The following is a 57,671-nucleotide window of genomic DNA, read 5'->3' on the forward strand; positions in this document are numbered from 1 at the left end:
CGGGGTGCTTGCCGTGGTGCTCTGCACCGCCTGTGGGGACGACACCGGGTCGGGCGAGGACGCTCCCGAGCCGAGCGGGGGCACCAACATCGAGTGCGGGAGCGCCACGCTGCCCGGGCACCTCGTCATCGAGAGCGAGGCCGACTTGAGCGCGCTCGACGGCGTGCGCGCGGTCGAGGGCGAGCTCCAGGTCAACCGCACCAACTTCACCAACCTCGACTTCCTCGGCTGCATCGAGGAGGTCGGCGGTGAGCTGACCATCTTCGGCAACACCGCGCTGATCGACGTCTCCGGGCTCGACCGGCTACGCCACGCCGGGGCGAGCCTCGTGTTCTCCGAGAACACCGCGATCACCGAGCTGTCCGGAATCGGCGCCCTCACCCAGATCGACGGCAGCCTCGTGATCCAGGGCAACGCACGGCTGCAGGAGCTGAGCGGGATGGCCTCGGTGCACACCATCGGTGGTGCGCTCACCATCCGGGAGAACGACTCGCTGCTCCACATCGACGGGCTGCGAGGACTGCGGACCCTGGGCACCCTGTTCGCGGTCACCCACAATCCCTCGCTGTGCATCTCGAGCGTCAACCAGGTGGGCGTGGGCATCACCAACCCGGCGGAGCCCGGAGACAACTGGTCGACGCGAGCCAACGACAACAGCTGCTAGTCGCGGCGTGATCCAACTCGGGGCGATCTCGTCGAGCACCTGACGTGCTCGCATTGGAGACCACACTCTCGACGGTGATGCTCCGTGGTGCGCTCGGTTTCGCTCGCGCTCGGGCGATCTCGTGGACTGGTACATGGCGGAGCACTGGGCGACCATGGGGAAGGGGGATGCCCTACCCCTCCAGTACCAGTAGAGGTGAACCATGACCAATGAACGAAATCCCGTGAACCCCGAGCGTAGCCTGCTGGACGAGATCGAGGAGCTCGACGTCCTCGAAGCCGAGGAGCTGCAGGAAGGCGTGGCCTTCCATGCCTTCAGGTTCCATGCGGCCTCCCAGATGGAGGCGATGACGTTCTTCGTCAACGCCCAAGCGGGGGCCCTGGCCCTGAACGTGAACCTTCCCAACGGCGCGACGCTCATGGACGCCGACGGCAACAAGCTCCGCATCCTCTTCGATCCCAACGCCGTCGATGCGCAGGACGTCCAGGCGGCCGTGGTGAAGGACATCGGCGCGAACGTCACCGGCATGGCGTACAACGAGAACGACAAGTTCCAGGTCGTCAAGGTGTAGCTAGCGACGAGACCGGGGTGCCTTCATGGGCACGAGCGTGATGCCGCGCAGGCGCAGGTGCGGCGCCCCGAACGACACGGGCAGATCGTTCTGCCCGTTCTTGTCGCAGCCGAACGCCGGATCGAAGGCCCGCGCCTCGTCGCCCACCGCGTCGATGGCCGCGATCGTGGCCAGCTTGTCTCCGCGCAGGTCGAATCGACGCAGGTACTGATCCTGCAAGCGACCCTCGCGGATTCGACGGGCATGCGTGGGACGCAGCATGAATCGACGCCCCATCGAGCCCGCTCCCCACGATCCGCTGCAGTACCACCCATCGTCGATCTCCCCCAGCAGGTGCTCGAGCGCGTGGTCGCCGGGCAAGGCGGTCAGCACCGACATGCGGGGCATCACCGTCGATGCGCCAACGACCCGCCGCCCGTTCCCCGATCGCAGCGCCGACATCGTGGCCGCGCTGGTGCGGTCGTGGAGCAGCCCCGTCCACACGCCCCGATCGACGACCACGGTGGGTGCAGCCGGCCGGCCCTCGTCGTCCACCACGTAGCTGCCGATTCGATCCGGGAGCGTGGGATCGTCGATCACCGTCAGTGCCGCATGGGTCCAGCGATGACCCAGGGCCGGACCGTCGGGCCGAGCCTCCTCGGGAGATGCGCCCGCAGGTCGAACGTAGTCGAGGTAGTTGTCGGCCTCCGACGTGTGGCCCACGCACTCGTGCACGAGCAGCGCCGCCACCCATGGATCGAGCACCACCGTCCCGGTCCAGGGCTCGCCGAGCGCGTGGCCCTGCTCCACGGCGCGCAGCTCGTGGGGCAGCGTGGCCGCGAGGTCCTCCGCCCATGCGTCCGGGTCCACCGCGACCCCGCCCATCTGCCACTGCACGGGCGACAGCGTGTGGGGCCCGCGGATCACCAGCCGCACCGTGGCGCCGAAGCGAACGCTCGGGCGGCCGCCCTCGAGCCGCCGCGCGCAGGCGCGGAGCGAGATCTCGGTGCGCTCGCTGCCGACCCCGACCAGCGCCGTGCGCAGGCGCTCGATGGCGGGATGCAGCGCCGCGAAGGGGGGCAGCCCCAGGGCCTCGGCCGGGCCGTGCTCTCGCTCCACCAGCGCCGGCAGGTCGGAGCGATACGTGCTGCTTCGCGTGCTCCTTGCGTCTCCCTTCATCGGTCCAGCACCTGGGCGATCTCTTCGAGCACGGTGCTCCCCACCGTGGTGAGCCGGGCATCCCGGCGCAGCACGTCGAGCGCAGCGCCGGCCTTGCGGCGGCACTGGTCGAGGTAGCGCTCCATCGAGGCCCGCTCCGCCGCCGCGGCCAGCGGCAGCAGCCGCTCGGTGAGCGCCACGTCCTGGGCGAACGCGAAGCAGCCGTGGAACACGAACGACATCGGGCGCTCGGCGTCCACGACCGGCGACACCACGACCTGCCCGGGATCGCGGCACAGCGGCAGCAGGTCGAGGATCGTGGACAGCCGGTTGTGCCCGGCCTCGTGCGCCAGCGTCTGCGCACAGCGATGGTCGCGACGGGGGCTGCTGACCACCAGCCCACGCAGTGCATGCACGCTGTAGTTGTGGGGGTCGAGACCTCGATCGGGGAGCGGCAGCAGCCACCGCACCCCATCGGCGACCTCGTCCCATGCGGCCGGCCACGCCGCGGCCAGCCGCTCGGCTCCCGAGCCCATGGCGGCGCGAAACGCCTCGAACGCGGTCGGATCGGCGGTCGCGAGCTCTTGATCGCGGACGTTGCGAGCCACCCAAGCCGTGGGCGCCGGAGACAGGTGAGGCCCGCGCCCGAGCAGACGCGGGAGCGGCTCCACGCGCAGCCCCGGGGCCCGGTGCGGATCCCATGCACGCCCGTCGACGAAGACCTGCCACGCCCCGTCGGCGCAGCGCACCACCAGCTCGTGGCGCGGCCGCTCGGGCGACAGGCGCACGCCAGCCCGGCGAAGCGTGAATGCACCGTCGAGATCCGGCAGCAGCGAGAACGGCACGGGCTCGGCCGCCAGCGCTGCCAGCTCGGGCAGCAGCGCCCTGGCCAGCTCCGCGGCCAGCGGATCCTCGTATCGCGACTCGCCGCTCGAGGCGATCGCGGCCAGGCTCACCAGCTCGGGCTCGGTGCACAGGCGCTCCAGCTCGGCGTCGGTACGCCGCAGCAGCGCATCGATGCACTGCTGGATCAGGAGCCGATCGGCGGCGCACCGCGTGGAGGACGAGCGCTGGGCGAGCACTCGCAGCAGCCGCCGCAGCGTGCGGCGGGCCAGCAGCGCCCGAAGCACCCGGTGGGTCTCCGAGTCCGAGGCCGGCAGCACGAACCCCGCCGTGGGCACGGGCGGCGCCGCATCGACGAACGCTCGTGCTCGCGCCATGTCCAGCGACAGCGGCGGCACCGGGCGCCGATGGGCCGTGACGTACGGGCGTACGCCCTCGACCGCCTCGGGGGTGAAGGTCTGCTGCACCAGTGCATCGAGGGTCCGCTCGCGCGCGAGCGTCGAGCCGGGTCCCACGGGCACGGCGCGCGCCCATCCCGGCGCGTGGCGGAGCGCATCCTCCACCGAGCCCGCGAAGGTCGCATGGAACGTGCGGCCGTTGACCACCAACGAGATGCTGATCGAGTCGCCCTCCGACTCCCCCCAGTGGATCCACAGCTGGGGGATGTAGAGCACGTCGCCGGCCTCGACGTGCAGCTCGGTCACCTCGGGGCCGAGCGTGGCCCGCCCCACGTCCGGCTCCTTGAGCAGGCGGAGCCGCACCAGGTCCGAGGCCAGGGTGTCGGGCGGAGACAGGCGCCAGCGCTTGGCGCCGACGAGCTGGAGGCTGAAGTTGTCGTCTTCGTCGAAGTGGCAGCCGATCGAGGCCGGCCCCACGGTGTGCACGAGATCGCACGCGACGTGCTGCCACTCGAACCGCTCGCGGCCGGCCAGGCTCAGGCGCTCGGTCAGCGGCAGCTCGTGGACCAGCTGCTGGTAGAACCACACCGACTTGCCGTCGGTGGTGCAGCAGTGAGCGGCGCGGGCTTGCAGCTCGAGCAGCTCGTCGGCCGACGGCACCTCGGACAGCAGCGCCCGCGCCGCTCCACGCAGCACCACGGGCCGGCGCCGCCAGTGCTCGCGAAAGAAGGCTTCGTCGAGTCCGAGCAGGTTCATGAGTGCCTCTCGTGCTCCCCGGCAATCGGCCCCGGCGAGCTCATCGCAGCCCCCGCGCGGCAAGGGCCTCGTTCGCAGCCCCGAGCACGTCGGACCCGAGCCGCGCCAGGAGCTCCACCACCCAAGGTGGCGGCGCATCGGTATCACCGAGCAGCACCGCGGCCAGCCCCGGGGACACGCGCCCCGTCGCATGGCGTCCCCCGCGGGTGACGTACACGATCGGCTGCTCGGGAACCTCGTGGGGTCCCGCAAGCGGCGAGGAGGCATCGAGCGCGCAGATCCAGCCCTGCGGCCCCGTGTGCACCAGCGGCCAGCCCACGACGAACCCAGGACGAGGCGTGCGCGCGAGCGCCCGCAGCAGCGCCGACGCCAGCTCGTGCTGGGCCCGGCACCGCGCCGAGGGATCGTCGGCGAGCTCCAGCTCGGCCCAGCCATGGAACGCCTCGAGCACGCTGATCCCCGCACGCCGACCCGTTCCATCGATGCCCCGACCGTCGGGGGCCCTTCCCCTGGTCGCCGCCAGGAAGCGCTCGACCACCGGCTGCGCTCCTCCCCCGAGCGCGGCGATGGTGTGTGGGAAGGCCGGGCCGATCCCGAGCCCGCCGAGGCTGCCCCGCACGAGCCCATCCCGTACCGCGACCGCGAGCTGCTCGAGCTCGTCGAGATCGATGCCCGAGAACGCATCGGCCACGTCGGCCACGTCCGACCAGTCGCCATCCCGCAGCCGCCGTCGGAGGTCGGGATCGAACAGCAGCCGCCCGAACACCTCGTCGTGCCGCTCTAGCTCGCCCATCGCTCCACCCGCTCGCGCAGCCGCTCCACGTTGGGGACCGCCTTGGGAGGCAGGCGCCCCCCCGAGTCGATCGCCGGATCCTCGTAGGTGACCCCCTGGAGGTTCGGACACCGCAAGAGCAGCCGGTCGAGCAGCTCGAGCTGCTCGTCGAGCAGGATCCCGTGGTGCAGGTCGAGGAACCGCCCCCGGCGCACGGCACACCCCGAGAGGTGGATCTCGCGACACCGCGAGAGCGGCAGGCGCTCGAGCCCCTCGTAGAGCGCCTCGCCCGTGTGCCCGCACAGCCAGCGGTACGACAGCAGGTGTCCCACGTCGAGGGTCACCGCCACGTCCGCTCGCTCGACCACCTCGCGAAACCAGTCGTAGGCATCCATGGCGCCGACCACGATCGAGTAGCCGTCGGTGAACCCGGGAAACTCGAGCTGCAGCCGGGGCTCGAGCGCCTCGCGGGCCTCGGCCAGGCCCTCGGCCGTGCGCTCGAGGCTCGCCTCGGTCAGGAACGGCGGCAGCGGATACGGCATGGGGATCCCGCGCTGCGACCAGATCCCCACGTCCTCCACGACCCAGGCAAACCCCAGGCGCCGGTGCAGCGCGTTGGTGAAGTCGTACACCGCCGTGCGGTCGTAGGCGTGCGCCGCCCCGAAGTTGAGCGTGGTCTGGTGGAACACCAGCGGCGTGCCCGGAGCCGCGCAGTCGCGCAGCCGCTCGTACGCCGGCAGGTACGCGTCCACGTCGAGCGCGACGTGCCCCCGCGGCTGGAACGAGAACATCAGGTAGGCGTAGCGCTCCCGCCCCAGGAACCTCGCCAGGCGCTCGGTGGGGCCACCGGTCGCCGAGTCGAACCCGATCGACGTGCTCCCCCACGGCATGTCGACGCCCACCCCGAGCCCGAGCCGCCTGGTGCTCGTGTCCATGCTCGTGTCCATGCTCGTGTCCATGCTCGTGTCCGTGCCCATCTCAAGCCTCCCCCAAGCCGGCATGCAGCAGCCGATCGAGCACCACCCGACCGCGCTCGGTGGCGGCCGACAGCACGTGCGTCGCTTCATCGTAGCCCCAGTCGTCGGACGGTCGCAGCACCAGCGACTGCCGCAGGTCGACGAGCCGTCCCTGCTCCCCCCGGACCACCCACGGGTGCAGTCGCAGCGCGGTCACCCCGCCGGGCCGTACCGGCGGCGCCTTGAGGAATCGCGGGTGTCGGTCGTCGTTCTTCTCGGGCAGCACGCGGTCGACCAGCTCGGCCAGCTGCGCCGTGCGCTCGTCCCAGCCCTCGCCGCTCGCAAAGCCGTGCCGCACCCCCACCCGGCCGCCCAGGTACGAGAACGACTCGTTGGCCACCAGCTGCTGCTCGTCGGCGTCCACCACCAGGCCATGCCCCTCCGGGTCGGCCGACAGTCGTGACGTGGGCTCCACGATCATCATCTGGGCCACGTCGATCCCGATCTTGTCTGCATTGCGGATGAGGAACTCCCGCGACTGCCGGGCCTCCTGCGGCGTCTCGTCGAACAACCCGCCCATGACCGAGAAGCGCAGGTTGATCCCCACCTCGTGGAGGTTGTCGATGATGCGCTGGTAGAGGCTCGCGTCCACCCCCTTGTCCATGAGATCGAGCAAGCGCTGCACGTTGGTCTCGTAGCCCACGCTCATCATCCGGCAGCCGGCCTCCGCGAGCGCGCGGCAGAACGCCGGCTCGGCCAGGTCGCGCTCCAGCCGGTTGCGACTGGCCCACTCCACCCTGCGTCCACGCTCGGCCAGGCGTCGCGCGGCGCCCAGCACCAGCCGGAGGTTGGTGTTCTCGTCCACGAACACGATGAAGCGAGCGCCGGTCGACCGCAGCCCCGACTCGCACACGTCGGCCAGCTGCTCGGGCCGCAGCTGCTGGTAGCCCACCTCGAGCGTGCGATTGCCATAGCTGCAGAACACGCACCGCCCCCAGTAGCACCCCACCGTGCCGACCACGGGGAGCTGGATCTCCTCGGTCAGATACCGCGTCACCGGCAAGCCATCGAAGTCGGGCGTAGGATTGTCGCGCAGGTGGTGGGGAGCGGCGGGCGCCGATCCGGCGCGGGTGAGCGCCCCGGGCACCGTCGTCGCCCCCGACAGCAGCGCGTCGAGGGCCGGCTCCCCTGCCCCTTCGACCAGCGCGTCGACCAGCTCGAGCACACGAGGATCCCGCGCCAGCTCCCCTGCCCGCATCGTGATCTGAGCGCCGCCGAGCACCACGGTGGTGCCCGGGTGGTGCTCGCGGACGAAGCGAGCGATCCGCAGGGCCGGCACCAGCTGGCTGAAGTACGCCACCGACAGCCCCACCACGCGAGGCCGAGCCTCGGCCATTGCCTCGCCGACCAGCTCGGTGTGCACCTGGTCGGCCAGGTCCGAGGGCTCGACCGGGACGAACGCATGGTCGACGACGTCACGAAGCCGACGCAGGCGCCGCGTGAGCGTCGAGCCATCCATCGCCCGCAAGGCATGGGTCCACGCCAGCTTGGCCGCGACGTTCCACGGGAATCGCGAGGCCTCCCGACCAAAGGCCGTGCGCCGGATCTCCTCGCCGTGGTCCGCCACGAATGCCTGCAGCGCCGGCGTGACCTGGCTTCGACCCGACGCGCTCGCCGTCGAGCCCGCGGGCGCCACCGACAACCGCTCGAGCAACGCGATGTTCAGGTCGCGCTGGACCACCGCATGCCCGCGAGCCCGCAGGTACCCCGTCAGGGTGGGCAGGCTCAGGTACGGGAAGAACCTGGCCTCCGTCACGCCGGGAAACAGCAGCAGCAGGTCGGTGCTCATGCGGGTCCTCTCGGCGGTTGCATGGTCACGACCCGTTCCGTTCGCGCCACGACGCGAGGTTCGAACGCAGCGTCGCCACGACCTCGTCGTCGAGGTCGTCGCGCTCGGCCAGCAGCGCCTCGATCCGAGCGATGGCCTCGCCGAAGCGACCCGCCATCCCCGTGGCCGCCGCGAGGTTGCTGCGCACGAGCACCGTGCGACGGTCCCGCGGACCAAAGACCTCGGTGGCCACCGGGACGAGGGCCGCGAGCTGCTCCAGACCCTCCGGCCGCGACCGCTCCGCGAGCTTCATCGCGCGGTTGTTGGCCAGCACCAGCGTGGTCTCGTGACGTGGGCCGAGCGCCGCCTCGGCATCCACCACCAGGGCATCGAGCTCGGCGAAGCCCTCGTCTTCGAGGCCGCGACCGAGCAGCGCGTCGGCCCACCGAGCGCGCAGCGCCAGCACCTTGGGATCCGTGCGACCCAGGCGGGCGATTGCAGCCGCGACACGGGCTCCGAGGTCGGCGCGTTCATGGCTCATCGAATCGACTCCTCGATGGAGGTCAAGATGGCGTCCCCCACCTCGGTCAGCTGGGCTTCGCGGCGGAGCACGGGGATGCCCTTGTCGAACAGGACGCGGAACTTCAGCTCCTCGCGCGCGACCTCGGCCGGCACGATGTACCCGCTGGCCTTGAGCCGCTGGATGAGCGCGTACTCGCGCGAGAACGACCAGCACGATTGCAGCAGGCTGATGACGGGCTCCTTGCCCTTCGCGAACGGAGAGAACACTCGGTGGTCGGGATTGCGGGCCGCGCTGGCGAGCTCGAGCACCCTGGACAGCTTGTGGTGGCTCGTCTCGTGGAACAGGTCGCGCACCATGCGACGCCCATCGTGGACGCTCAGCGCGATGAGGCCGTGCATGCCCGGCACGTACCAGGAATCCCAATTGGCCAGCGGAACGATCCAGCGCAGCAGCGCCAGCAGCTCGTCGTGGGCCTCGGGCCACACGCGGCGGAGCACCGCCGCCGCCTCGTCCAGCGCTCGAACGAATCGCTCGGTCCGCACCTCGTCGAGCGAGGCCACGTGCTCGACCCCGGGGAACACGCGGTCGAGCCAGTCGTCGCGGCCCGTGGAGATCCCGACGCGCTCGTCGAACCGCGGGAGGGGTCGCCAGCCGACGGCCATCCCCTCCACCGACACCTGGCCGGCACGAACCGAGACCGTGACCGTCCCCGTGCCCGACGGCTCGCGCTCACCGAGCTCGCCCAGCAGGAACGCCGCCGGGAACGTCACCATGCGCCGCGTGCTTCGGGCCACGCGCGTCGGCGCCAGATCGCCCCCGTGCGCCGCCACGGCCCCCACCACCATCTGGCCCAGCCATGGCACGAGCACCGCCCCGCCTTCGGGATCGTTCTCCATGCCGGCCACGAGCCCGCAGACCTCGGGCCGAACGAGGAGCCCCTCGAGGGCTCGGTCCGGCAGCTCCAGCAGCGTCGCCAGCAGCCGATCCCGCTCGGCCGCGACGTCGGCGGACGCGCGCAGACCGAGGCTGGCCCGCAGCAGCCGCTTGAGCGTGCGTCGAGCCACCAGCGGCAGGATCACCTCCGTCACGTCCGCGGCGTTCTGCGCGTGCAGCCCCTTTGGCGCCGGGATTGCCCGCGGCCCGGCGGCCACGAACGAACGAAGGCGCGAGGCCCAGTGGGAGCGTTCGCTCATCACGTTGGGGGGGGCAGAGAGCCCCTCGGGATCCTGGCATGACTCGCGGGACCACGCGACCCCCACGCTCGCGGGCGAAACAGCCCCTCGAACGCAGGGCTGGTCCAGCCGAAGGCTAGTCCAGCGTGTCCCGCAGCGCCCGCAGCACGTCCACGTACGACACGATTCCGCGCAGCTCGTCGCCGTGCTGGTCGATCACCGGCAGCGCGCCGACCTTGTACTCGAGCATCACGTCGATCACCGTCTTGATCCCCTCGCCGGGCTCGAGCGTGACCAGGTCGGTGTTCATCAGCTCCGACACCGGGGTCTCGAGCAGATCATCGGCGTACTCCGGGTTCTCGATCTCTTCGATCACCGGCAGCCGGTACTCCCGCAGGTCGCGATCGCTGACCATACCCACCAGCCTCGTGCCCTCCACCACCGGAAGGTGCCGCACGTCCTGATCCTCCATCAGCCGGAGGGCCACCCGCACGGTGTCGGAGGGCTTGATCGTGATGAGCGCCTCGGTCATGAGATCCTGCGCCTGCATGCCCTGAGCTTGCGTCGCCCGGTGCTCGGGGCCCACGCAATTCTTGCACGGCATCGCGGGCCCCCGAGCCCGCCCGCAGCTCCACCGCTACTCCTCGATGATCGCCATGAACTGATCGGCGATCACGCCGTGCCCCTCGGGGTTGGGATGAATGCACGTCAGGTCGAACCACCGCGGGGTCCCGGGCCCGCGGTAGCAGGGCGAGGTCGGGTCGTCGTTGGCGAAGCCATGCCCGCAGAAGGTCTCGAGCAGGAATTGCATGTCGGTCCCGGTGTCGACCGCGATCGACATGTACTGCTCGTTGGCCCACACCACCAGCTCGGTCAGCTCCATGGGGTTGGGCACCGGCTGATCGAAGCCCGCGAGCCCCGAGACGTCGCACGACATCACGTCGCCGGTGCCATCGGTGAATTCGTAGATGTTGGCGAACACCACGAACACGCCGCTGGTAAAGCGCCCGGGAGCGGTGATCCACTCCACCGCCTCGCGCTTGAGCATCACGAAGTCCTCGGCCGCCATCCATAGATCGGGCAGCGGAACCCCATCGATCGCGTCCTGGGCCAGGGCCGACACGTCGTTGCCGCCCGAGGTCATCACCACCAGCGTGCGCTGGTCGAGGGTCTGCGGCCCGAAGCAATCCTCGAGCTGGTTGCCCACGCCGACCGGCAGGTCGTCGTTGCGAGCCCCCCAGCGCGAGCAGCTGGTGAAGTCGCCCGCGGTCATCTGCGCGACCTCGCCGGAGAACGGGTTGGGAGCCTTCCACAGCGCCTCGGAGATCGCGTCGCCGTAGGACAGGCCGTAGGCATCGCGCAGCATGTCGCCCAGGCGCGCCCGGTAGACGTCGCCCGGCAGCGTGGGCCGCGAGCCCACGGTGATCGAGTCGCCCAGGAACACCACCCGCTCGATCCCCTCGATGTCCTGATGGTTGGTGCCCACGCAGTGGCTGCCGATCACCGGCTCGTACTGGTCGTAGTCGGGCAGCACGGTGGCCTCGTTGACGAACTGCCCCTCGAAGCACTCCTCGAAGGTGCTCGGCGGCTCGCCCCCCGTGCTCGACTCCGAGCCCTCGCCGGTGCTGGTCTCGTCGCCCATGCTGGTCCCGGTGCCATCGACCGACCCAGTGGTACTGGTGGTTCCGGTCATGCCCGTCGTGCCCGGTCCCGGACCACCCTCCGAGGAATCAAGGGATCCCGTAGACGTGGATCCGGTGCTCTCGTCCGCGCCCGCCCCCCCGTCGACGGTCGACCCGTCGGTGCACGCCACGAGCGCGAGGCCAAACCCCACCCCTGCCAGGCCCTTCCATCCCATGCCGGCAACGATAGGGTCACCGCCCGATGGCAAGCAAACGGTTCTCGGAGGCCGAGCCCAGCGCAAAGCGCGGGCCTGCTCCTTCCCCAACCCGGTGCTTCCGCGCAGATCCGCGCGCCATCGGCTTGGTGGGCTCGGGCCGGACAAACGGACGACAACGGGGTCTAATCGGTCCGATGGCCATTGCTTCGTCGGCTTCCCCTGTCTCGATTTCCCGCTTGCTCCGCCCGATCCCGTGGCTCGGAGCCATGCTCGCCCTGGCCGCGTGCCCCGGAGGCGATGACACCAAGGCCGATGGAGGCAGCGACGACGGCATCCCGCCTCCCCCGGCGACCGGCACCGAGACCGAGGGCTCCACCCTCGACGACACCGGCGACACCCTCGGGACCGGGTCGGCCACCACCGGAGGCCAGTGCCCCACCGCGCTCGTGTGCGGTGACACCTGCTGTGCGGCGGACGAGGTCTGCAACGACGACGGTCAGTGCGTGCTCGACTGCGGGATCGAGCCCCCGTGTGGCGACGTGTGCTGCGGCAACGGTGAGATCTGCTACGTGGGGCAGTGCGTGGTGCCGGGCGGCGCGTGCAATGCCGCCGTGTGTGCCACCACCGTCACCTCGGACTGCGAGGACGGCCAGATCTGCGATCCCCAGCTGGGGCTGTGCGTGCCCAACTTCGCCGATCCCTCCTGCGCCTTCGAGCCCGACATCGGCGTGTTCGATCCGGTGCCGCGCTTCACCTGGGGCGTGCGACAGCAGCGGTCCTGCGACCTCGGGTGCCAGAAGGAAGAGCTCTGCAACGGTGGTTTCTGCGAGCCCACGTGGAACCACGTGACCATCGCCGACGACGACTTCCCCACGCACTACCAGTGCGTGATGTCGCCGATGGTCGCCGACCTCGATGCCGACTGCACCCCGGAGATCATCTTCAACTCCTATACCGGCTCGAACTACACCACCAACGGGATCCTCCGGGCGATCAGCGGCTCGGACGGCAGCAAGGTGTGGACGCTGACCGACGATGGCTACCGCACCGATCCCGGCTCGCACCCCGCCATCGGCGACATCACCGGCGACGGCATGCCCGAGGTGATCGTGCCCAGCGAGAGCAACACCCTCATCGCGGTGGCCGGAGCCACCGGAACCCCGCTGTGGATCTCGCAGCCCTACAGCGGCGGGGGCAAGAGCGGCTCGCCGTCGATCGCCGACTTCGACAACACGGGCCTGCCCGAGATCGCGTTCGGCCGCAACATCTACGACGCCTCGGGCAACATCGCGTGGAACATCGCCTCGGGCGCCACCGGGGCCAACGGCAGCGTGGGGCCGCTGTCGTGCGTGGCCGACCTCACCGGCGATGGCCGTCCCGAGCTCATCGCGGGGGGCACCGTCTACACCTTCACCGGCACCGTGGGCGTGGACTTCATGGGCATGCTGCTGTGGACGGGGCAGTCGGCCGATGGCTACTGCGGCGTGGCCGACCTCGACAACGACGGGCAGCCCGAGGTCATCGACGTGATCAGCAACAACATCCGCGTCTACGACGGCCTCACCGGCGCCACGCTGGCCACGCTGCCCATCGCGGGCGGCGGCGCGGGTGGTCCGCCCAACATCGCCGACTTCGACGGCGACGGCTTCCCCGACATCGGCACCGCGGGCGGCGATCGCTACGTGGTCGCGCAGTACACCGCCGGCATGGGCCTGACCGAGCTGTGGCAGGCCGACACCAAGGACGGCTCCTCCCAGCGCACGGGCTCGTCGGTGTTCGACTTCGACGGCGACGGGCGCTCCGAGGTGATCTACGGCGACGAGTGGTACCTGCGGATCTATCCCGGCACCGAGCCCGACTGCGCCGTGGGCGGCCCGCTGTGCGACGGCATCATGACCGACGAGGAGATCCTCTTCATCGACATCAACTCGTCGCGTACGCGCAGCGAGTACCCGATCATCGCGGACGTGGACGGCGACTTCAAGGCGGAGATCGTCATCAGCACCAACAACGAGTCGGGCCAGGGCGCCATCGGTGATGCCGGCGTGGAGGTGTTCGAGGATCGTCTCGACAACTGGGTGGGCACGCGACCGATCTGGAACCAGCACACGTACCACGTGACCAACGTGGGCATCGACGGCTCGATCCCCGCCGTCGAGCCGCCCAACTGGGCCACCTACAACAGCTATCGGCGCAACGGCCAGGGCGACCTCGAGCAGCTCTGTGCGCCCGACCTGGTGGCGGCCGATCTCAACATCCCGGCCGTCCCGTGCCCGGACCTCGAAATCTCGGTCAAGGTGCTCAACCAGGGCTGCCTGGGCGTGGGTCCGGGCGTCAACGTCTCGTTCTACGACAGCGACCAGGGCCTGCTCGCCACGGTCCAGACCCAGGGACCGATCCCCGCGGGCGGCTCCGAGACCATCCAGCTGAGCCTGCCCAACCCGGGCAACGCCCCCTTCGAGATCACGGTGGTGGTGGACGACTCCGGCGCGGGTGCGGGCGCCTTCAACGAGTGCATCGAGGACAACAACGAGACCGGGCCGCTCGAGATCTGCCAGCCCATCGGCTGACCACCGCTCGACAAGGGAAAGCCTGACTCGAGCGCCTCCGGCCCGTGCACCCCCCGCTCGGCCCCCTGGGTCCGGGGGGGTCTGCGGGCCGGCGAGCAAACGTTGGTAGACTCCCTGCGTGGACGACCTGCTCCGCCTGCTCGAGCTCGTGCGCCGCGAGCTCGGGGCCGAAGACGCCTACGTGAGGCTCGGGGGCCAAGACGGTGACGATCCCCGGCTCCTCGCCCACGCGCTGCGTTCCGGCTGCTGCCTGGTGGTGCGCATGGCCGAGCCCCCGGCGCGACCCGAGGTTGCGGCCGCACGCCTGGCCGAGCTCGCCGAGGCGTTCACCGGGACGGTGGACCATGCGGTCGAGTCGCTCGAGGGCGTGATGGGTCGACCGACCGTGGGACCCGTCCTCACGCAGACCCTGGCCGACCTTCGCGACGCCACCGGAGCCGCGGTGGCGCTGGTCATCGATCGTCAATCGCCCGTGATCTGGGGCTGCTCCGATCCTGCGCTCGGCCTGCGAGACCGCCCGGCCGCCCGCGCATTGGCAGCCGCGCTCGCGTCGACCACGGGCCTGGGCACGACCCGCTCCGAGCGCGACCCCAACGAGCCCGAGCCCGAGTCCTCGGCGCAGAGCTCGGCTCGCCGCGCCCTCATGGCCGCCGAGCGCATGCAGACCGGCGGCGCCGCCAAGCTCGCGGCCACCATCCGCACCCTGATGGTGCTCGACGACGCCTTCGATGCTGCGGCCCGTCTGCCGCAGGGCGACGAGCCCGGACTCGCAAGCAAGGGCTTTGGCGGCCTCTACCGCGTGGTGCTGGTGTTCACACGCCCGTTCTCACCCTTGCGGGTGGAAGGCGTGCTGCGACGGGCGCTGCCGATCGTCGAGCGACAGGTGCTCGAGCTGCCGCCGCTCGACCCCGAGCCCAAGGGCGGTCGCGTGGTGCCTCTGCGATGAGACCGGCCGACGCGATCGCGCGGCGGCTCAGGGGGCGAGGCGAGCGATCCAGCCGTCGAGGTCGCCCCCCGGACCCGTGATCTCGGCCACTACCACGAGATCACCACTGGGCAGCACCTCGATCGAGCGACCGCGGTCGTCGCCCTCGCTGCCCGCGTAGTCGCGGCGAGACCACACGAGCTCACCGGCGGGATCGAGCTTGCCCACGAAGCGATCGGGGAACTCGTCCACCACGTGGCCGATCAAGTAGACGTTGCCGGCACCGTCGACCGCGAGATCCTCGACCTCGTCGATGGCCGGCATCGGCGGGGCGAAGCGCCAGCGCTCGCTGCCGTCGAGCTCGTAGGCCACGACCCACAGATCGTCGAGCGTCTCCACCTCACGCAGCAGGCCGCCCACGTAGATCGTGTCGTTGGTGACCGCCATGGTCTGGAGATCGACCACCTCGACCGTCTCCACCAGCGGCAGGCCGAGGTCGGACGAAGACACGGGCTGATACACCACGCCTGGGTCGCCGACCTGCCCCGCCACGTAGGCGAGCCCATCGGGCGCGCGCACGGCCGACTTGAAGCGGCTCGCGCTGGGCCCCATCGCGGTGGCGATCGTGCCCGAAGCCACGTTGCCGTCGCCGAACGTGAAGGCCCAGGCCGTGCTCCCGTTGCCCCCGGCGGCCACGATCTGACTGCTGCTGACGTACGTGATGTCGTGGCACAGGCCCGAGGCGGGGGCCGGGAGCGTCTCGCTGTAGGCGGGCGGCTCGGTCAGCGGCGCATCCCAGCGACCCACCCAGGGGCGGGAGATCCCGCCGATCGTGGCCCGACCGCACACGTAGAGCCGACCGGTTCCGCCCTGCACGATCGCCTCGGCCTCGTCGGTCCCCCCATCGAGATCGTGGACCACCCGCTGCACCTCCTGCCCGTCCACGGTGAAGCGGGTCACGAGGATGTCGCGCGACGCGGCCTGGATGAACCCCACCGCCGCCACGTCGCCCGACACCAGCTGCGTGAGGCCGAACAGGCGATCGTCGCCGCCTCCGTCGCTGGCCACCACCGCGCTCCATCGCACCGAGCCGCTGCGCACGCAGTCGGGGTTGCAGCCGTCCCCCACCTCGGCATCGAGCTCGTCGCACTCCTCGTCGCCCTCGACCACCCCGTTGCCGCAGATCGGCTCGGGAAGCGTGGTGTCCTCGCTGGTTCCATCGCCGGTCGTCGGGGCCGGCCCGGTGCTCGCGTCGGTCGTGCTCGTGCTCGACGTCTCGTCGGATCCACTGCTGCCCTCGGCCTGTCCCGTGCCCACGCAGTGCCCCGCGAGGGTGTGGGCCAGATCGCTGTAGCGGCGACCCGAGGGGCAATCGAGATCGGGGTAGCTGCAAAAGCCGGCGTCCTCGCACCAGCCCCGGGTACCGCCGCTGCTGCACTGGGCGTCGTCGGAGCACTGATAGACGCCCAGATCGACACAGGCGCCCATGAGGGCCCCGCCCGCGATCCCGATCATCGGCCACCGCCTCCGCATGTCGATCACCGTAGGGCCCGCGAGCGTCGCGGGGCAAGCTCGAACGCCCAGCACAGCCCCGCGCCGCTCGGCCGCAGCCGCGCGTGGTCCGTGCGGCCGCGGGCGGCCACCACCGAGAAGCGAATCACCCCCGCGGCCAACAACCCTCCCCCGACAGCGAGCACGGCGATCCCCGCTCGGCTCAGGACGGGCGCCCCCTCCAGCGCGTTGCGATAGCCCTGCTCATCCGCCGCGCGATCTCCGGCAAGGCGACGGCGATGAGCCTCGCCCAGCAGGCCCGCCCCCACCCCGGCCACCGCCACGCCCGACCACGTGAGCGCATGGCCCCATGGATCGCGAGCCGCTCGCGAGGGTGGGCGATCCTCGGGGTGCTCGGGCCTGGTGGGTGGGGTCGGCTCGTCGGACGGCCGTGCCGCGTCGGGCTCGGGGTCGGTCGCCGAGGCTTCGGGCTCTTCACCGCAGGCCTCGATCGCCTCGCGTGCCATGGCCTCCACGTCGGCCGGTGGTGCCTTGGCCAGGTAGTCGCGATAGAGCGACACCGCCACGTCGCAGTGGCCGGCGTAGCGCTCGGCCTGGGCCCACGCAAACAGCAGATCGGGCTGCGGATCGGCGGCGTAGGCTCGCTCGAGGATCTCGGCGGCGTCCTCGTAGCGCCCCTCGGCAAACGCCTCGACCCCCGCGTCGGCGTCCGACGTGGGGGCGGCCAAGGCAAGGGCGGCGAGCGAGGCCAGTGGCAGGGACGACGGGATCATCGAGAGGACTTGGGAAACAGGATCTCGCGCGCTCGCTCGGTGTCGCTCTTGTCGCTGGTGGTCGTGCGCTTGCGACGACGACGACGCTTGGAGCGAGACGAGGATGGCTCGCTGGTCTCGGACTCGACCGTTTCGGGCTCGGGCCCACCCTCGGCCGTCTCGGGCTCGGCCGTCTCGGGCTCGGACCCACCCTCGGCCGTCTCGGGCTCGCGATCGGGCGCGGGTTCGGCATCCGGGGCCCTGCTCGGCTCGACGGGCTCGACCCCGACGGGCGACGCGGCACGGGGAGCGGCCACGGCCGCGTCCTGCACCGGGGCCACGGAGGACGCGGGTCGAGCCCCTTGCGCGGTGGTGCGTGCGACCTGCCATCCGAGCAGCCCCCCGACCCCCAGCACCCCGACCAGCGCAGCGGCGGTCGACCACCGGCGCGGGCGAGCGGGCTCGCGCACGGGTCCGGCCACGGTGATCTCCTCGCTGAGATCGAGGGCCGTGGTGTGCAGGCGCGGCACCTCGAGGGTCGGCACCTCGAGATCGGGGAGCGCGGGCCGACCGTAGCGCTCCTGCAAGAACGCGGTCAGCACCTCGGTCCGCGCATCGATCCCCGCGTTGGCGGCAAATGCCTCCAGCGCGTCGCACAGCGCCTCCGCGCTGGCGTAGCGTCGATCCACGTCGACCTCGAGCGCCCTGGCGAGGATCTCGTGGAGCGCATAGGGGTAGTCGGGCACGAACCGAGACGGCGCCGTCCACTGCCCATCGATCACGCGGTTCATCACCGCCACCGGCTGATCCGCCCGAAACGCGCGACGGCTGGTGGTCGACTCGTACAGCAGCACCCCCAGCGAGAACACGTCGCTGCGCGCATCCACGTACTCTTGCATGCACTGCTCGGGCGACATGTAGCCGAGCTTGCCCTTGAGCGACCCGGTGGCGGTGGCGGTGGTCTGCTCGGCCATCTTGGCCACCCCGAAGTCCGCCAGCTTCACCACCCCCTGGAACGACAGCAGCACGTTGCTCGGCGAGACATCGCGGTGCACGATGCACAGCGCGCGCCCCCCCGGGTCGCGCAGGCCATGCGCGTAGTGCAGCGCTCGTCCCACGTCGATCAACACGCGCAGCGCCGCTCCGAGCGGCATGAGCTCACCGCGCAGGTCGGCGAGCACCTTTCGCAGGTCTGCCCCGTGCACGTACTCGAGCGCCATGAAGTACTCGCCCCCCAGCTCGCCCACGTCGAGCACCTGCACGATCCCGGGGTGCTCGAGCGTCGCGGCGATGCGAGCCTCCTTGAGGAACATCTGCGCGAACTGGGGCTCGTCCGACAGATAGGGGTGCATCAGCTTGAGCGCCACCGGCTTGACGAAGCCCTCGGGGCCGTCGAGGCGGCCGAGGTAGAGCTCGGCCATACCGCCGCTCCCCAGACGCCGCACGACCGTGTAGCGCCCCAGCCGGGTGCCCGGCGCGAGCCCACGCATCGTCTGCTGGCGGTGATCGGGAAGGTCCACGATGGAAAGCCTCCGTGATGATAGGCGCAAACACCGTCAGGCGTCGCCGGGGCGGGGCTCGCTGCGACGCCGAAGGCGCCCGACGTCCCCGCGGGCAAACCAGGCCAAAGCGGGTGCGCCAGGCCCGGATGCTCCCCGGGCGGGCCGCTTCAACGCAAGGGGCGCAGCGGTCCGACCGTCGCTCCCAGCGAGCGCGCCCAGGTCTCGATGTCCGAGAGCAACGAGCGTCGGACCTCGGCGGGCGCGCGCAGGCCCTCCACCTCGCGCCGCAACGTCTCCCGCGCCCGCGACAGTCTCGTCGTCACCGTACTCGTCGGTACGTCGAGAACGTCGGCGATCTCTCGTGCGCGCAGCCCCTCCACGTAGAACAGCGCGATCACCGTCTGCATCTCGTCGGGCAGGCGGTCGAGCGCGCGAAGCAGCAACCAGTGCTCGCGCCGCTGCGTGACCACCCCGCTGGGGCTGAGGATGCTCTGTGGGCGACCCACCTCGAACTCCTCGAAGGAATGGCTCTTGCGCGACTCGGCCTCGAAGTGCTTGAGCAGCATCTTGCGTGCCACGCCAAACAAGAACGCCCGGAAGCTGGTCGTGCGCACGCGCTCCATGCTCTCGGTACACGCCAGGAACGTGCGCTGCGTGAGATCGTCGGCGACCATCGGCACCCGCAGGCGAAAGAACCCCCGCACGCGCTCGTAGTACTGCCGCGTGAGTCGATCACCGGCGGCGCGATCACCCGAGCGCCAGGCGTAGAGGAGCGCGATGTCGTGGTCCTCTTCGTCTTGGCCGTCCTGCGTCGCCACCCTACGCCCGCCGCCTCCCTCACCAGCATACCGCGGCCACGCTCACACCCCCAGCGCCGCCAGCGTGGCCAGCACGCGGTCGTGAAGACGCCCGTGGCTCACCACCACCCCGCGATTGGCCGACAGCTCGCGACCACGACCGAAGTCGAGCGCCCGACCGTCGACGTCGGTCACCGTGCCGCCCGCCTCCTGCACCACCAGGGCCCCCGCGGCATGGTCCCATACCTTCTCGCGGTAGCCCGGGCGGGTGGGCAGGCGCAGGTAGAGTTCCGCATCGCCGCGGGCCACCACCCCATACTTCGCCTGGCTGTCCAGTCGCACCGGCAGCGCCGTGATCCCCAGGCGCTCCACGAGCGCGGCCGAGCGATCGTGCGCGGTGTGCCCCGACTCGACCGACTCGCAAAGACGCAGTCCCGTGACATCGTCGCGCGCGCTCACCCGCGCCGCACGGGCCGGCCCTGCCTCGAATAGCGGCGCCACGCGGGCCCCGGCCCCCCGCACCGCGAGCAGCACCGTCCCCACCGCTGCCCCCGGCGCGTCCGTCAGCGGCAGGTTGGGGCAGGCCAGCGCCGCCACCGTCGGCACGCCATCGACGAGCAGCGCGAGCGCCACCGCATACTGCTCACCGCGCAAGAAGCCCTTGGTGCCATCGACCGGGTCGAGCACCCACGCCCGGGGCCCCACCGCCGCCGCGCCGCCGTGATCGATCCACCGCAGCACGTCGCCGACATCGGCCGTCACCTCTGCGCTCACGCGCGCGGAGACCTCGTGCAGACGCCACGCGTGGGCGGGATCGCGAAGCGCCGCCGCATCCTCCTCGCCGACCAGCGGATCGTCGGGAAACGCCTCCAGCAGCGCGCGGGCCACCAGCGCCTGGCTCGCGAAGTCGGCCACCGTCACCGGGCTGCGATCGGACTTCTCCAAGGTGAGCGGATCCACGTCGCGCTGGACCGCCCGGCAGACCCGCGACGCCTGCCGTACTGCCGCCGCCGCGACCTCGAGCTCTCGATCCCAGGACATCGGCGGCACTGTAGGACGACCCAGGACCGTGCGTCACGACGATTCGCGTGCCGCGGCGTCGCGATCGCGGCTCCTACGGCAAGATCCGCACCAGCGTGACCGTGAGGTAGTCCCCCTCCGGGAACGCCAGCAAGCGCGGATGATCGGGCGGCGCGGCCCAGCGATCGAGGACCTGCAGCACGACCCGCTGCGACTGTGCCGCACCGGCCAGCGCGTCCTCGAACGCGGCACGATCCACGTGACTGCTGCAGCTGGCCGCCAGCAGCAGCCCACCGGGGGCCAGCACGCGCAGGCACGCACCGTGAAGGCGCTCGTAGGAGCGCAGTGCCTTGTCACGGCTGGCCGCCGACGGTGCAAAGCTCGGAGGGTCGGCGATCACCAGATCGAAGCGCTCGCCGTTGGCCTCGAGCCCGGCCAAGAATTCGGGTACGTCGGCGGCCACCACCCGCTGCCGCTGCGGCCGCAGGCCGTTGGCGGCCCACGTGCGCTGGGCCATCGCGATCGCCGGCTTGGCGAGATCCACCGTCACCACCGACGACGCACCGCCCTTGCCAGCGGCGGCCGAGAACCCGCCGACATACGCGTAGAGGTCGAGCACGCGTCGACCCTTGGCGAGGCGACGCACCATCGCTCGGGAGCTGCGCTGATCGAGGAACAGGCCTGTCTTCTGGCCGCGCATGAGATCGGCGCACAGCACCATGCCGTGCTCGAGGACCTCCACCACCTCGGGCGGCGGCGGCCCCTGGACGTGCTCGATGGTGCGATCGCCTCGCGGCCCGGAGCGCACCACCAGGGTCGGCACGCCCAGCGCCCGCAGCCGCGGCATCAACAGCGACACCAGGCGCTCGCGATGGGCCACGGCCGCCTCACCATCGAGGGCCAGGACCGCGTGCGGGCCGTAGAGATCGACGACGACACCAGGCATGCGATCGCCCTCACCGTGCACCAGGCGCAGCGCATCGGTCCTTCGCGGGGTGATGCTCCGGCGTAGCTCGATGGCCGCGTCGAGCCGGCGCCCCATGAGCGCATCGCTCACCGGCTCGTCCCCCACCGTCCACAGCCGCACACCGATGGGCCCCGCCTCGCAAAGGCCCCTCGCCACCACCTGCCCGCGCCCATCGGTCACGGCGACTTCCAGACCAGGAGCGGGGATGCGTCCCTCCAGCGCGTCGCGATAGACCCACGGATGTCCGCGCCGGATCGTGCGGACCAGGGAGCGCCCGAGGCGAAGGTGGGGGACGTCCACGGGCGAAGGTTCGGCGTGGATCGGGTCCGGGTCAACGTCTGCTCTCGAGCTCCCCGCTCGGCCAGCAGCGCGGTCCAACGAGCCGTCGCCAGGTCCTCGACCCGACGACGGGCTCAGGTGTCGTCCAGCCGGGTCATGCGATCGAGCGCGTCGAGCACCAGCTCCTTGAGGTCACCCCGGTTGGGCAGGCTCGCCATCATTCCGTACATGGGGGCGCTGCGGGCGGGAAGCGAGCCTCCCTCGCCGATCCCCATGCGGGACGCTGCCCCCAGGGTCAACGCTCGAGTCACTCGTCCGGGCAGCATGCGCAGCGCCGCCCCCGTCACCGCCAGCGCCGAGCGCTCGAGCCAGCGCCGCCCCGGCTCGTGCCCCACGGCTCCCACGGCTGCACGAAGGTCGGTGAGGAAGGCCTGTGTTCGCCCCACGTGCCCGCGCTGTACCGTCAGGTGCAGGCTCGCGGGGCGTTGCTGGCGATCGATGTGCCACCCTCGGGCCGTCAGCTCGTCGCCCACCGCGTAGATGTCGAGGCTGCGCGACCCCAGGGCGAGCACGCTCATGTGCGGCTCTCCCAGCACCTCCACGCCCTCGATCTCGGCCACCCCGCGGCGGATCTCCTGGGTGGCGTCCATCACCTCGCGCGTGATGCTGCGATACCCGTCGCGCCCCAGGTGCTGCATCACCGCCCAGGCCGCTGCGATCGCCCCTCCGGGCCGAGTGCCGGTCATCGTCGACGACGCGTAGATCCCCCCTGGCCAGTCGGTGAAGGCATAGAACGAGTAGCGACGTCGCCGAGCGTCGCGAAACAGCACCACCGAGGCTCCCTTGGCCGAGTAGCCGTACTTGTGGAGATCGGCCGACATCGAGACCACCCCGGGGACCGAGAAGTCGAACGGGGGAACCGGCCACCCGAGCTCTCGGACGAACGGCAGCATGAAGCCCCCCACGCACGCATCGACGTGGCACCACAGGCCATTGCGGCGCGCGAGGTCGGCGATCTCGTCGATCGGATCGACCACTCCCTGGGGATACGCGGGCGCCGAGCCGACCACCAGGATCGTGCGCGAGGTGATCGTCCGACGCATGGCCAAGGGGTCGGCTCGGAAGTCCTCGCGCACGGGAACGAACACCGGCTCGAGCCCGAAGTAGCTGCATGCCTTGGGGAACGCCGGGTGGGCGCTTCGCGGCAGCACGATCTGTGGGACACCGCGGACTCTCCGCTCTGCGGCCGCCCAGTCACGGGCGGCCTTGACCGCCAACAGGATGCTCTCCGAGCCACCCGAGGTCATGGTTCCCACCACCCGACGATCCCCTCCCAGGAGCTGAGCGGTCATCGCCACCACCTCGTTCTCGAAGCGGCGAAGGCTGGGAAATGCGCTGGGGTTGAGCGCGTTCTCCGAGAAGAAACGAGTGTAGGCCTGCTTGGTGAAGGCGGCGATCTCCTCGCCGGGATCGAACACCAAGCTCATGGTCTTGCCGTCACGCCACCGGGCATCCTCGACCGCTGCGGCGTCCATCGCCTCCAGTACCTCCGCGGCCGGGCGACCGTGGGGTGGAAGAACGGGCAACGGAGACGTCATGGCGCTGAACCCCTCGTTACCAGGGCTCCGCGCCAACGTCCAGCGCCGGCCACAATGGCCATTTTCCACCCACGTTCGACGGCTTCACGGTCCATTGAGGGCGGCCCCCTCGTTGTGTCACGCTGACACCAGACCCATGACGAAGTCGAAGGCGGCCCCCACTCGCGGAGCATCACCCACCAGGAAGCAGGCCGCATCCAAGAAGAAGACCGCCAAGAAGCAGGCCGCGTCCTCCCCCAGGACCCAGGCCGCTCCCAAGAAGAAGGCCGCCAAGAAGCAGGCCGCGTCCTCCCCCAGGACCCAGGCCGCTCCCAAGAAGAAGGCCGCCAAGAAGCAGGCCGCATCCTCCCCCAGGACCCAGGCCGCTCCCAAGAAGAAGGCCGCCAAGAAGAAGGCCGCCAAGAAGCAGTCCGCGCCCTCCCCCAGGACCCAGGCCGCTCCCAAGAAGAAGGCCACCAAGACCAAGGCCACCAAGACCAAGGCAACCGTCGGGTCGAAGTCGAAGGCAGCGCCCGCAGCGACCGGATTCGCAGGCTTCCCGGTCGACCTGTTCCAATTCCTCGCCGAGCTGGCCCTGAGCAACGAGCGCGAGTGGTTCGAGCCACGCAAGCAGCGATACGAGGATTCGGTGCGCGGCCCGGCCCTGGCCTTCATTCGGGCGATGGGTACGCGATTGCCCGAGATCTCCACGCACTTCGTGGCGATCGACAAGAAGGTCGGCGGCTCGCTCATGCGAGTGCACCGCGACGTCCGGTTCTCGAGCGACAAGAGCCCCTACAAGACCAACGTGGGCATCCAGTTCCGGCACGCGACGGGCAAGGACGTGCACGCACCGGGCCTGTACCTGCACCTCGAACCAGGTCAGTGCTTCCTGGCCGTGGGTCTATGGCACCCCGAGCCCGAGGCGCTGAGCAAGATTCGCGCGCGCATCCTCGATCGACCCGATGCCTGGCAGCGCATCCGCGACGACCCGACGTTTCGTGGCGTGTTCGAGCTCCAAGGCGAAGCGCTCAAGCGCCCCCCTCGAGGGATCGACCCCGAGCACCCGCACGTCGAGGACCTCAAGCGCAAGGATCACATCGCCGTCGCAACCATGGACGTCTCCCTCGTCCAAGGTCCCACCGCCGTCGACGAGATCGCGCGCAGATTCGTGACGGCTCGGGACTACCTGCGCTTCCTGTGCGAGGCGGTCGACGTCGCGTTCTAGCTCTTCTCGCTTCCCACATGGCGACCATCGAACACCTCCCCCCCGCCGTCGCGGTGGCCGAGCGCGTACGTCGTCTCTACGGCGACGAGTCGCTCAGCGATCCCGCAGGGGTGGTGCACGTCGCAGCCGTGGGCCGCGAGCCGGATGGCGGCTTGGTCGTGCTGAAGATCAATCAGTCTACCCCGCACAGTCTCCACGATCGCTTTGCGCTCGACCTCGCCCGTGCACGGGCCGATGTCATCGTCACCACGGGCGCCATCCTCCGCGCCGAGCCCGGCCTGCGCTACGAGCTAGCCAGCGACCGAGCCGATGCCCTCCACACCTGGCGCATGGATCAGCTGGGTCGCCCCACCCCGCCCCTGGTGGTCGTGCTCACCGGCCGGGAGGACATCGATCTGGATCACCCCACCCTCCACGGCTGGGCCCAGCCGTGGATCTTCACCAACGTCGACGCCGCCAAGGCGCTGCACGGGCGCCTGCCCCAGCACGTGGGCCTGGCCGGTGTCCCCTCGCCCGATCTCGAGACCCTCATCGAGTGGGCGCAGCGCCGCTTCGATGCCCGCACCATCACGATCGAAGCCGGTCCCGCCACCACCCGTCCCCTCTACGAGGAAGGTCCGTGCCTCGTCGACGAGCTGATGCTGTCGGTCTTCGAGGGCACCATACCCACCGATGCTCGAGGCGACCCGTTCGCGTCCGAGCGTACCCTCGAGCGTCTGTTCCCTCGACGCCACGAGGGCGAGGTCGTGGAGGAGAACAGTGGACCATGGCGCTTCGTTCGCCTGCTTCGCACCGGCTGACGCGGCGACAATCGAGAGACGCCGATACGGTATGCTCGGGGCCATGACCCCCTCGGACTACGACGCGAGACAGGCCCGACGCCGCGGGCTCCTGCTGCTGTTCGTCGTGCTGTTGGCCGTGCTCGGTGCGGCCGATGGAACCTACCTCTCCCTCGTACACATCGACTACGAGCTGGGCAAGCCCTCCGACCTCGCCGAGGTCTGCAGCAAGCTCGCGCGTCAGGGGTGCGTGGTGACCACCGGTCGCTTCGGCTCGCTGCTGGGCATCCCGGTGTCGCTGTGGGGGCTCGCGGGTGCGGCCGCCACCGCCGTCGTCGCCGCCGTGGCCTGGCGCCACCGCGGGCAACACCACGATCCCTGGCGTGGGACGACCTTTGGCCTCGCCGCCATCAGCGTCCTCGCCTCGCTGGCCATGGCCGCATTCTCTGCGCTCGAGGGCTCCTATTGTCCGTTCTGCGTGATCTGGTACGGCATCAACCTCGGCCTGGGGGTGGCGGCGTGGATGGCCCTTGGTGACGACCAGGATGCCTCGCTCGGCCGGCTCTTCCGTGACACCATCGGACCGCCCGGTGCCGTGGCACTGGTGGTGTTCCTGGCCAGCTTCTCGACCGCCTACTGGCTGTACGCCGACCGCCACGCAAGGACTCGCGCCGAGCTCGAGACCGTCATGGATCTCATGGTGCAGCAAAGGCTCACCGAGCCCGCCGTCGAGATCGATCTCACCGGTCTTCCATCACGAGGCCCCGAGGACGCCACCCTCACCATCGTGGAGGTGGCGGACTTCCAGTGCCCATTTTGCCGACGCCTGTGGCAGAGCGTGCACGACTATGGCGAGCACTCCACGTTCTCGGTCCGCACGGCCTTCGTGCACTACCCCCTCGATGGCAAGTGCAATCCCGGGATGGAGGAGATTCACCCTCATGCCTGCCTCGCCGCGAGGGCAGCCGAGTGCGCGCGCCGGGACGGCAAGTTCTGGGAGTACGGCGACCTCATGTTCGCGTACCAGCACGCCCTCGAGCGCAATGATCTGCTCGCCCATGCGACCGAGCTGGGCCTGGACCAGGCGGCCTTCTCCGCATGCCTCGACGACCCGAAGATCGAGCTCGAGGTCCGCCGGAGCATCGCGCGAGCAATCCTCTTGGGGGTCGATGCTCCGCCCACCTTCTTCGTCAACGGACGCAAGTTTCGCGGCGCGCTCCACAAGGCCTGGATGCCCATCGTGCTCGACAAATTCGCCCGTGCGGCAAAGCAGGGCGACACAGGTGCCCCCTCTCCGACGCCAGCATCGCAACCTGAATAGCCAGCCGGCTCCTGGCACGCGAATCAGCCGAGCGGCTCCGACGAAGCCGCCTGCTGAGCGTCCGGCATCGACCCGCCCTCGGCCATCGCTGATGCGGAGCCTCCTTCGAATTCCTTCTTGCCCAGCAAGTTGAACCAGTGAGCCACCGTGGCCGCGATCTCCTCGATCTGGTAGCGCTTGTAGGCCTGGGCGCGGTGCCAGCACGACAACGTCGCGAGCAGGATCAATCCGGTCAAGAGTGCGGGGTGGGCATGGATTCGAGACGTGTCACCAAACACGACCCACACCGGGAGCAGCCACACCAGGGCCGCAATGGCAATGCCGTCATAGGCAGCCGAGAGCATCCAGTAGCGCTTGAGCAGAGCAAACGACGCGCTCATCGACGAATAGCTGCGAACGTGGACCCACATGCGAGTGTAGAGCGCCATCACGGCCCGCGGGTCCTTGGCGGCGGAGGGAGGGAACGAGAAGTAGCGCTCGAGCTCCGCGGGTGTCACACACTGAGCGCGGAGGGCACCGAGCACCACCTCGTGCTCGACGAAGCCGGACTCGGTGGTCGACTCGGTCGGCTGGCGTCGCAAGGCCCGCCTGATCACGCGCCACATCGGGAGCCCGAGCACCCCGCGCAACGGCCGGCCCAGGGCAAAGCACAGCAACCCCAGCACATACGACCCGAGCACGAGCCCGAATATCACGGCGCCGGAGACGGCATCGCCGCGGACGGGATTGGGGATCGACTCGGGCAACATCAACAAGATCGCCGACATCGACAGCGACCCCGACATGAAGAACGAAAGGTCGAAGACGTCGAGCAGCTCGGTGATCTTCTCCCCGACCCGTGCTGCGGCGTCCCCCAGGTCGGACATGGACTCGTTGATAGCACAGGCCGAGCCGGGCCATGAGCTCGCCTTCGCTCAGCCGACCGAAGGCTTTGGACCCGACCGCAACGGAATGCTCGATCCGCACCGTCCTCCCTGCAGACGCGGATCATTCGCCTCAACACCCTCGCCGCTTGCCTCGCTGGGCGAATCCTTCGCCTCCCACCCTCGCCCCCTGCCGCCGGAGGCGGATCCTTCGCCCTCCACACCCTCGCCGCCAGTCTCGAGGGGCGAATCCTTCGCCTCAACGCCCTCGCCCCCTGCCTCGGGACGCGAATCCTTCGCCCTCCACACCCTCGCCGCCAGTCTCGAGGGGCGAATCCTTCGCCTCAACACCCTCGCCCCCTGCCTCGGGACGCGAATCCTTCGCCTCCCACACCTCGCCGCCTGCCTCGAGGGGCGAATCCTTCGCCTCAACAACCCACGCCACCTACCTCGAGGGCGAATCCTTCGCCCCAACACCCTCGCCGCCTCCCTCGAGAGGCAAATCCTTCGCCCCAACACCCTCACCCCATGCCTCGAGGGGCAAATCCTTCGCCTCCACGCCCTCGCCGGCCGCCTCGGGGGCGAATCCTTCGCCCCATCCCCTCACCGCCCAGCCCGCTTCGAAAAAAATCGCTCGAAGCATGCAACGACTCGCGACGGTGGCCGATAGGAGCAATGCAAAGGAGAGCATCATGCTCCGCATCATTCCTGCCCCCAAGTCCGAGTTCCCCACCCCAACCTCCCTGGTCAAGGCCTTTCGAGCCCTCGAACACGAAATCGCGGCCGTACCCGACGACCGCTTGCTACGGATCAACCTCAACATCCCCTCTGCCGTCCAGATCGGGCTCGGCGTGCTCGACCGCATCCGAGGGTTGCTTCCCGACCTCGCACAGCTCCCCGACTACGACCTCCCACGGGTCCGGGAGCTCGGTACGTACGCCGGGGCTGCCCTGTACGCCCATCTCCGAGCCCAGCAACCAGAACGAGGGCTCCCTCGCCTCCAGTCCATCCTTCGCGATGCCGTACCTCTCCGGGCTTGCCTACTCGCGGGCGCCGATGCCCTCGTCGCGGTCGGGTCCATGGATGCCGACCAGGTGGCCACCATTCGCAAGGGCCGCGGCCATGCCGATACCGCCAACGCCCTGTCCGCCCTCGCATCGCTGTACGAAGAACGCTGGGACCAGCTCAAGGGTCGAACGGCCGTGACTCGGGCGATGATCCGTCGAGCGGCGGCCCTCGGGCCTCGGCTCCATGCCGAGCTCGGGGTCTCGCGTCTACACCCCATCGAGCCCACCGACGATCCTCGTCGCACCCGCGCCCGCGCGTTCACCCTCTTCAGCGAGGTCTACGACCAGTGCCGCCGCGGCGTGACCTTCTTGCGATGGCACGAGGGGGATGCCGACCAATTCGTGCCGTCGTTGTATCCCAAGCGCGGACCACGAGCGGCTCCTCCCGAGCTGGATCCCCCCACGTCCATGCCCGCGCGTCGCCCCATCGAGACGCTCGTGCTCGCCGAGACGTCCATCGTGACCCGTTGAGGCAACGAGCGAGGGCGCCCCGGCAGTGCCGTGGCGCCCTCGTCCCTTCCCCTGGAGCGTCTCAGCCGAAGATCGGCAGGTCGTCCTCGTCGGTCCCCAGCGGGAACGCCGAGTCGAGATCGCTCCCCTCGACGTCGAGGATCTTGCGCAACGCCCGGTGCACGTGCATCGGCCCGATCCGAGCCCCATCGGTACCGTCCGCGGCGGGCTCGGCCAGCGTCGTCGGATCGAGATCCATCAAGCTGTGCGCATCCGTGGTGCGCCCCACCACACGGTCCCCGGGGATTCCGTTGCCCATGGCGATCATCGACGACACCGACCAGTGATCCTTGCCACCGTTGCCGTTGTAGCCGGGCGAACGACCGAAGTCGGAGGACATCAACACCACCAGCTTGTCCTCGACCCCCTGGCGTGCAGCCTCGGCCCACAGGAAGCTGACCATCCGCAGCAACGTGCGCATCCGCGGGATGTGATCGGCATCGTGCGAGCTGTGGGTGTCGAACCCCCCCATGGCGAGGTTGGCCGAGACGCCGATCCCCGCCTTGTAGGCGGCCACGATGAGCTGGCACTTGCGAAAGTCGGCGTTGGCATCGGGCTCGGGCAGTACCTCCTGCAGCAGCTTGAGCTCTCCGGCCCCCGCCCGCGCCGTCATCAGGGTGTCGAGCGAGTGCTGGTAGCGGGGCAGCTCCTGGTTGCCCAGCAGGGCTCCGGCCCGCTCCTCACGCGCAGCCTTGATGATCTCCTGGGCCGCGGCGCTGTGATACGTGGCCGAGGCCTCGTCGGTGGGGTTGATGCGGTCGGGGTAGGCCAGCTCCGCCAGGCGGCTGCCGTTGCCGTCGCGCACCGGTGCCACCACCCCCTGGGTTCGCTCGTAGCCGCCGAAGGTGAGGAACGCCATGGGTGACTCGGGCGACTTGACCCCCGCCACCAACGCCGCGAGGTTGGGGTACCCCGAGCCCAGGCGACCGCTCGCCAGGTGCCGGCGTCCGGCCTCGTGGTTGTTGGTCGCCGTGTCGACGCCATTGATCACCGTCATCTTGTCGTGATGATCGTTGAAGAAGGCATCCGCATCGACACCGATGGGGGCGTACGGGATCGACCCCGCCATCATGGGCGAGTTATAGGTGTTGTTGAGGCTCGGCTTGGGGTCGCACAGGAGCGTGGGGTCCCAGCCGCCGGTCGCCTGCACCATCACGAACAGCGGACCGGCGTAGGTCACGGGGTTGCCAGGGTCGACCTCGCCGTCGGCCCATGCCCTCCCCAGGAGAGCCGAGCCGCCCAGGCAAAGACCAGCCGCCGAGGTGAGCTTGAGGAAGTCTCGTCGATTCATCGTCCTGTCTCCTTCTCGTCTCGGTTCGTTGGTCTACTCGTAGAGGAAGCGGAAGTCGCCCAAGAGGTACGTGGTCACCGCCATCCAGGCGCGCACGGTGTAGTCGGGATCCTCGATGATCTGCAGGTCGGCCGGGATGGCCTCGCCAGTGGCGGGATCGGTGGTCGCACGACACTGGTTGGGCAGCGCGACCGGGTACGGGTTCTCCTCGAGCAGCAGGCCCGCTTGGCCGTCCTGCCACACCGCCGAGAACACCCCGTAGGCGCGGTCGATCTCGGGATCGTCGGGGGTGAGGGACTCACCCAGCAGGCGATCGTACATGTAGACGAGGTTGCTGCGGATGGCCTGCTCGGCCCCGGGAGCACCCGGGAGGTCGGTCAGCTCGACCTCGGGGAACAGCACGCGCTGCTCGGCCGCCCGGGTGAAGTCGACGGCGGTGATGGTGCAGGCCATCTCGTTGGACATGCGGTCGACCACGCTGGCCATCACTCCGTTCATCTCGGTCAGTCGGTCGGTGACCGAGACCGAGTCGATGCCGCCGTAGAAGAACTTGTAGTAGTTGCCCGAGAGCAGGACGTTGGTGCCGTCCTTCTGCCAGCCCACCCCCAGCGTGCTCACGAGCCGCCGATGCAGCGCCTCGGGGGGCAAGAGGCGCGCCGTGCCCATGTCGGCCAGCTCCATGTAGCGCTGCTCGTCGAGGGCCTCGTCGGACCCGAGCGCGCGGAAGTACGGGGTCTTGACCAGCTCCTTGACGATGACGCGAAGGTCGTAGCCCGAGCCGACGAACTTCTCGGCGACCTGCTTGAACACGAAGTCCTGCGCCTCGAACGCCCGAATCCGAGCGAGGTAGTCGACGTCCTCGAGCTCCATCGGCTCCTCGAGGGGGTCCTGGCCGGTGAGACCGGTGTAGACCAGGTGGACCATCGCCAGCGCGAACTTGGGGTCTGCGAGCATCTCCTCGGCCAGCCACGAGAGCGCCCGCGGCGTCTCCTCGTAGGGCAGCTCCTTGTCGCCGAACCCAGGGGCCACCATGTCACCGTACCAGCCCTCGCTCAGCGGACGGTAACGACCCCTGTCATCCCAGTTCTGGAACGCGCCGGCGATCGGGTCGATGTTGTTGTGGCACGAGTTGCAGGCGGCCGCATTGAGCGTGGGGTTGTGGGTCTGGATCTGCGTGGCGTCGATGGGCCGCGCCGCCAGACGCATCACGTCGGTGGCCAGGAAGAACTCGTAGAAGTAGCGGGCCCGGCCGCGGTTGCGGTTGGTCGGCGTGGTCGGGTAGCGGTTGAGGAACACCGACGTGGTCAGGATGCCCGACTGCGGCATGCCCTCGAAGGTCCAGGGCAGCTTCTCGCTCTCGTCGTTGGGGTCGGTGAACATGCCGAGGTCGAGCCCGTAGCTGCGCGCTGAGAACGGGTTGACGATGGTGTAGTCGGCGGTGAACACCTCGGTGAAGGGAAGATCGTTGCGCAGCACGTACTCGACGACCTCGAGCGGCTCACGGGCGATCGCATCGTTGGCTCGACGCCGCATGAGGTTGCGGGTGTCGGCATCCTCGATGTCGTCGAACCAGAACGCCATCGGGAACATCTCCAGGTCGACGGTCTCCACCGCGTCGTCGCCGATGCGGTAGGCGTCGGTGTGGAGCATGTCGTTGACGATCTCCTTCATGCGCACGTAGAACTCGTCCTCGCGAAGCACGGTGTCGAGCACCGAGTCGAGGGCGTCGATGCCCCCGCCGCGCACGGCGTCGAGTTCCTCGGCCGTGGGCATGCGGCTGGCCAGCAGGAAGGTCGCCTTGCGCAGCGTCTCCTCCTCGTCGAGCTGCTGGATGCCGGCGAAGAACTTGTTGATGTCCCCGTCGTGGCGGCAGTGGGTGGGCGCCCGGAAGCGGTCGATCATCTCGCCGAGCAGCGCGTACTCCTCGCTGTCGTCCTGGATCTGCAGGCCACCGCCGTGCTCGACGGCGGCGCTGGGCTTGGCGAGCAGCAGCGGCATGCCGTCGATCTCGAGCCGAGCCACGTTGGCCACGGTCTGCTTGTTGACCTCGAGGTAGCCCGGGTAGTCGGACATCTGCAGCACGAGATCGGTGTGGCCGGCCACGCCCATTGGGTTGTGGCAGGCGATGCACCTCTGCGAGAGCACCGGCGCCCAGATCTTCTCCTTGAAGAACTCGTCGGTATCGACGCAGGTCCCGGGACCCACCAGGTTGGCCTGGCCGTCCTCCTCCTCCTCGGGATCGTCCTCGTCGGCGATCTGCGGCCCCCCCTGGTAGCAGCCCGCCATCATCAAGGATACGGCCAGCGCGCCCAAAGCCCATCGTCCACGTCGCGCCTCGCTCTCGATGCCCTTCACCATGATGCGTCCTCCCGCGCGCACCGCGGAGACGACCCGGAGATGCGCCCCAATGGCAGCTCCGTCAGCCGTGTACCCGACCGGTTGGGTCGGGGTCCGTGTGCGTCATTGGTTCCCTTTGACGACGAGAACCTACATTGGGAGACTTGCACACACGCCGGGGGTGGGCAAGGACAATTTGCCTATCCGATGCAGAATTCGGGCAGCTACAGGGTTTTTGAGCATGTCCCCCGTGAACCTCACCCGGATTACACGGTGTGGACGGGCCTGGGGGCCCGCAACCTCTCATCCCACGTCAAAAGCCTCCCATGCTGGCAGTTCCGACTCGCCGCAAGGGCAACCGAGCGCACGGTGACGACCGTGCGCTCGCTTATGGCGGAGACATCGAATGGGCGACTTGCGTACGACGCTCGTGCAATTTGCCATGGGGATGACCGCTCTTTCTTGGGCGGCTTGCGAGGCACGGCCCCGAGTCCGAGACGCGAGCGAGATCACCCTCGCTCGGGGCCACGTTGGTGTCTTCGAGGGGGGAGGGAGACCTCGCTGTAATCCTGGGCCGCGAGCAGACACCGTATGCTCGCGACGAATGCTGCTCTGCCCCATGCTGCTTCCCCTCGCGCGCCTGTGGCTCGCGAGCGCGAGCATGGAGCCGTCTGCGTCGAGGGATGCCGAACCCGCCTTGGAAGCCTCCACGAGCGAGCCGGAGGCCGCGACGCTCGAGGTGGACACGGAGCGAAGCAATGACGCCTCCCAGCTGCAGGTCCACACCGATCGCGTAGGAGCCGCGGCCGTGCAGCAGGGCCTCGAGCTACGCGTGGGCGATGACTGGCGGCGATGGAAGATAGAGATCCGCGACGGCAGCACCCCCGAGCACGTCAACGTGACCCTCCGCGACCGGGCGGGGCACCTCCATACCCGCAGGCTGGTTCTCGACGGCGCCTCGACGGACGAGCGTAGTCGGGAGCTCGCCGCGGCGCTGGCCCTGCTCGTCGAGCAGCTCGAGCAAGGCACCCCCGAGCCCGAGCCACTCCCCCGGCCGCCCGAGCCCGCACCATCGCCCTCGTCGGGCTTCATCGGGCTCGGGCCGCGCCTGGCGGTCGGGCTACGACGATCGCCGGCCATCGATGGTGGCATCAGCGTGGCCGGAGGCGCATGGCTGGCCAAGGAGCACGTGCAGCCGATCGCCGAGCTGGCCTGGGCCCGCAGCACGAGGGGGGCGCTCCGCCTCGATGGCCTGCGCATGGGCGCGGGCGTGCTCGGAGGCGCGTCGGGGCTGGGGGGCCGAGTCTGGGGAGGGGCGGGAGCGCTGATGCGGGTGCAGCATGCCAAAGCCACGGCCGAGGGATCCGCCCGCGGCTGGGGCACCAACCCGGCCATCGTGGGCGGGCTCCAGTACCGGGGACCACTCCTGGTGGTCGGCGCGTGGCTCGGCGCCGACCTGATGCTGCCGCCGCTGTTGGCTCGTGGCGACGGCCAAGCGCTCCGCTGGGGGATCGTGCGACCCATGGTCACGGCCCACGTAGGCCTGCGCCTTCCGCCGCGACGCACGGCGAGCCCCCGACGCTGAGCGATCGTGATCCCCCACGTTTCCGTACCCAGGGGCTTGGAATCGGCGCGGGCGTGCCGGTCCAAGGGTTGAATCCGCTACCATCCAGCCCCATGGCCCGGGCCAGGGAAGCGGACGCGATTGCCGTGCTGATCGCCGCGCAGCGGGGAGATCCGGCGGCTCAGAGCGCTCTGTTCTCGGCCCACAGGGACGACGTGGCACGGCAAATCCAGCGCATGACCGGAGATGCAAGCATCGTGGACGACCTCGTCCAGGAGGTGTTCATCTCGGCGTTCTCGGCCCTGCCCGGGTTTCGTCGCGATGCTCGACTCGACACGTGGCTGTATCGCATCACGGTCAACAAGGTACGCAACTGGTGGGACGCCAAGCGACGAAGGCTGCGGAGGGAGGATCGGGTGGCAACGAGCCCCTCCGAGCCCGTCGCAACTCCCGAAGATCAGGCAACCACCACCGAGCACCTCGGGCGGCTCTACGCCGCGCTGGGGGAGCTCCCCGACAAGTATCGTGAGGCGTTCACGGCCCGCGCCATCGACAATCTCTCGCTCCAAGAGGCCTCCGAGCGACTGGGGGTACCGGTCAGCACCGTCTCGTACCGCACCCGCAAGGCCGAGGAGCGCCTGTGCACGTTGCTCGGCCTCGATCCGGAGGAAGCCCGATGAGCGAGCACGACTTCCGGGTGGGAACGCGCTCGACCGATCCGGGCGAGCCCGCGGTTCGGCACCCCGGCCTCCAAGCCCTGGTGAAGGCGGCGCGGATGCAACAGCCCCCCGCGGTCCAGGTGCGCGCCGAGACGGTGCTCGAGGGCTGGCAACGACGGCGAGCGACGCAACGTCGAGGCATCGTCGCGGCGTTGGCCATGGCGGCGGCACTCGTGCTCGTGGTGAGCACACCCGAGCTGTGGAAGGACCATGAGGACCACGAGGTCCGGGGTTCCGCGGCTCCCATCGACGACCCCAAGGTCGCGGTGAGCGAGGCAGAGGTCATGGACACCACGCGTTCGACTCCGCCAGGGGAGACGAGCGCCCCGGTCGAGCCCAGGGGGCCCGTCCTGGCGACCACGATCGTCGTCCAGGCGCTCGCGGCCAACGTTGCGCAGCCAGAGATCCTCGGGCCTCGGCACCTGCGGCTGCCCGAAGGTCGATGGTCGATCGACAGCCAGTCGGCCGAGCCAGTGACGGTGGAACTGCCCGATGGCCCGATCGAAGTCCGTGGAGGCGCCCTCCATGTGAAGATCGCGGGCCACGAGGTGCACGTGACGGTGCTTCGCGAGGCAGTGGATCGCGTAGATCTCGGCGGCCTCGAGGTCGCGAGCCCGATCGAATCGGTCCCGACGGAGTCCAACCCACCCGCACGGCCGGCGAGCCAGAGCGCCGCCGAACTGGCTCGCGAGGCCGAGCAACGAATGGCGGCCGGCGACCGTCAGGGGGCAATTCGCAGCCTTCGGCGGCTGGTCACCAAGCACCCGCGCTCGGCCGCCGCGCAAGCGGGACTCATCGATCTCGGGCGCTTGCTCAAGGCCGCCGGCCACGAAGACGAGGCCCGCTGCGCCTACGCGGAGTTCCTCGAGCGATGGCCCGGCCACGCACTGACCGGTGACGTGCTTCGAGCCAAGCGCGCGCTGGGAGACGGACCAGCGTGCGACGGACTCGCCCCGAAGTCCGCACGGTGATGGCTGGCGCGGGCTACCGCACGATGAAGACCCCGCGGAGGTCTTCGGTCCGCGAGAGCGCCGTGCTGCCCTGGGCGCCGTCGCTCCACGACGTGACCTGGAATCGATAGACCATGCCCGGGATCAGCGTGGGACCACCATACGGGACCTCCAGGCGATCGCCACTGGTTCCACGAGGGATCTGGTCGTCGCGCCACACCTCGGTGCCGAGGGCATCGTGGACCACGAGTTCGTAGCGATCCTCGCTGGCGTCGTCCACCCAGGCGAAGGTCGGCGAGGCGCCCACCTCCTCGAGCGCATCGGCCCCGGGCTCGAGCACCGTCAGCGCCTCGGTGATCTTGAAGCTGCTCTGCAGATCGAACGATTGCCCGGCGACGATCTCGATCTCTGGGACCTGCGTGCCTGCGATCGAGGTGTCGGGGTCACGGACCAGCATGTCGTTCTCGACCCCCGCGAGCACGTGGTAGCGCCCCTCGGGCACCCCCACGATCTCGAAGCTCGACGAGATGCTCGGCGCTTGCGGCGGAGCGGGAGCCCGCAGGCCCAGCGGCACCGGGCCCCGCTCCAAGCCCTCGACGTAGACGCTGCTGGGAACCAGCACCACGCTGGTCGCGCGCTGTCCCCCGCCGTCGACGATGTTGACCGAGCCCCGCACCACCGCCATCGCATCGATGTCCTCGGTGATGACCCGCAGGCGAACGTCGCTGACGTCGTCCGCCCCGATCTCGAGCGGGACCGGTGCGAGCTCGACCCCCGCTCGGTGTCCTCGGATCACCACCGGCCCCGCGCCGACGTCGAACAGGCTGAACGCCCCATCGAGGTCGGCCACGGCCACCGGGGCCGGAACCACGCCCTCGGCCACCACCAACGTCCCCGCCGCCCGCGCGCCTTCGACCACGCCGGAGACCACGGCCCCTCCGCTCTGCCGCGCAACGAGGGCGACCGTGGTCGAGGCGCCGTCGATCACCATGGCGCTCGAGCCCTCGACGATCGCGCTGGTGTCGATCGGCAACGCGGGCCGCAGCAGGCCCGGAAACGGCAGATAGCGGGCCGCTGAGACCTGCAGCGTCCAGCGCGGGCTCTCGGCCAGCGCGCCGTCGGCATCGCGGCCCACGCTCACGGGCAGCGCGAAACGCCCATTGGCATCGGTCTGCACGACGCGGGTCACGGGCGCCCCCGACTCGTCGGCCCCGACGACATGCGCCCCCGCAATCGCCCCCTCGTCGATGGCGTCGATCACGCTGCCGCGGATCTCGACCCCCACCGCACAGAGGTTCCGATCCTCGCCCACCACCGGCTCGCACACCAAGCCATCCGCGCATTCGCCTTCGCTCTGCGCGGCACAGGGCCCCTCGAGCCCCTCGTCCCCCGACGCATCGAGGATCTGCTGCGTGCAACCGCTGGGTGCCGCGAGCAGCGGGCCGAGGCAGACGACACTCGCGGTACGACGAAATGCCCCCGCAATGAGTGAAGGTTTGGAATCCCGTCGCCGCGCGTGGTCCAATGGCTCGATGAGGTCCGCCCTTCGCTTCCTGATCGTCAGTGGTCTTTCCTTGACCGTGGGCACGGGCTGCCCCGGCGAGACCCCGAGCGGGGACACCGACACCGACGCCCCGACGTCCGGCATCCCGACCACGCTGACCGAAGACGGCTCCTCGACCGCGACGGCCACGTCGAACGAGACCAGCGTGGGCACGACATCCATGGGCGGCACCAGCGCAGACTCGACGGGCTCGGACGGTCCGGCCGACACGACCGATGGTACCACGACGGGCAACGACCCCACCAACCCGGTGGACTGCGGCGGCACCATCTACGAGTGCGGCGATGGGATGGACAACGACGGAGACGGCTTCACCGACCTCGTCGATCCCGAGTGCACCGGTCCCTGCGACGACGACGAGAGTTCGTTCCAGACCGGCATCCCCGGCGACAACATGGACTGCAAGCAGGACTGCTTCTTCGACGGCAACAGCGGCCAGGGCGATGACGGCTGCATCTGGGATCTGAAGTGCGATCCGGAGAACCCGGGCGAGTTCATCAACTGCGAGTACACGGGCGGGATGAGCTGCAACAACAACCCACCCAACCAGGATCAGGACTGCATCGACTTCTGCGAGCCCTACGTGCCGCCGGGCTGCGACTGCTTCGGCTGCTGCACCGTGCAACTGCCGGGCGGAGGCACGGTCGACATCTTCCTCAACTCGCACCCCGACTGCTCGCTCGACAACCTCGATGCATGCACCCCGTGCACCAGCCAGATCGACGACTGCGGCAACACCTGCGAGCCCGCGGAGTGCGAGATCTGCTTCGGCGAGACCGAGCCGCCCGAGGGGTGCGGCGGCAACATGTGCCCGGTGGGCGATCCGTGCGATCCGGACAACCCCAGCTGCCCGACCGACTACTTCTGCTACCTCGGCTGCTGCTACCCGCCGCCGCCTGGCTAGTGCCCCGAAGGGGCACTCGCCAGGGTCTACGTCCGTATGGCGGGGCTTCGCAGCCCCGCCCCGCGTCGGCGAAGCCGTCGCGGGTCCCCCACCCCGCGGTCGGGCTTTGCCCTCCTGGTTGCTGCTTCGAGGGCTGGGGGCTGCGGCTTCGCCCCTCGCGTCGCTGCTTCGGGTGCCAGCGCCGACGACGTCGCCCTCCGGTTGCTGCGTCGGGTGCGGACGGCGTCACGGAGTCGGGGTGCCGACGGTTGCACGGAACAACGTCGCGTCGGTGATCGGCCGTGCGCGGTACTCGGGCTGCGACGCGGGCACGAAGGCACTGTCGCCCTGGCTCAGGAGCAGCACGGGGTCAGGCGTGCCTTCGAGGCGCACCCGTCCTTCCACGCACAGCAGCACCTCGGGGCCCTGCGACGAAGCCGACCACGAGCTCCCCGCGGGCAGCTCGATGCGCGACAGCGCAAACTCGAGCGCGGGCGTGTCGTAGACCGCCTCGTGGTCGGACACCGCCCGGGGAAGGACGCGCCGGGTGGTCCCCGCGCTCAGATCGAGCACCCGCAGCAGCTCGGGCACGTCCACGTGCTTGGGAGTCAGACCGCCCCTCAGCACATCGTCCGAGCCTCCCATGATCTCCACCGCGGTCCCTTCGAGATAGCAGTGCAGGTTGCCCGCCGAGAGATAGAGCGCCTCACCGCGGCGCAGCTCCACCAGCTCGAGCAAGAGCGCCACCACCACGCCGGCGTCGGTGGGATGTCGCTCGGCGAGGCGCCGCACCCACTCGCGCTCGCGTTGCCAGCGATCCCCCCCAGCCCCGGGGCGAGCCGCCGCCCGAGCCACCGCATCCACCAGGGGCCCCGGCTCGGGCATGGTCAACAGACGTCGCACGATCTCGGCCAGGGCCTCCGACGGGGCCTTGGTCCACAGCCCATCGGCGATGGCACGCAGCGACGGCACCCCCAGCGTGTCGATGAGCCCCTTGGTGCGCTCGACGTCGGCAAATCCGCACAGCGCCACGAATGGACCCAGGGCGCACACCAGCTCGGGCTTGGCGTGGGGATCGGGATAGTTGCGGTGTGGAGCCTCGCGCGGAATGCCGGCGGCGTCCTCCTCGGCGCACCCCGATCGCGCCCGCTCGGCGTCGGGATGGGCCTGCAGCGACAGCGGCTGCTCCGCGGCCAGCACCTTGAGCAGGAACGGCAGCCGTGACCCGAAGCGCCGCAGCACCGAGGCGCCCAGCATCGCCTCGGGCTCGGACTCGATTGCCGCGAGCAAGGAACGCCCGTCCCCGACCAGCGCGGAGGGAGCCCGCGGATGCGCTCCCATCCACAGCTCGGCCTCGGGCTCGGCCGTGGGCACGGGCCTCCCCTGCAAGGTGGCCAGCGCCACGTGCGAGCCCCAGGCGTAGCGCTGGATCGCGTTGTCGAGACGCCACATCGGTCGGCGGCATCCTACTCCTCACCGGCCGCGACCGCCTCGATCGTCTCGGGTCTCGCGCGTGGTGGGCCAGGACACGACCATCGGGGACGCTCGTCCGCGAAAACCGGCAAAGCTCGTGGCTGCGTGCGCCCCCACACATCGCGATCGCGCTCACGCCCTTGGGTGCATCGCGAGCCGATCCGATCATCCCGCCATCACCCCGGGGCGCGATCGCCCCTTCGTCTGCAAACACCAAGCGACGAGCAAGCCGATGAAGCTCACGACGATTCTCACCACCACCGTGGCGATGGCGCTGGCCATGGGCGCCACCGCGGGCTGCGACAAGTCCGAGGACAAGGGCGGCGATGCCAAGGCCGACGCCAAGGCCGATGCCAAGGCCGAGACCCCCGCCAAGGATCCGGCCGAGCTGCTCAAGGCCTCCAAGACCCCCGAGCTGCCCGGGCCGCTGTCCACGCTGCAGTTCGGCATGTCGGCCGACGACGCCAAGAAGGCCGCGCCCGAGCTCGAGGACGGCGGCAAGTTCCTCGACGAGTACAAGGGCGCGTACTTCAGCTACTACGTGCCCGACGACAGCGGGAAGCTCAAGAGCGCCTCGCTGCAGATCGAGGGCGTGGAGATGGCCAAGCTGCTCACCGAGGCGTGGGGCGAGCCCAAGAAGGGCGAGGACCTGGGCAAGCCCAAGTACTTCTGGTTCAACGAGGCCAAGAAGATCCGCGCGACCGTGTCCGAGGGCTACGGCAAGGAGGACGAGGTCCAGTTCGAGGCCTACCTCCCCGCCAAGGAGCTCTTGGGCGAGGGCAAGGAGCTGCTGGGCTTCGAGAAGCCCGACCGGCCGCTGCTCGGTGCGACCGCCGAGGAGCTGAACACGGCCTACGCCGACGTGATCGAGAACGTCTCGGCCGAGGAAGCCGAGAAGCGGCGCAAGGACCTCGAGAAGTTCGCGGGCAAGGACCTCTCCGCCCTGGGCCCCGCGGCGGCCTCGAGCAACATCGACCTGCTGCCCACCGAGTTCGGCAGCCAGTTCACGCGCGTCAATCCCAGCTTCGGCGACGACGGCAAGATCAACCGCTTCCGCGTGGGCATCGCCTGGGAGCCGTTCCCGGCCGCCAAGGACGAGATCCTGGGCCTCATCAAGGCCAAGTGGGGCGAGCCCAAGGAGGAAGAGAAGTACGGCAAGAAGCTGCTGGTGTTCAGCGACAGCCCGCGCATCGTCGTGGAGGAGGACACCATCTCCAAGAAGTGGGACATCGAGGTCGAGGTCGCCAAGTAGCGAGGCACCCTTCACCACGAACACCATCGGGGGGCCAGTCCAGCGGGCGGCCCCCTTTTGCTGCGTCATGGGGCAGGGTCACGGAATCCGGTTCACCCGGCCAATGGAACTCGTTGGACCCTCCCTGCGTATCCCTACCCGGAGCTTCGTGCGCTCTGCCTCGCCCAGACTGCCCCGGTGACGGTGCGACCACCTCCCGCTCGGTCCGTCCGTACCCTGAGCTGTAAGTCATCCGCTCCGTGCGGCGTTTTCGCCCCACCCTCCCATGGGGCCGACCACCACCTGACCCACCGTGTCTCCCCTGCTCGTTCCACTCTGGCTGCTCGCCAGCGATCCCATGCCCACCGAGCTCGCGCCGACCGAGGTCGATGCGGTCGAGCTGTCGTGGGCACGGGTCCAGGCCATGCGCAATGCGCTCGAGGCCGAGCCGGCGCTGCTCGGACCCTGGGCACGGGAACGCGAGATCGAGCTGATCGCGGTCGAGGGTGGCTTGATGCTGCATGGCCGCTGGCAGATCGACGTGCAGACCCCCGGGTGGATCGCCGATACGCTGCTGGGCCCCGGCATCGAGCTGCGCAGCGCGATCCTGGGCTCCGAGCCGGCCCCCGTGATCACGCTCCCGGGCCACACGATGGCAACGATGTTGGTCGCGTGGGTCGAGCGCCCCGTGGAGCTCTCGGTCCGCGCGTTCATCCCGGACGGCGCGCTCGACCGCCTCGAGCTGGGCCTGCTGCCGGCCACGCGCGGCCGCTTGCGGGTGGCGATCCCGGGACGAGCTGCAGTCCCGGTCGTCGACCAGGCGACCGGCGAGGCTGCGCCCGTGCTCGCGCGCGCCCTTGGGGCGACCAAGACCGGCGGCGACGTGGTGTGGTCCGGGGCCTCGACGCTGACGCTCGAGCTGCGCGATCCAGAGCATGCGCCACCGGCTCGCGAGGTGCTGGCGGTGGCACACGCGGGGGTGGGCCTGACGGTGGGCGACGCCGAGGTCCGTGGCCGAGCCCACCTGCAGTGGGAGCTCCGCCATGGCGCCCTGCCCCGGGTGCGTGCCTCGGTGGCGGGGATCGGCGACGATCTCACGGTCGAGGGGCCCGATGTCGCGCGATGGTCTCGCAGTGGCGATGCGCTCGAAGTGGAGCTGAGCGCCCCGGTGAGCACGCGCGTGGATCTCGAGCTGCGATGGACCCAGGCGATCGCCGCCGGTGACGAGGCACGGCTCACGCTGCCGCGCATCGAGCCCGACGCGTGGCGCAGCGAGTCCTCGCTGCAGCTGGCGCGCGACGGCGAGCTCGAGGTGATCCCCGAGATCACCGAGGGCACCGCAATCTCGGCGGCCTCGCTGCCCGCATGGGGCCAGGGCCTGGTGGAGGGCACGCCCACCGCGGCGTACCAGCGCGCGGGCGCCCCCGCCGAGGGGCACCTCGATCTGCTGCGCTTCGTCCCGGTACCCGGGCCGCCCACGGTGATCGACGTGGCCACGTACACCATCGCGACCACCGAGGAGGGTCGGGTGCTGATGAAGGCCCACTTCGATCTGCGCAACGATCGAGGGGCCCACCTGAACGTCCGCCCGCCCCCGGGCCTGCGGATCATCGGGGCGCGGGTGGGCAACGACACCGCGCTGCCCAGCCGCGGCGACGACGATGCCTGGAGGATCCCGCTGCGGCGCTCGCTCGAGACGGTGGACGGGCTGCTGTCCTTCCCGGTCGAGGTGATCCTACTCGGCGAGCAGGATCCCTGGGAGCGTCGCGAGCGTCGCGAGCTTGCGCTGCCCACCCTCGATGCCCCGGTGGCCGCCTCGCGCGTGACCGTGTACCTGCCCCCCCGCTACGAGTCGCGCCTCGAGGAGGGCGAGCACAACGTGGTGGGCGCGTTCGGTGAGGGCGAGGGGCTCGCCTACGGCCGAGGCGTGGGCATGGACGACACCGGGGTGACCGATGCGCTGTTCGAGGAGGCCGTGGAGGGCTATCTCAGCAACGACTTCGAGGCCGCCCAGGAAAAGCTCGCGCAGCTGCAGGAGCTCGGGGTGAGCAGCGAGAACATGGCGCGCCTGCAGGCCAACATCGATGTGATCGAGGGCAAGGCCGATGCCAAGGACAAGGGCGACCTCACCCTGCAGCGGCGCGTCAAGGAGCAGGCCAAGGCGCGCGCCAGCGATGACTTCCGTCGCCAGGAGTCGCTGATCGCCGAGGCCGAGAAGGCCGCCGACGCCGGCGACTACGCGCAAGCCGAGGCCCAGTACCAGGCGGCGCTCGATCTCGGGGGCAAGCTCGCCAAGCTCGAGCAGACCGAGTCGGTCGAGCAGGACGTGCGCAACGCCGATGTCGAGATCGAGCTCGAGACGGTCAGCAAGAAGAAGGGCAAGAAGGGCAAGCAGCTCGCCAGCCGACGCGAGAAGACCGTGGCGGACTGGAGCAAGGGCCAGAGCTTCTACGACCCGGGCGATTCCAGCGAGGCCCCCGTGGCGACGGCCACGTTCGGCAACGCGAACGGGGCCGTCGGAGGCCTCGATGGCCCGACCGGCGGTGAGGAAGTCTACGCCGACGACGGCAGGCCCGCGCATGGCTTCGACGAGACGCCGGTCGAGCCCGACACCATGGCCGCGCTCGAGGACGAGCCCATGTCCGAGCCCGAGCCGATGCCCGAGCCAGACGAGGACTACGACCAGGTCTACGACGTCGCCGACGAGGCACCCGCGCCCAGCCGCTTCGCCCGTCGGGGACGCGGACGCGTCAAATTCAAGCGCGCCCCCAGCCGCTTCGCTCGCGGCCTGCGGGGAGGCGGCAGCAAGAACACGGACGGTGGGGGCGACGCGACGGCCGTGGCCGTGTACGACTTCGAGGACGACAACGTCGACGGTGAGATCCTCCGCCCCGAGGGCGCCAACCTCTCGTCGCGCGCACACTCGAAGACGGCGAGCATGATCACGACGCCCGCCACGCTGGCCACGCCCGACGATCTCGCCCCCGCCGAGGCAGTGTTCGAGCCCTCGGCCGAGCCGACACGCGAGCCCGTGGACGACCAGACGCGCTCGCGCCCCGACGATTCCCTGCCCGCGCCCACGGTCACCGCATCGGCGCTCTCGGTGGTCATCCCGGCCACCGGGCAAGCCGTGCGCTACCAACAGCTCCTCATCGACGCCAACCAGACCCAGGTCATCGAGATCCACGCCCGACGCCGGCTTCGCCGCTAGGCCGCCACCCCACGCCCAGGAGACATGATCATGCGCAGACTGCCTGCCACCATCCTCGCCGCGCTGCTCGTCCTGCCCACCACCGCCGGCGCCGAAGAACCCGAGCGCGTGGTGATGAAGCTCGACGAGTTCCTCAAGCTCTACGAAGCCACCAAGGAGAAGGAGGCCGAGGCTCCCCGCGACCACGCGCTGGCCTCCGCCCGCTACAGCGGCCGCGTGCTCGTGGAGGACGGGCGCCCGCACGCCGCCACGTTCAAGGCCAAGCTCCACGTGGAGGTGCTGCGCAAGAAGGGCTGGGCGCGGGTGCCCGTGCTGCCGGCCACGGTGGCGCTGCAGTCGGCCACCATCGACGGCAAGGAGGCCGCGGTCGTGATCGAGGACGGCTACTACACCCTGGTCACCGAGCGCCGCGGAGCGTTCGACCTCCAGCTCGAGTTCGCGGCCGCGGTGACCACCGCCCAGGGCCGCAGCTCGCTGGCGTTCGACCTGGCCCCCTCGGGCGCGACCGAGCTCGAGCTGGCGGTACCGGCCGATCAGGACCTCGACTTCACCGTGGCCAACGCCCGCCTGTCGTCGGACAAGGTGGTGGGCAGCGACCGCGTGGTCACGGCCACCTTGCCCGCCACGGGTTCGCTGTCGGTGAGCTGGCAGGTGGAGATCCCCGAGGCGGCCAAGCAGGACGCGCGGGTCTATGCCGAGGTCTACACCCTGGTGGGCATCGGCGACGGCCTGCTGCGCACTACCACCACCGTACAGGACACGATCCTGTTCGCGGGGGTCAACACCCTGCGCTTCTCGCTGCCCAAGGACATGACCCTGCTCGACGTCACCGGCTCGGGCATCCGCGACTGGAACCTCAAGGACGGCACGCTCGAGGTCGTGCTGAACTACGCGGCCGAGGGGGCCTACTCGCTGCAGCTGCAGATGGAGAAGGTGGTCGGCGAGAAGAGCCAGGACCTGCAGGCACCGGTGGTGGTCCCGCTGGGCGTGGAGCGAGCCAAGGGCTGGGTGGGCGTGGAGGCCCGCGGCAACCTCGAGGTCGGGGCCGGCGAGGTCAAGGGCGCCACCGCGGTCGACGTGCGCTCGCTGCCGGCGGCGATCCTCGGCATCACCGATCAGCCCGTGCTGCTCGGCTACAAGTACCTCGGCGCCGAGCCGGCGATCCCGCTCACGGTGGCGCAGCACGACGACGTGGACGTGCTGGTCACGCTGCTCGACGAGACCCAGGCGCGCACCATGTGGACCCAGCAGGGACGCCGACTGACCTCGGTGCAGTACCGCGTGCGCAACAACCGGCGGCAGTTCCTGCGCCTTGCGCTACCCGAGGGCGCCGAGCTGTGGAGCGCCTCGGTGGGCGGCCGCGCGGTGCAGCCGGCCAAGGCCTCCGACGGCCGGGTGATGGTGCCGCTGCTGCGCTCGCAGTCCACCGGGGGCTCGCTGGCCGCGTTCGAGGTCGAGGTCGTCTACGTGGAGAGCACCGATGCCACCCCGGACAACGGGCGCGGTCACTTCGCCGGCACGCTCCCGCAGGCCGACGCCCCGAGCACCTACGTGGTGTGGCGGGTGCACTCGCCCGAGGGCACCAAGATCAAGAAGCGCAGCGCCGATGGCAGCCTGCGCATGGTCGAGTACCCCAGCAACCCGATCCCCAGCGAGGACGAGTACTACATCGAGACCGACACGCCGATGTACGAGCAGCAGGCGGTCATGCAGAGCGACAGCGGCGGCCTGGGTACCGGCGCGGTCCCGGTGCAGGTGAGCCTGCCGGTGCAGGGCGAGCCCGTGTTCTTCGAGAAGCTGCTGGCGCTCGACGAGCCGCTCACGGTCGAGTTCGACTACAAGGGCCTGCGCAAGTAGTCCGATCGCCGGCGTTCGACCCCATCGTCGTGTTCGCGGCGCGGGACGCCCTCAGGGCGCGACGCGCCGTCGCATCGCGGGTGGCAGCTCTTGGTCGGCCGGCACCGCCACCACCGCTTCGGCCGGCTCCGCCCGTAGCACGCGGGTCTGGTCGTCGATGGGCACCAGCACGGTGGCTCGGTGGGTGTCCTCCCCGAGGGCCCGCGGAGCGTCGCCCTCGGGCACCGCGACCCGCGGCATGGTGCCCGGCTCGGAGCGCAACCATTGCGCGCCCGGTGCCGTGGGCGGGACGAGCACCTGCCGCCCCTGCCCATGGCTCTCGGGTCGGCAGGCGGCCACGCCCACCAGCACCACCAGCGCCCACCGAGTCATCAGAAGCGTCCCTCCACCCCGAGCATGACGCGCTCGCGACCCATCGTCGGTCGCAGGCCGATCACGCGAGCGCGCTCGTAGGCCCTGGCATCGCGGCGGTAGACCAGCGACCAGCTCAGCAGCCCCAGCCCGGTGGCCGTGGAGATCGAGGCGACGTCGAGCAAGCCTCGGCTCAGCCCGTAGCGACAGTCGAACCCCCCGAAGTCCCACTCGTCCGCGGGCGGCTCGGTCGCGTAGGGTCCCGAGGCGTTGAAGATGCAGCGCCACCACATGCCGTCGTTGACCAGCCCCAGCACGGCCCCCGTGCCCGTGAGCACCGCCCCGGCAATGAGCGCGCGCCGGGTCTCGCGGGGCCCCCGGCGCAGCGCCGTGTCGTCGTAGGCATCGGCGCGAGCCCGCACCACGCCGCCACCCGCGGCCAAGCCCATGGCCCCCGCCAGGAACGAGCGCTCGATCGCCCCGACCGCACAGTTGCCGCAGGCCAAGCCATCGGTGAGCTGGAAGATCAGCGCGGCCGCCAGCAGCCCGCCCGAGCCCACGAACAGACCCGTACCGCGCCAGCGAGGGGCCCGCACCACCATGTAGCCAGGCGGGACGCCATCGCGGAGTCGCTCGGGCTCGGGGCTCGGCTCGAACGTCGGCAGGTCCGACTCGGCCGGCGCCACCGGGGCGATCGCGGCCGTGGGCTCGGGCTGCGGCGGAGGCTCGGATGCCGACTCGGCCTCGGGACCATACGCTTCGCCCGCCACGGCCTCGGGCTCAGCGGGCCCGTCGGGGCTCGATTCCGCGGGTGCCACGGGTACCGCGGCATCGGGTGGCAGCGGAGGTGGGCCCGACCACAGCAGCAACGACGACAGCAGGGACCCGAGGACGGTGGGGAGCATCACCGGCGATAGTGCCCCGACTCCCGGAAACGATCAGCCTTCCGTTGCTATCCTGCGGCCGTCGATGGCCACGAGGGCAAAGACGTGGGGGCTGCTGCTGCTGCTGGCCGCGCCGGCATGCCGCGAGGACCCGTCCGAATCCACGCCGGCCGACGATTCCACCACGGGGAGCGCCACCGGCAGCGACGAGGCCACCGAGGCCCCGCCCTCCGGCCCTCCCCTCCCCCCGCGCCCGCAGGCCCAGAGCTGTCGCTTCGACGGGTGGGCCCCCGGCCTGCTCCCGCCGCTCTCGTTCGACCCCACCGACGTGCCCAGCGTACCGGGGGCTCGCGCGCTCGCGGCCGGCCTCGCGGGCACCGTGCTCGTGGGCACCGACGACGGCCGTCTGGTGGTGCTCGATCCCACCGACGCGCTCGAGCCCATGGCCGAGCTACGGCCCGCCGACGGCAATCGCATCACCGGGCTCGCCCTCGCCTCGACCGCCGGGCTCGACGCGGTCTTCGTGCGCAGCGAGACCGACGCCCCCGCGCGGACCCGGATCACCCGCTTCACCCTGACCGACCCGCACGGGCTCGACCCCGCATCGGCCCTCGAGGTGATCGCCATCGACCACGACGGCCCCGACGTGCGTCGAGGCGCGGGGCTGCTCGTCACCGAGGGCCTGCTGTGGATCCCCTTGGGCGACGATCGCGAGGGCGACGACGTGGGCCCGGCGGACGATCCCCACCTGCGCGCCGGCAATCTGCTGCGCCTCGACGTCTCCACCCTGGCCGTGCCGCATGGCTATGACCTGCCTCCCGACAACCCACTGGCGGGCGAGGGTGGCGTGGCGGCCGAGACCTGGGCCTTCGGCCTGCGCGACCCCGCGGGCTGCGTCCACGACTCCACCCATGATCGCATCTGGTGCGCCGACGTGGGGGCCGACGTCTCCGAGGTGAGCCTGGTCCCCGCCGCCGCCTTCCTCGGCTGGCCCCGCCTCGAGGGCAACGACTGCCAGGTCTTCGGCGGCTGCGACAACCTCGACAGCCAGCTGCCCCAGGCCACCCATCGCCATGCCGACGGCGACTGCGGACCGGCCTTCCCCGCGCCCGCCGAGGACATGGATCCCGAGCTCGACGGCGCGCTCGTCTACGCCGACCGTTGCTCGGGCAAGCTGCTCGCGGCCCGCCCCGCGCAGGGCGGCAAGAAGAGCACGCGTGCGGTGGTCGGCCAGCTCGACCCGGCCCCGGCGGCACTCGCCTCCGATCCCTCGGGTGGGATCTGGGCCATCGATGCCGACGGTCGTCTCGGCCGCTTGGTGGTCGAGCGCCCCCCGGGCGAGTTCCCCACCGTCCTGTCGGCCAGCGGCTGCTTCGCGGGCGGCGGCGTGACCTCGCCGGCTCCCGATCTGGTGCCCTACACCCTCAACGCTCCGCTGTGGACCGATGGCTCGCACAAGCAGCGCCACCTGGTGCTGCCGCCCGGCACGAGGATCGCGGTGCAGGACGACGGAAGCCTGCGCTTTCCGGTGGGCACCACCATCCTCAAGACCTTCTCCTACGCCCTCGATCCCTTCGCGCCGGACGTGCTCACTCCCGTGGAGACCCGCGTGATGATCCGACGAAGCTGGGCGTGGGAATTCCATGGCTACGCGTGGAACGAAGACGGCACCGAAGCCGAGCTGCTCGACGGCGGCCAGTCCCGCATCATGCTCACCAGCCTCGAGGGTGCCCCCACCGTGGTCGACCACACGTTCCCCTCGCGTGACGAGTGCGGCTATTGTCACGGGACCGGTGACGTACGCGCCCTCGGGCCCCGCCTCGATCAGCTCGATCGCTGGGTCGACTACGACGGCGTGCTCGCGTCCCAGCTCGATGCCCTCGCCGACATCGATCTCTTCGAGGGCCCGCTGCCCGCGCCGCCCCCCATCGCCGACTACACCGATCCCGAGGCTCCCCTCGAAGATCGAGCCCGCGCCTACCTGCACGCAAACTGCGGGCACTGTCATCGTCCGGGTGGCTGGACTCCGCCCGCGCTCGACATGGACATGCGCTGGACCACCCCCACCGCACAGACCCGGCTGTGTGGGGTCGCGCCGCAGTACTCGAGCACCTTCGATGCCGACCACCGGGTTGCCCCCGGCGCCCCGCAGGACTCGCTCATCTGGCTGCGGCTGTCGACACGCGGGCCCTGGCAGATGCCTCCGGTCGCCACCTCGGTCCCCGATCCCCATGCGTGGGTGGTGCACGAGTGGATCGATGATCTGGAGCTCTGCCCCGAGCAGTGAGTTCAGCGCTCGGCCAGCCGCTGCCGCAGCACCCCACCGATCCGGTCCGACACCCGGCGAAAGCCCCGCGAGTCGGGGTGAATCTCGTCGTACCACTCGTCATCGGGCACGGTACCGCGCAGATCGACGTAGTCGACGCCCTCGATCTCGCTCGTGGTCTCGCACAGCCGATCGTTGTAGCGATCGACGATCGCGTCGAGGGTGGCCTGGCGCTCCTCGGCCCGCTCGATGCGAGCGGCATCGAAGTGAAGCGCCAGGAACGGCCCCTGCTCGGGGTCGCCCACGCGCAGGTAGTCGTAGCCATGCACGATGATCGGCAGCTCCGGGTCGCGCCCACGCACACCGAGCAGCACGCGTCGCATGATCTCCATCACATGCGAGAGGCGAGCGTCGAGTGCCGCGGTCACGATGCGAGCCGAGGGCTCGCCGGGCTGGCCCGGCTCCCACGCCTGCAGGAATTCCTGGAACTGCACCAGCAGATCGTTGCCGCCGCCGCTGAGCACCAGACCGGCCGCGCCCACCTGGTCGACCAGGGTCTCCTGCTCGCGCTCGCGCTCCATGGTGACCAGGCGATCCCCCGCCGCCCCGCAGTTGAGCACGTTGAAGTGATTGCTCGCGTCGCAGAACAGGTGATCACCAATGTCGTCGACCATGGGGTGAGCCACCCACGAATCACCCTCGCACACCACCACGGGCCACTCCGGACGCTGCCGGCGACGCTGGGCGTAACGCCGCCGCCGCAGCGCGTCCTCGGCCGCGTTGGCCAGGTCGATCACCCCCCGCGCGGCCGCGTCGTAGAGCCCCGGCTCGGCGTCGCCGAGCACCGCCTGCAGATCGGGCATGGGGATCCAGTCGTAGCGAAACGGCGCCGTGAAGCGCGGCTGAGGCCGAAAGTAGCGCCGCAGCGTGGACTCGACCACACCGTCGTCGTCGTCGACCAGCAGGCGACGAAGCTTGGTCCCGAGGCTCATGGCAGGCCCACCACGATAGCGCGTACACCCTGGCGATTGGAACGAAAACGACGGCATGGCAAAGTCGCCCTCGTGCCCCGCGAGCTTCGCCCACCGATGCTGCTGCCCCTGGTGCTGCTGTCACCGATGCTACCGCTGGGGCTCGCCCTCGTGGCCTGCCAGCCAGCGGCCGACCCGGAGGCATCCGAAGCGCTGATGGCCAAGCTCGACTCGAACGAGCAGCGCCTGTCGGCGATCGAGGCCAAGCTCGATGCCGTCGGCACCAAGCTCGACCAGACCGTGCAGTCGTTGGCCCCGCTGGTCGAGGAGGCCGAGCGCGAGCGCGCGCGAGAGGCCGAGCGCGAGGCCCGGCGCGCCGAGCGAGTGGCCGAGCGGGACGCACGGCTCGCCGAGACTCGGGCGCGCCTGCAAGCGCTGGGTGTCGATGGCGAGGACCTCGACGATGCGGGGCTCGACGCCGACGCGCCGGTCCCGAGCGACCGCACCATCGAGGGCGCCGCGGAGGGCATCCAGTGCGAGGCCCCCAGCGGCGATCGCTGGGAGTGCACCATCGACCGTGCGTTCCTCGAGCACTTGCTCGCCACGCCGGCCCTCCTGTCCAAGCAGGCCCGCATCGTGCCCGGGCAGCGCGACGGCCGGATCGTGGGCTACAAGCTCTACGGCATCCGCCCCGACTCCCTGCCCAAGCGGCTCGGGTTCAAGAACGGCGACATGCTCGTCGCCATCAACGGCATCGAGCTCGACTCCATGGAGAAGGCCATGAACATGTACATCAAGCTACGCCGGGCCACTTCGCTGGAGATCGAGCTCGAGCGCAAGGGAGTGCCGATGACGCTGGACGTCGACGTCGTGAAGTAGACGCCCGTGATCGAACGGGCCGCGCGCGGGTCTACCGGAGAGACCCCCGGCCCGCCGTGTTCCCGCTCCCCCATCACCCCGAGCCTTCGGGCTCTTCCCGAACCCACGAGCTCGAGCTGATAGTCTCGGGTGGCATGTCAGGGCAGGGTTCGGTGACCGAGCGCTCCCGGGGCAAGGGATCGTCGACCACGGGCCCGGTCGTCGACTTCGAGCGCGCACGAGCCCGCTCGGCGGCTCGCCGCGCGCTGTTCGGCGAGGATGCCGACGAGCCCCTGACGATCGGTCGCTATCGCATCGGCCGCCGGATCGGCGCGGGCGGCATGGGCGAGGTCTACCAGGCCGTGGACCCCGAGCTCGAGCGCCATGTCGCCCTCAAGCTGGTGCTGCCGCACCTCAGCCGAGCCCGCGCCACGGCGCGCCTGCGCCGGGAAGCCCGTGCCCTGGCCCGGCTCTCGCACCCCAACGTGGTGCAGATCTACGAGGTCGGCGAGCACGGTGGACGAACGTTCCTCGCGATGGAGCTGCTCGAGGGGGGCTCGCTGTCGCGCTGGCTCGCGGCCGAGCCTCGTCCCTGGTCGTCGGTGCTCGAGCGCTTCGTGGCCGCCGGGCGCGGGCTCGCGGCCGCCCACGCGGCGGGCATCACCCACCGCGACTTCAAGCCCGACAACGTGCTGCTCGCCTCCGACGGTCGCATCGGCGTGGCCGACTTCGGGCTGGCGCTCACGGGCGAGCCGGTCGAGGACCGAGCCGCACCTTCGTCGGACTCGTCGGGCTCGTCGGACTCGCCGACCCGAGCCAAGGACGGGCTCGGGGACGGGCTCGACGACGGGCTCGACGACGGGCTCGGCAACCGAGCCGAGCACCGGATCAGCGCCGCCGGGACCGTGGCGGGCACGATCCGCTACATGCCACTCGAGCAGCTCGAAGGCGCGGCCGTCGACGCCCGCGCCGATCAGTTCGCGTTCTGCGTGGCGCTCTACGAGGGTCTTTGGGGCTGCTCCCCGTTCTCGCTCACGAACATGGCCGAGCGACTCGATGCCCTCGATCGCGACGCCCCGTCGCCTCCGCCGCGGGGCCCCGTGCCCCGCCGCCTGTGGACGGTGATCCGACGCGGCCTCCACCGCGCTCCCGCGCAGCGCTGGCCCGACATGGAGAACCTGCTCCACGCCCTGGAGGCGATCCCACGCCGGCGCCGTCTGGCCAGGCTCGCCGCGGTGCTCGTACCCACGGCCGGGCTGCTCGTCGCCCTCGGACGCGCCTCGTCGGCGGACCAGCGCGAGGCCATCGATCCTTGCGCGGAGGCACGAGCCACACTCGACGCGCTATGGGGTCCCGAGCAGGCGCAGGCGCTCGCTCGCGGGTTCGAGGCCACCACGCTCGCCTTTGCCTCCGCCACCGCCGAGTCGACGCGCGAGGGTCTCGACGACTGGCGCACCCGCTGGCTCGAGGAACGCGAGCACCTGTGCCAGGCCACCGCGAGCGCCCGGGCCCCGGCCGAGGTCCTTGGTCTGCGCGGCGCCTGCCTCGAGCGCCAGCGCGAGCACTTCGCGGCCACGGTGGAGGTCTTGCTGCGGGCCGACGCCCAGACCGTGACCCGAGCGCAAGAACAGCTCGCCCACCTGCCCGTCCCCACCGCCTGCAGCAACGACGAGCTGCTGCTGCTGGGGGTTCGACCACCGCCCGCAGACCAGGCGGAGGCCGTGGCCGAGCTCCGGCGCACGCTCGCGCACGGCCAGGCCGAGCGCCTGGCCGGCCATCCCCTACGGGCCCGAGCGCTGGCGGCTCCGACCCTGGCCACCGCGCAGGCGCTCGGCTATCGACCGCTCCTCGCCGAGGCGCTGACCGAGGCCGGTGAGATCGCGCTCGATCTCTCCGAGCGCGATCAGGGCCTCGCGCTGCTCCAGCAAGCGGTCGATCTCGCCGAGGCCAGCCACCACGACCAGCTCGCCGCACGCGTGTGGCTCGACCTCGTGTTCGAGGCGACCAGCGAGCTGCGAGACGAGACCCGCGGCCGCTCCGAGCTGAGACGGGCGCGAGCCGCCAGCGAGCGCATCGAGGCCGGGCCGGTCACGCGCTCTCGTCTCGAGCTCGTGGGTGGCATGCTCGAGTGGCTCGCCGGTGATCGCGGCGCGGCCGAGATCGCCATGCGGGCTGCGCTCGCCGCCCTCGACGACCCGGACGCCGAGCCGCGCGCGGCTCGACTCATCCGCCCCGCCTACCTCGGCCACCTCGCCAAGCTCGTCGCCGAGGACGCCCGCATGGACGAGGCGCTGGCCCTGCGCCGCGAGGCGCTCGCGGCCGCCGAGCGCGGTCTCGGTCCCGATCACCCCGGCGTCGCCGCTCATGCGTTCGCGCTGGCCCAAACGCTCCAGGCCATGGATCGCAACGACGAGGCCATCGCTCCGCTGGAGCGCGCGGCCTCGCTGTGGCTGCGCGGACCCGGTGCCCCCGATCCGGAGCTCGGCACCGCGTTGCTCTCGCTCACCCAGCTCGCGCTCGCGGCCGGCGAGCTCGAGCGAGCGGACCGACTGGCCCACGACGCGGCCGCGACCTTCGCCCGCAGCCTCCCCGCCGTGCACCACCGCCACGGAGACGCCCGCATGGCCCTGGCCGCGGTCGCGGCCCAGCGCGGTGATCTGCCCGCTGCACTCGCCGAGTTCGAGCACGCGGCCGCGCACTACGAGCAGAGCCTGGGCGCCGACGCACGAATCCTGGTGGACGTGCACGAGAACGCCGGCGTCGCGGCACTGCAAGCCCAGCGCTACGACGAGGCGCGCGAGCACTTCTCGGCCTTGCTCGTCTCCAAGCATCCCGGACGGCACATGCGGATGGCTCGCGCCGCCCTCGCGATCGCAGCCATCCACGACGGAGACCTCGAGGCGGCCCGGACCCAGCTCGCTGCCGCCGCCGAGCTCCGCGAGGAATTCGACGACGACGATCACCTCGTGCACGAGCTGCTCGAGCGGCTGGTGCGACTTCGCAGCGGCCGGCCCTCGACCACCAGCAGCGCGTCCTTGCGTGCAGCCTTCGACGATCCAACCCACGTGCACCACGAGTACCTCGCCTGGATTGCCACGCTCGTGAGCCTGACCGACGACGAGCGACGAACGCTGGGGCTGCCAGGCCCTGGTGCTCCCGCGCTCTCTCCCGACCCCTGACCCTTCTCCTCCCCGACCCATGCATCCCCCGAACCCCCATCTCCGGATCCCAAGGACTACGACCATGGCCGCTTCCTCCTCTCCTGCCTCATCCATCTTCATGGGCAGCTCGCTGACGTTCCGTTTCGACGAGAGCAGCTCCACCCTCGACTTGATCCGCAACGACGGCAGCGTGATCGGCATGTGGGGGCAGACGCTGCTGTTTGCCTTCGCCCCGCAGCAGACCTCGGTGGCGCTGATCTTCCAGCCCGTCGGCTCGTCCTACGGCATCGACGCGCAGTACCAGGACGCCGAAGGCAACACCACGCCGTCCCAGGTGCAGGGACGCAACGCCGTGATCACGATCAGCGGTCCGCCGAGCATCGGGACGAGCTTCGAGATCATGCTCGGCAACAGCAACTCGACCCAATCGGCGATCGCCATGGGTCCGAGTGCAAGGCTCCAGATTCGCCTGGTGTTCACCACCGCCGAGCCTCCGCCCGACCCGGACGCTGGCCCCATCATCATCGTCCCCAGGGAGTGAGCCCCAAAAGACGAGAGCGCCCGGGCGGCCATCATGGCGACCCGGGCGCTCCCCTTCGATTGTGAGCCAGCGCTCAGCGACTCTCGGCCGTCACGGGCATCGTGACGCGGTGGTCGCGCGCTTCTGGCGCAGAAATGGCCCCGGATGCAGGCCACTCGATCCGGTGCTTGATCATCCGCCGCTTGAGCGCGTGACGCGTGATGCCCAGGAGTCGGGCGGCCTCCACGATGCTGCCACCGCGGGAAAGGGCCTGCTGGCACATCAAACGCTCGGCTTTGCGGAGATCGAGGTCTTCAAGGAGAATCGGCATGCGCTGAGCGTAGGCGACCAGAGGCTGGTGGGAAAGCCATAAAGGGGTGTTCGACACCACGCACAGGGCGAGGTTTTCTCACTGCTCATGCGTGCAGAGGTTGTCTCATGAATTCCAGCGCGGGAACCGCGGTTCGTTTTGATATCCACCGTCCGCGCGGATTCACCAAGGTTTGGGGCGAATTCGCGATGGGACCGAGGGTACCTGGTTCGAATCCGGACGGGAGCTGAGGGAACAGATGTCCTCCAAGGGACTATGGTGGATCAACCATGATGAGGGGGCGACCCCGAGCGCCGGAGCGCGGGTGCGCCCGAGGAGCTGCGTGAAGCTCGCGGATCGGGCGCGAATGAGATCTCCCTGGCGCGCTTCCGACCGGGTCCCGAAGCCACATCCGCAGGGACCCGCACGCACGGGATGGACCCGCTCCGAGCCCACTCACACTCGAAATTCGAACCAATCGAAGCCTCCCCGACCGCGCTGCGTCGGAGCCGGCCTGCCATTTGCCATGCGCCTGCTTCGCTTCGTTCCAGCCCTGCTCCTGCTGTCCCTCTGTCCCGCCTGCATCGGCCCGCTCGCGCCCTACGAGCCACTGATCTCCCCCCTGCTCCCCGAGCCCGACTGCACCGGTGGCAGCCCGGCCCCGGGCTCCACCCAGCCCCCCGAGCCGGCCCGATGCGAGGTTGGCGTGGAGGTGCCGCTGCCCGGTCGACGACGATAGGCGAAGACCGCTCGCACCTCACCCGTCGAGTGCACGACGCTCAGCCGGCGTCATCCGGCAGCGGGCGAGCATCGATCCACAGCCGATCCTCTCCGCTGAGGTCCTCGGTCCGCCTCCGCAGCTCCGCCCGCTGACTCGCCACGTGCACGCGCTCGAGCCCCATGCGCGACAGCCCTGCATCGAGGGCGACTTGCAGCGCGGCCGGGAGCGACACCACGGCCTGCTCTCCGGCCGATGCGAGCCCCTGGGACCCGAGCTGCTCGACCAGCGCACGCACGATCTCGTCGCGCAGCTTGGTGGCCGCCGTGCGGGGATGGTCGGTCCATGTCTGGTACTGCAAGAGCGCCGTGAACTGCCCCACGTCGTCCGCTCGCGGCCGGACCCATAGCTCCAACCGAAGCTCGAGCCACCGGTGGAGCGTGCCCTGCTCGAGCCGAGTGGGCGCAGGCCGCCAGTCGAGGTAGAGCGGCTGCAGCGGGATCGAGCACGGCTTGTCGAGCCACCGCCGCCGCAGCCAGTAGCGGCCGGGGACGTCGGTGTTGGACAGCCCGCCCAGGAACATCGCGCGCCCCGGCGCCAGCTCCACGGGATAGCGCACCAGCAGGCCGCTCGTGATCCAGATCGCCGCGAGCAAGACGAACAACACCCACCCGCTCGCGGGCAGGGCCACGATCGAGCCGGCCAGGATCCCCAGCCGCGTCAGCATCACCCATCGCGGCGCGGGATGAGCCTGCGCGAGCGGGGCCTTCACGACGACCACCGGCTGCTCGCTCGGGCCCACCGTGGCGATGACCTCGCCCGCCGCCGCCAGGCGCTCGAGCGCGGTGCTCTGGTCCGACGAGCCCTCGCCGTCCTCCTTGCTCGATGCCGCGGGTTCACTCGATGCCGCGGGTTCGCTCGATGCCGCGGGCTTGCTCGATGCCGCGGGCTCGCTCGCCGATCGCAGCCGCGCGCGCGCAGCCGCGGCATCGGGTGGTCGCTGGCTGGCCTTGGGCTCGAGCAATCCCTCGATCCACCCCGCAAAGGCCTCCGACACGCGCACGTGCGGGCGAAAGTCCACGCGGTGGCCATCGGCATCGAGCAGATCCGCGGGTGACTTGCGCGACAGCACGGCCACCAACGTCGCGCCCAGGCCATACAGATCGGAGGCGGGCACGGCCCGCCCCATGAGCTGCTCGAGCGGCGCGTAGCCGGCCGTCCCGAGCGCGGTGGTCTCCCCGCCCTCGGGATCGAGCGTGTCCTTGACCAGGTCGAAGTCGATGATCGAAAACCCACCCTCGTCGGGCCGCTCGATCACGTTGGAGGGCTTGAGGTCACGGTGCAGGATCGGCGGACTGAAGCCCTGCAGAACCTCGAGGATCTCGAGGACCGCGTCGGCCATCACCCGCGCCCGCGCCTCGGT

General features: G+C 70.4%; 46 protein-coding genes (2 of these 46 cut by a window edge). 20 read left to right on the top strand and 26 right to left on the bottom strand.

Annotated elements, in window-relative coordinates; genetic code table 11:
- On the top strand, positions 1 to 664 hold the 3' portion of the coding sequence (locus tag OEB96_RS30995; RefSeq protein ID WP_266220410.1) for a receptor L domain-containing protein. The gene continues 17 nt to the left of window position 1, outside the view; only the last 664 of its 681 coding nucleotides appear in the window; the start codon falls outside the window, past its left edge; it ends in the stop codon at positions 662 to 664.
- A 202-nt stretch (positions 665 to 866) separates the two neighbouring features.
- Positions 867 to 1,235 (top strand): hypothetical protein, encoded by a 369-nt coding sequence (locus tag OEB96_RS31000; RefSeq protein WP_266220411.1) that lies wholly within the window; start codon positions 867 to 869, stop codon positions 1,233 to 1,235.
- Here the strand turns inward: OEB96_RS31000 and OEB96_RS31005 are convergent, their stop codons facing one another.
- The 9 genes from OEB96_RS31005 to OEB96_RS31045 all read right to left on the bottom strand — a co-directional run bounded on the left by OEB96_RS31005 (position 1,236) and on the right by OEB96_RS31045 (position 11,313).
- Positions 1,236 to 2,393: a TldD/PmbA family protein gene (locus tag OEB96_RS31005; protein WP_266220412.1), complete on the bottom strand. Its 1,158-nt coding sequence runs from the start codon at positions 2,391 to 2,393 to the stop codon at positions 1,236 to 1,238.
- Positions 2,390 to 4,369: an aKG-HExxH-type peptide beta-hydroxylase gene (locus OEB96_RS31010; protein WP_266220413.1), complete on the bottom strand. Its 1,980-nt coding sequence runs from the start codon at positions 4,367 to 4,369 to the stop codon at positions 2,390 to 2,392. Before OEB96_RS31010 ends, OEB96_RS31005 begins: the two co-directional genes overlap by 4 nt.
- Before the next feature lie 40 nt (positions 4,370 to 4,409).
- Positions 4,410 to 5,162 (bottom strand): hypothetical protein, encoded by a 753-nt coding sequence (locus tag OEB96_RS31015; RefSeq protein ID WP_266220414.1) that lies wholly within the window; start codon positions 5,160 to 5,162, stop codon positions 4,410 to 4,412.
- A complete protein-coding gene (locus OEB96_RS31020) occupies positions 5,150 to 6,100 on the bottom strand; it encodes a multinuclear nonheme iron-dependent oxidase (protein WP_266220415.1) in 951 nt (316 codons plus the stop codon). The genes OEB96_RS31015 and OEB96_RS31020 overlap by 13 nt, the downstream gene beginning before the upstream one ends.
- A 19-nt stretch (positions 6,101 to 6,119) precedes the next feature.
- A complete protein-coding gene (locus OEB96_RS31025; RefSeq protein ID WP_266220416.1) occupies positions 6,120 to 7,946 on the bottom strand; it encodes a B12-binding domain-containing radical SAM protein in 1,827 nt (608 codons plus the stop codon).
- 25 nt (positions 7,947 to 7,971) lie between these two features.
- Positions 7,972 to 8,466 carry a hypothetical protein gene (locus OEB96_RS31030; protein WP_266220417.1) on the bottom strand — a complete coding sequence of 165 codons (495 nt, stop codon included), beginning with the start codon at positions 8,464 to 8,466 and terminating at the stop codon, positions 7,972 to 7,974.
- Positions 8,463 to 9,641 carry an aKG-HExxH-type peptide beta-hydroxylase gene (locus OEB96_RS31035; RefSeq protein WP_266220418.1) on the bottom strand — a complete coding sequence of 393 codons (1,179 nt, stop codon included), beginning with the start codon at positions 9,639 to 9,641 and terminating at the stop codon, positions 8,463 to 8,465. The genes OEB96_RS31030 and OEB96_RS31035 overlap by 4 nt, the downstream gene beginning before the upstream one ends.
- A gap of 115 nt (positions 9,642 to 9,756) precedes the next feature.
- Positions 9,757 to 10,224 (bottom strand): CBS domain-containing protein, encoded by a 468-nt coding sequence (locus OEB96_RS31040; RefSeq protein ID WP_266220419.1) that lies wholly within the window; start codon positions 10,222 to 10,224, stop codon positions 9,757 to 9,759.
- Between the two features lie 33 nt (positions 10,225 to 10,257).
- Positions 10,258 to 11,313, bottom strand: a complete 1,056-nt coding sequence (locus OEB96_RS31045) for an SGNH/GDSL hydrolase family protein (RefSeq protein WP_266220420.1) — start codon at positions 11,311 to 11,313, stop codon at positions 10,258 to 10,260.
- A 383-nt stretch (positions 11,314 to 11,696) separates the two neighbouring features.
- On the opposite strand from OEB96_RS31045, the gene OEB96_RS31050 reads away from it, so the two are divergent.
- Together OEB96_RS31050 and OEB96_RS31055 are read left to right on the top strand one after the other, a co-directional pair.
- Entirely contained in the window at positions 11,697 to 14,030 is a 2,334-nt protein-coding gene (locus tag OEB96_RS31050) for an FG-GAP-like repeat-containing protein (RefSeq protein WP_266220421.1), read from the top strand.
- Between the two features lie 118 nt (positions 14,031 to 14,148).
- Positions 14,149 to 14,976 carry a hypothetical protein gene (locus OEB96_RS31055; protein WP_266220422.1) on the top strand — a complete coding sequence of 276 codons (828 nt, stop codon included), beginning with the start codon at positions 14,149 to 14,151 and terminating at the stop codon, positions 14,974 to 14,976.
- 27 nt (positions 14,977 to 15,003) lie between these two features.
- On the opposite strand, the gene OEB96_RS31060 is transcribed toward OEB96_RS31055, so the two are convergent.
- The 7 genes from OEB96_RS31060 to OEB96_RS31090 all read right to left on the bottom strand — a co-directional run bounded on the left by OEB96_RS31060 (position 15,004) and on the right by OEB96_RS31090 (position 23,319).
- On the bottom strand, positions 15,004 to 16,488 hold the full coding sequence (locus OEB96_RS31060; protein WP_266220423.1) for a hypothetical protein: 1,485 nt from the start codon (positions 16,486 to 16,488) through the stop codon (positions 15,004 to 15,006).
- 5 nt (positions 16,489 to 16,493) lie between these two features.
- Positions 16,494 to 17,240 carry a tetratricopeptide repeat protein gene (locus OEB96_RS31065; protein ID WP_266220424.1) on the bottom strand — a complete coding sequence of 249 codons (747 nt, stop codon included), beginning with the start codon at positions 17,238 to 17,240 and terminating at the stop codon, positions 16,494 to 16,496.
- Complete coding sequence (locus OEB96_RS31070; protein WP_266220425.1) at positions 17,237 to 18,739, bottom strand: serine/threonine protein kinase; 1,503 nt, start codon at positions 18,737 to 18,739, stop codon at positions 17,237 to 17,239. The genes OEB96_RS31065 and OEB96_RS31070 overlap by 4 nt, the downstream gene beginning before the upstream one ends.
- A 149-nt stretch (positions 18,740 to 18,888) precedes the next feature.
- The gene (locus OEB96_RS31075; protein ID WP_266220426.1) at positions 18,889 to 19,539 is read right to left on the bottom strand and encodes an RNA polymerase sigma factor; all 651 of its coding nucleotides are present in this window, start codon (positions 19,537 to 19,539) and stop codon (positions 18,889 to 18,891) included.
- A 42-nt stretch (positions 19,540 to 19,581) separates the two neighbouring features.
- Positions 19,582 to 20,559, bottom strand: a complete 978-nt coding sequence (locus tag OEB96_RS31080) for a 3'(2'),5'-bisphosphate nucleotidase (protein ID WP_266220427.1) — start codon at positions 20,557 to 20,559, stop codon at positions 19,582 to 19,584.
- 73 nt (positions 20,560 to 20,632) lie between these two features.
- Positions 20,633 to 21,805, bottom strand: coding sequence for a class I SAM-dependent rRNA methyltransferase (locus tag OEB96_RS31085; RefSeq protein WP_266220428.1), 1,173 nt, complete (start codon positions 21,803 to 21,805; stop codon positions 20,633 to 20,635).
- A 113-nt stretch (positions 21,806 to 21,918) separates the two neighbouring features.
- On the bottom strand, positions 21,919 to 23,319 hold the full coding sequence (locus OEB96_RS31090) for a pyridoxal phosphate-dependent decarboxylase family protein (protein ID WP_266220429.1): 1,401 nt from the start codon (positions 23,317 to 23,319) through the stop codon (positions 21,919 to 21,921).
- A gap of 199 nt (positions 23,320 to 23,518) precedes the next feature.
- Here OEB96_RS31090 and OEB96_RS31095 point away from each other — a divergent pair, with 199 nt between their 5' ends.
- Genes OEB96_RS31095 through OEB96_RS31105 form a run of 3 tightly spaced genes read left to right on the top strand, consistent with a single transcriptional unit; the run spans position 23,519 to position 26,689 of the window.
- Entirely contained in the window at positions 23,519 to 24,589 is a 1,071-nt protein-coding gene (locus OEB96_RS31095; RefSeq protein WP_266220430.1) for a DUF2461 domain-containing protein, read from the top strand.
- Between the two features lie 17 nt (positions 24,590 to 24,606).
- Positions 24,607 to 25,389, top strand: coding sequence for a dihydrofolate reductase family protein (locus tag OEB96_RS31100; protein ID WP_266220431.1), 783 nt, complete (start codon positions 24,607 to 24,609; stop codon positions 25,387 to 25,389).
- A gap of 43 nt (positions 25,390 to 25,432) precedes the next feature.
- On the top strand, positions 25,433 to 26,689 hold the full coding sequence (locus OEB96_RS31105) for a thioredoxin domain-containing protein (protein WP_266220432.1): 1,257 nt from the start codon (positions 25,433 to 25,435) through the stop codon (positions 26,687 to 26,689).
- A 23-nt stretch (positions 26,690 to 26,712) separates the two neighbouring features.
- Here OEB96_RS31105 and OEB96_RS31110 read toward each other — a convergent pair whose 3' ends face one another.
- Positions 26,713 to 27,555 (bottom strand): hypothetical protein, encoded by an 843-nt coding sequence (locus tag OEB96_RS31110; RefSeq protein ID WP_266220433.1) that lies wholly within the window; start codon positions 27,553 to 27,555, stop codon positions 26,713 to 26,715.
- Positions 27,556 to 28,244: 689 nt separating this feature from the next.
- Between OEB96_RS31110 and OEB96_RS31115 the strand changes: the two genes are divergently transcribed.
- A complete protein-coding gene (locus tag OEB96_RS31115; protein WP_266220434.1) occupies positions 28,245 to 29,090 on the top strand; it encodes a hypothetical protein in 846 nt (281 codons plus the stop codon).
- A gap of 61 nt (positions 29,091 to 29,151) precedes the next feature.
- Here OEB96_RS31115 and OEB96_RS31120 read toward each other — a convergent pair whose 3' ends face one another.
- Positions 29,152 to 30,420: a DUF1501 domain-containing protein gene (locus OEB96_RS31120; protein ID WP_266220435.1), complete on the bottom strand. Its 1,269-nt coding sequence runs from the start codon at positions 30,418 to 30,420 to the stop codon at positions 29,152 to 29,154.
- A 33-nt stretch (positions 30,421 to 30,453) separates the two neighbouring features.
- Positions 30,454 to 32,778, bottom strand: a complete 2,325-nt coding sequence (locus OEB96_RS31125) for a DUF1588 domain-containing protein (protein WP_266220436.1) — start codon at positions 32,776 to 32,778, stop codon at positions 30,454 to 30,456.
- Positions 32,779 to 33,376: 598 nt separating this feature from the next.
- On the opposite strand from OEB96_RS31125, the gene OEB96_RS31130 reads away from it, so the two are divergent.
- From OEB96_RS31130 to OEB96_RS31140, 3 genes are all read left to right on the top strand, one after another.
- Positions 33,377 to 34,342, top strand: a complete 966-nt coding sequence (locus OEB96_RS31130; RefSeq protein ID WP_266220437.1) for a hypothetical protein — start codon at positions 33,377 to 33,379, stop codon at positions 34,340 to 34,342.
- Positions 34,343 to 34,434: 92 nt separating this feature from the next.
- Positions 34,435 to 35,001 carry an RNA polymerase sigma factor gene (locus OEB96_RS31135; protein ID WP_266220438.1) on the top strand — a complete coding sequence of 189 codons (567 nt, stop codon included), beginning with the start codon at positions 34,435 to 34,437 and terminating at the stop codon, positions 34,999 to 35,001.
- The gene (locus OEB96_RS31140; RefSeq protein WP_266220439.1) at positions 34,998 to 36,011 is read left to right on the top strand and encodes a tetratricopeptide repeat protein; all 1,014 of its coding nucleotides are present in this window, start codon (positions 34,998 to 35,000) and stop codon (positions 36,009 to 36,011) included. The genes OEB96_RS31135 and OEB96_RS31140 overlap by 4 nt, the downstream gene beginning before the upstream one ends.
- A gap of 13 nt (positions 36,012 to 36,024) precedes the next feature.
- On the opposite strand, the gene OEB96_RS31145 is transcribed toward OEB96_RS31140, so the two are convergent.
- Positions 36,025 to 37,302 carry a hypothetical protein gene (locus OEB96_RS31145; protein ID WP_266220440.1) on the bottom strand — a complete coding sequence of 426 codons (1,278 nt, stop codon included), beginning with the start codon at positions 37,300 to 37,302 and terminating at the stop codon, positions 36,025 to 36,027.
- A gap of 220 nt (positions 37,303 to 37,522) precedes the next feature.
- On the opposite strand from OEB96_RS31145, the gene OEB96_RS31150 reads away from it, so the two are divergent.
- Entirely contained in the window at positions 37,523 to 38,458 is a 936-nt protein-coding gene (locus OEB96_RS31150) for a hypothetical protein (protein WP_266220441.1), read from the top strand.
- A 225-nt stretch (positions 38,459 to 38,683) separates the two neighbouring features.
- On the opposite strand, the gene manA is transcribed toward OEB96_RS31150, so the two are convergent.
- Positions 38,684 to 39,889 (bottom strand): mannose-6-phosphate isomerase, class I, encoded by a 1,206-nt coding sequence (gene manA / locus OEB96_RS31155; protein WP_266220442.1) that lies wholly within the window; start codon positions 39,887 to 39,889, stop codon positions 38,684 to 38,686.
- Positions 39,890 to 40,142: 253 nt separating this feature from the next.
- Here manA and OEB96_RS31160 point away from each other — a divergent pair, with 253 nt between their 5' ends.
- From OEB96_RS31160 to OEB96_RS31170, 3 genes are all read left to right on the top strand, one after another.
- The gene (locus OEB96_RS31160) at positions 40,143 to 41,162 is read left to right on the top strand and encodes a hypothetical protein (RefSeq protein WP_266220443.1); all 1,020 of its coding nucleotides are present in this window, start codon (positions 40,143 to 40,145) and stop codon (positions 41,160 to 41,162) included.
- 292 nt (positions 41,163 to 41,454) lie between these two features.
- A complete protein-coding gene (locus OEB96_RS31165; protein WP_266220444.1) occupies positions 41,455 to 44,352 on the top strand; it encodes a hypothetical protein in 2,898 nt (965 codons plus the stop codon).
- Positions 44,353 to 44,382: 30 nt separating this feature from the next.
- Positions 44,383 to 46,209, top strand: a complete 1,827-nt coding sequence (locus tag OEB96_RS31170) for a hypothetical protein (RefSeq protein ID WP_266220445.1) — start codon at positions 44,383 to 44,385, stop codon at positions 46,207 to 46,209.
- 51 nt (positions 46,210 to 46,260) lie between these two features.
- On the opposite strand, the gene OEB96_RS31175 is transcribed toward OEB96_RS31170, so the two are convergent.
- Both OEB96_RS31175 and OEB96_RS31180 read right to left on the bottom strand, forming a co-directional pair.
- Positions 46,261 to 46,581, bottom strand: a complete 321-nt coding sequence (locus OEB96_RS31175; RefSeq protein ID WP_266220446.1) for a hypothetical protein — start codon at positions 46,579 to 46,581, stop codon at positions 46,261 to 46,263.
- Positions 46,581 to 47,465 carry a hypothetical protein gene (locus OEB96_RS31180; RefSeq protein ID WP_266220447.1) on the bottom strand — a complete coding sequence of 295 codons (885 nt, stop codon included), beginning with the start codon at positions 47,463 to 47,465 and terminating at the stop codon, positions 46,581 to 46,583. The genes OEB96_RS31175 and OEB96_RS31180 overlap by 1 nt, the downstream gene beginning before the upstream one ends.
- 64 nt (positions 47,466 to 47,529) lie before the next feature.
- Between OEB96_RS31180 and OEB96_RS31185 the strand changes: the two genes are divergently transcribed.
- Positions 47,530 to 49,731, top strand: a complete 2,202-nt coding sequence (locus OEB96_RS31185) for a PQQ-dependent sugar dehydrogenase (protein ID WP_266220448.1) — start codon at positions 47,530 to 47,532, stop codon at positions 49,729 to 49,731.
- A 2-nt stretch (positions 49,732 to 49,733) separates the two neighbouring features.
- Here the strand turns inward: OEB96_RS31185 and OEB96_RS31190 are convergent, their stop codons facing one another.
- Positions 49,734 to 50,702, bottom strand: a complete 969-nt coding sequence (locus OEB96_RS31190) for an SGNH/GDSL hydrolase family protein (protein WP_266220449.1) — start codon at positions 50,700 to 50,702, stop codon at positions 49,734 to 49,736.
- 96 nt (positions 50,703 to 50,798) lie between these two features.
- Here OEB96_RS31190 and OEB96_RS31195 point away from each other — a divergent pair, with 96 nt between their 5' ends.
- The 3 genes from OEB96_RS31195 (at position 50,799) to OEB96_RS31205 (ending at position 55,241) form a co-directional block, all read left to right on the top strand.
- The gene (locus OEB96_RS31195) at positions 50,799 to 51,560 is read left to right on the top strand and encodes a hypothetical protein (protein WP_266220450.1); all 762 of its coding nucleotides are present in this window, start codon (positions 50,799 to 50,801) and stop codon (positions 51,558 to 51,560) included.
- A 134-nt stretch (positions 51,561 to 51,694) separates the two neighbouring features.
- Positions 51,695 to 54,718 (top strand): protein kinase domain-containing protein, encoded by a 3,024-nt coding sequence (locus tag OEB96_RS31200; protein WP_266220451.1) that lies wholly within the window; start codon positions 51,695 to 51,697, stop codon positions 54,716 to 54,718.
- A 64-nt stretch (positions 54,719 to 54,782) separates the two neighbouring features.
- Positions 54,783 to 55,241: a hypothetical protein gene (locus OEB96_RS31205; RefSeq protein ID WP_266220452.1), complete on the top strand. Its 459-nt coding sequence runs from the start codon at positions 54,783 to 54,785 to the stop codon at positions 55,239 to 55,241.
- A gap of 73 nt (positions 55,242 to 55,314) precedes the next feature.
- Here the strand turns inward: OEB96_RS31205 and OEB96_RS31210 are convergent, their stop codons facing one another.
- Positions 55,315 to 55,551, bottom strand: a complete 237-nt coding sequence (locus OEB96_RS31210) for a helix-turn-helix domain-containing protein (protein WP_266220453.1) — start codon at positions 55,549 to 55,551, stop codon at positions 55,315 to 55,317.
- Between the two features lie 505 nt (positions 55,552 to 56,056).
- On the opposite strand from OEB96_RS31210, the gene OEB96_RS31215 reads away from it, so the two are divergent.
- Positions 56,057 to 56,269, top strand: coding sequence for a hypothetical protein (locus OEB96_RS31215; RefSeq protein WP_266220454.1), 213 nt, complete (start codon positions 56,057 to 56,059; stop codon positions 56,267 to 56,269).
- Positions 56,270 to 56,309: 40 nt separating this feature from the next.
- On the opposite strand, the gene OEB96_RS31220 is transcribed toward OEB96_RS31215, so the two are convergent.
- A protein-coding gene (locus tag OEB96_RS31220; protein WP_266220455.1) for a serine/threonine protein kinase crosses the window boundary here: on the bottom strand, positions 56,310 to 57,671 show its 3' portion. Its footprint extends 396 nt past the window's final position; only the last 1,362 of its 1,758 coding nucleotides appear in the window; its start codon lies beyond the right edge, outside the window; it ends in the stop codon at positions 56,310 to 56,312.

This window comes from Paraliomyxa miuraensis, assembly GCF_026337845.1.
GTDB lineage: Bacteria > Myxococcota_A > Polyangia > Nannocystales > Nannocystaceae > Paraliomyxa > Paraliomyxa miuraensis.

Coding starts and splice junctions, on each gene's coding strand:
- OEB96_RS31000 (WP_266220411.1), top strand. CDS start 867: ATGACCAATGAACGAAATCCCGTGAACCCCGAGCGTAGCCTGCTGGAC.
- OEB96_RS31005 (WP_266220412.1), bottom strand. CDS start 2,393: ATGAAGGGAGACGCAAGGAGCACGCGAAGCAGCACGTATCGCTCCGAC.
- OEB96_RS31010 (WP_266220413.1), bottom strand. CDS start 4,369: ATGAACCTGCTCGGACTCGACGAAGCCTTCTTTCGCGAGCACTGGCGG.
- OEB96_RS31015 (WP_266220414.1), bottom strand. CDS start 5,162: ATGGGCGAGCTAGAGCGGCACGACGAGGTGTTCGGGCGGCTGCTGTTC.
- OEB96_RS31020 (WP_266220415.1), bottom strand. CDS start 6,100: ATGGACACGAGCATGGACACGAGCATGGACACGAGCACCAGGCGGCTC.
- OEB96_RS31025 (WP_266220416.1), bottom strand. CDS start 7,946: ATGAGCACCGACCTGCTGCTGCTGTTTCCCGGCGTGACGGAGGCCAGG.
- OEB96_RS31030 (WP_266220417.1), bottom strand. CDS start 8,466: ATGAGCCATGAACGCGCCGACCTCGGAGCCCGTGTCGCGGCTGCAATC.
- OEB96_RS31035 (WP_266220418.1), bottom strand. CDS start 9,641: ATGAGCGAACGCTCCCACTGGGCCTCGCGCCTTCGTTCGTTCGTGGCC.
- OEB96_RS31040 (WP_266220419.1), bottom strand. CDS start 10,224: ATGCCGTGCAAGAATTGCGTGGGCCCCGAGCACCGGGCGACGCAAGCT.
- OEB96_RS31045 (WP_266220420.1), bottom strand. CDS start 11,313: ATGACCGGAACCACCAGTACCACTGGGTCGGTCGATGGCACCGGGACC.
- OEB96_RS31060 (WP_266220423.1), bottom strand. CDS start 16,488: ATGCGGAGGCGGTGGCCGATGATCGGGATCGCGGGCGGGGCCCTCATG.
- OEB96_RS31065 (WP_266220424.1), bottom strand. CDS start 17,240: ATGATCCCGTCGTCCCTGCCACTGGCCTCGCTCGCCGCCCTTGCCTTG.
- OEB96_RS31080 (WP_266220427.1), bottom strand. CDS start 20,559: ATGTCCTGGGATCGAGAGCTCGAGGTCGCGGCGGCGGCAGTACGGCAG.
- OEB96_RS31090 (WP_266220429.1), bottom strand. CDS start 23,319: ATGGACGCCGCAGCGGTCGAGGATGCCCGGTGGCGTGACGGCAAGACC.
- OEB96_RS31095 (WP_266220430.1), top strand. CDS start 23,519: ATGACGAAGTCGAAGGCGGCCCCCACTCGCGGAGCATCACCCACCAGG.
- OEB96_RS31100 (WP_266220431.1), top strand. CDS start 24,607: ATGGCGACCATCGAACACCTCCCCCCCGCCGTCGCGGTGGCCGAGCGC.
- OEB96_RS31105 (WP_266220432.1), top strand. CDS start 25,433: ATGACCCCCTCGGACTACGACGCGAGACAGGCCCGACGCCGCGGGCTC.
- OEB96_RS31110 (WP_266220433.1), bottom strand. CDS start 27,555: ATGTCCGACCTGGGGGACGCCGCAGCACGGGTCGGGGAGAAGATCACC.
- OEB96_RS31115 (WP_266220434.1), top strand. CDS start 28,245: ATGCTCCGCATCATTCCTGCCCCCAAGTCCGAGTTCCCCACCCCAACC.
- OEB96_RS31120 (WP_266220435.1), bottom strand. CDS start 30,420: ATGAATCGACGAGACTTCCTCAAGCTCACCTCGGCGGCTGGTCTTTGC.
- OEB96_RS31125 (WP_266220436.1), bottom strand. CDS start 32,778: ATGGTGAAGGGCATCGAGAGCGAGGCGCGACGTGGACGATGGGCTTTG.
- OEB96_RS31130 (WP_266220437.1), top strand. CDS start 33,377: ATGCTGCTTCCCCTCGCGCGCCTGTGGCTCGCGAGCGCGAGCATGGAG.
- OEB96_RS31135 (WP_266220438.1), top strand. CDS start 34,435: ATGGCCCGGGCCAGGGAAGCGGACGCGATTGCCGTGCTGATCGCCGCG.
- OEB96_RS31140 (WP_266220439.1), top strand. CDS start 34,998: ATGAGCGAGCACGACTTCCGGGTGGGAACGCGCTCGACCGATCCGGGC.
- OEB96_RS31150 (WP_266220441.1), top strand. CDS start 37,523: ATGAGGTCCGCCCTTCGCTTCCTGATCGTCAGTGGTCTTTCCTTGACC.
- manA (WP_266220442.1), bottom strand. CDS start 39,889: ATGTGGCGTCTCGACAACGCGATCCAGCGCTACGCCTGGGGCTCGCAC.
- OEB96_RS31160 (WP_266220443.1), top strand. CDS start 40,143: ATGAAGCTCACGACGATTCTCACCACCACCGTGGCGATGGCGCTGGCC.
- OEB96_RS31170 (WP_266220445.1), top strand. CDS start 44,383: ATGCGCAGACTGCCTGCCACCATCCTCGCCGCGCTGCTCGTCCTGCCC.
- OEB96_RS31175 (WP_266220446.1), bottom strand. CDS start 46,581: ATGACTCGGTGGGCGCTGGTGGTGCTGGTGGGCGTGGCCGCCTGCCGA.
- OEB96_RS31180 (WP_266220447.1), bottom strand. CDS start 47,465: ATGCTCCCCACCGTCCTCGGGTCCCTGCTGTCGTCGTTGCTGCTGTGG.
- OEB96_RS31185 (WP_266220448.1), top strand. CDS start 47,530: ATGGCCACGAGGGCAAAGACGTGGGGGCTGCTGCTGCTGCTGGCCGCG.
- OEB96_RS31190 (WP_266220449.1), bottom strand. CDS start 50,702: ATGAGCCTCGGGACCAAGCTTCGTCGCCTGCTGGTCGACGACGACGAC.
- OEB96_RS31195 (WP_266220450.1), top strand. CDS start 50,799: ATGCTGCTGCCCCTGGTGCTGCTGTCACCGATGCTACCGCTGGGGCTC.
- OEB96_RS31200 (WP_266220451.1), top strand. CDS start 51,695: ATGTCAGGGCAGGGTTCGGTGACCGAGCGCTCCCGGGGCAAGGGATCG.
- OEB96_RS31205 (WP_266220452.1), top strand. CDS start 54,783: ATGGCCGCTTCCTCCTCTCCTGCCTCATCCATCTTCATGGGCAGCTCG.
- OEB96_RS31210 (WP_266220453.1), bottom strand. CDS start 55,551: ATGCCGATTCTCCTTGAAGACCTCGATCTCCGCAAAGCCGAGCGTTTG.
- OEB96_RS31215 (WP_266220454.1), top strand. CDS start 56,057: ATGCGCCTGCTTCGCTTCGTTCCAGCCCTGCTCCTGCTGTCCCTCTGT.